50 protein-coding genes, 1 rRNA gene and 1 pseudogene (1 of these 52 running past the window's edge) are annotated in these 57,257 nt (G+C 64.0%); 32 read left to right on the top strand and 20 right to left on the bottom strand.

Translation table 11 applies throughout. The features are described 5' to 3' along the window. Nucleotides 1-97, top strand: a 5S ribosomal RNA gene (gene rrf / locus AC56LH_RS00005); the annotation flags it as partial. A 170-nt stretch (nt 98-267) separates the two neighbouring features. Here rrf and AC56LH_RS00010 read toward each other — a convergent pair. The 5 genes from AC56LH_RS00010 to AC56LH_RS00030 form a co-directional block, all read right to left on the bottom strand. Further along, entirely contained in the window at nt 268-609 is a 342-nt protein-coding gene (locus tag AC56LH_RS00010; protein ID WP_258838209.1) for a DUF1840 domain-containing protein, read from the bottom strand. Nucleotides 610-678: 69 nt separating this feature from the next. Beyond that, nucleotides 679-2,232, bottom strand: a complete 1,554-nt coding sequence (locus AC56LH_RS00015; RefSeq protein WP_499642956.1) for a putative ABC transporter permease subunit — start codon at nt 2,230-2,232, stop codon at nt 679-681. Continuing rightward, a complete protein-coding gene (locus AC56LH_RS00020) occupies nt 2,229-2,963 on the bottom strand; it encodes an ABC transporter ATP-binding protein (protein WP_499642958.1) in 735 nt (244 codons plus the stop codon). Before AC56LH_RS00020 ends, AC56LH_RS00015 begins: the two co-directional genes overlap by 4 nt. A gap of 8 nt (nt 2,964-2,971) precedes the next feature. Further along, the gene (locus AC56LH_RS00025) at nt 2,972-3,478 is read right to left on the bottom strand and encodes a hypothetical protein (RefSeq protein WP_499642960.1); all 507 of its coding nucleotides are present in this window, start codon (nt 3,476-3,478) and stop codon (nt 2,972-2,974) included. A 40-nt stretch (nt 3,479-3,518) separates the two neighbouring features. Further along, on the bottom strand, nt 3,519-5,060 hold the full coding sequence (locus tag AC56LH_RS00030) for a YifB family Mg chelatase-like AAA ATPase (RefSeq protein ID WP_499642962.1): 1,542 nt from the start codon (nt 5,058-5,060) through the stop codon (nt 3,519-3,521). A gap of 237 nt (nt 5,061-5,297) precedes the next feature. Here AC56LH_RS00030 and AC56LH_RS00035 point away from each other — a divergent pair, with 237 nt between their 5' ends. Together AC56LH_RS00035 and AC56LH_RS00040 are read left to right on the top strand one after the other, a co-directional pair. Then, entirely contained in the window at nt 5,298-6,224 is a 927-nt protein-coding gene (locus tag AC56LH_RS00035) for an ABC transporter ATP-binding protein (RefSeq protein WP_499642964.1), read from the top strand. 9 nt (nt 6,225-6,233) lie between these two features. After that, entirely contained in the window at nt 6,234-9,815 is a 3,582-nt protein-coding gene (locus AC56LH_RS00040) for an ABC transporter permease/M1 family aminopeptidase (protein WP_499642966.1), read from the top strand. A gap of 21 nt (nt 9,816-9,836) precedes the next feature. Here the strand turns inward: AC56LH_RS00040 and AC56LH_RS00045 are convergent, their stop codons facing one another. Both AC56LH_RS00045 and AC56LH_RS00050 read right to left on the bottom strand, forming a co-directional pair. Next, a complete protein-coding gene (locus AC56LH_RS00045) occupies nt 9,837-10,355 on the bottom strand; it encodes a DUF1579 family protein (protein ID WP_499642968.1) in 519 nt (172 codons plus the stop codon). Nucleotides 10,356-10,668: 313 nt separating this feature from the next. Continuing rightward, nucleotides 10,669-10,902 (bottom strand): annotated as a pseudogene (locus AC56LH_RS00050) (accessory factor UbiK family protein); the annotation flags it as partial. A 283-nt stretch (nt 10,903-11,185) separates the two neighbouring features. On the opposite strand from AC56LH_RS00050, the gene AC56LH_RS00055 reads away from it, so the two are divergent. From AC56LH_RS00055 to AC56LH_RS00110, 12 genes are all read left to right on the top strand, one after another. Continuing rightward, nucleotides 11,186-11,920 (top strand): TorF family putative porin, encoded by a 735-nt coding sequence (locus AC56LH_RS00055; RefSeq protein WP_499642970.1) that lies wholly within the window; start codon nt 11,186-11,188, stop codon nt 11,918-11,920. Between the two features lie 19 nt (nt 11,921-11,939). Continuing rightward, complete coding sequence (glnK, locus tag AC56LH_RS00060; protein WP_137171558.1) at nt 11,940-12,278, top strand: P-II family nitrogen regulator; 339 nt, start codon at nt 11,940-11,942, stop codon at nt 12,276-12,278. A gap of 14 nt (nt 12,279-12,292) precedes the next feature. Next, nucleotides 12,293-13,693: an ammonium transporter gene (locus tag AC56LH_RS00065; protein WP_183556644.1), complete on the top strand. Its 1,401-nt coding sequence runs from the start codon at nt 12,293-12,295 to the stop codon at nt 13,691-13,693. 173 nt (nt 13,694-13,866) lie between these two features. Then, nucleotides 13,867-15,168, top strand: coding sequence for a glutamate--cysteine ligase (gshA, locus tag AC56LH_RS00070; protein ID WP_499642976.1), 1,302 nt, complete (start codon nt 13,867-13,869; stop codon nt 15,166-15,168). A gap of 88 nt (nt 15,169-15,256) precedes the next feature. Next, on the top strand, nt 15,257-16,201 hold the full coding sequence (gene gshB / locus AC56LH_RS00075; RefSeq protein WP_499642978.1) for a glutathione synthase: 945 nt from the start codon (nt 15,257-15,259) through the stop codon (nt 16,199-16,201). Nucleotides 16,202-16,205: 4 nt separating this feature from the next. Continuing rightward, nucleotides 16,206-16,607, top strand: a complete 402-nt coding sequence (locus tag AC56LH_RS00080; RefSeq protein WP_183556650.1) for a PTS sugar transporter subunit IIA — start codon at nt 16,206-16,208, stop codon at nt 16,605-16,607. An 87-nt stretch (nt 16,608-16,694) separates the two neighbouring features. Then, nucleotides 16,695-16,964, top strand: a complete 270-nt coding sequence (locus tag AC56LH_RS00085) for an HPr family phosphocarrier protein (RefSeq protein ID WP_183556652.1) — start codon at nt 16,695-16,697, stop codon at nt 16,962-16,964. A gap of 41 nt (nt 16,965-17,005) precedes the next feature. Continuing rightward, the gene (gene ptsP / locus AC56LH_RS00090) at nt 17,006-18,775 is read left to right on the top strand and encodes a phosphoenolpyruvate--protein phosphotransferase (RefSeq protein ID WP_499642980.1); all 1,770 of its coding nucleotides are present in this window, start codon (nt 17,006-17,008) and stop codon (nt 18,773-18,775) included. Between the two features lie 16 nt (nt 18,776-18,791). Continuing rightward, nucleotides 18,792-20,012, top strand: a complete 1,221-nt coding sequence (metX, locus tag AC56LH_RS00095) for a homoserine O-succinyltransferase MetX (protein WP_499642982.1) — start codon at nt 18,792-18,794, stop codon at nt 20,010-20,012. Next, the gene (metW, locus tag AC56LH_RS00100; protein ID WP_332532528.1) at nt 20,009-20,626 is read left to right on the top strand and encodes a methionine biosynthesis protein MetW; all 618 of its coding nucleotides are present in this window, start codon (nt 20,009-20,011) and stop codon (nt 20,624-20,626) included. Before metX ends, metW begins: the two co-directional genes overlap by 4 nt. A gap of 146 nt (nt 20,627-20,772) precedes the next feature. Then, the gene (locus AC56LH_RS00105) at nt 20,773-21,654 is read left to right on the top strand and encodes a M48 family metallopeptidase (RefSeq protein WP_307732225.1); all 882 of its coding nucleotides are present in this window, start codon (nt 20,773-20,775) and stop codon (nt 21,652-21,654) included. Nucleotides 21,655-21,661: 7 nt separating this feature from the next. Continuing rightward, a complete protein-coding gene (locus AC56LH_RS00110; RefSeq protein WP_499642984.1) occupies nt 21,662-22,600 on the top strand; it encodes a pseudouridine synthase in 939 nt (312 codons plus the stop codon). 12 nt (nt 22,601-22,612) lie between these two features. On the opposite strand, the gene AC56LH_RS00115 is transcribed toward AC56LH_RS00110, so the two are convergent. Beyond that, nucleotides 22,613-23,383 (bottom strand): exodeoxyribonuclease III, encoded by a 771-nt coding sequence (locus tag AC56LH_RS00115; protein ID WP_499642986.1) that lies wholly within the window; start codon nt 23,381-23,383, stop codon nt 22,613-22,615. A 202-nt stretch (nt 23,384-23,585) separates the two neighbouring features. Here AC56LH_RS00115 and AC56LH_RS00120 point away from each other — a divergent pair, with 202 nt between their 5' ends. Then, nucleotides 23,586-25,547 carry a hybrid sensor histidine kinase/response regulator gene (locus AC56LH_RS00120; RefSeq protein WP_499642988.1) on the top strand — a complete coding sequence of 654 codons (1,962 nt, stop codon included), beginning with the start codon at nt 23,586-23,588 and terminating at the stop codon, nt 25,545-25,547. Nucleotides 25,548-25,579: 32 nt separating this feature from the next. After that, complete coding sequence (gene pyrE, locus AC56LH_RS00125; protein ID WP_499642990.1) at nt 25,580-26,251, top strand: orotate phosphoribosyltransferase; 672 nt, start codon at nt 25,580-25,582, stop codon at nt 26,249-26,251. Between the two features lie 470 nt (nt 26,252-26,721). Here pyrE and gatB read toward each other — a convergent pair whose 3' ends face one another. Genes gatB through gatC form a run of 3 tightly spaced genes read right to left on the bottom strand, consistent with a single transcriptional unit; the run spans nt 26,722 to nt 30,039 of the window. Beyond that, the gene (gatB, locus tag AC56LH_RS00130; RefSeq protein WP_499642992.1) at nt 26,722-28,182 is read right to left on the bottom strand and encodes an Asp-tRNA(Asn)/Glu-tRNA(Gln) amidotransferase subunit GatB; all 1,461 of its coding nucleotides are present in this window, start codon (nt 28,180-28,182) and stop codon (nt 26,722-26,724) included. Between the two features lie 32 nt (nt 28,183-28,214). Next, the gene (gatA, locus tag AC56LH_RS00135; protein ID WP_499642994.1) at nt 28,215-29,690 is read right to left on the bottom strand and encodes an Asp-tRNA(Asn)/Glu-tRNA(Gln) amidotransferase subunit GatA; all 1,476 of its coding nucleotides are present in this window, start codon (nt 29,688-29,690) and stop codon (nt 28,215-28,217) included. A 49-nt stretch (nt 29,691-29,739) separates the two neighbouring features. Beyond that, nucleotides 29,740-30,039: an Asp-tRNA(Asn)/Glu-tRNA(Gln) amidotransferase subunit GatC gene (gatC, locus tag AC56LH_RS00140; RefSeq protein WP_499642996.1), complete on the bottom strand. Its 300-nt coding sequence runs from the start codon at nt 30,037-30,039 to the stop codon at nt 29,740-29,742. A 316-nt stretch (nt 30,040-30,355) separates the two neighbouring features. Between gatC and AC56LH_RS00145 the strand changes: the two genes are divergently transcribed. The 6 genes from AC56LH_RS00145 to AC56LH_RS00170 all read left to right on the top strand — a co-directional run bounded on the left by AC56LH_RS00145 (nt 30,356) and on the right by AC56LH_RS00170 (nt 37,352). Then, nucleotides 30,356-31,399 (top strand): rod shape-determining protein, encoded by a 1,044-nt coding sequence (locus AC56LH_RS00145; protein ID WP_183556678.1) that lies wholly within the window; start codon nt 30,356-30,358, stop codon nt 31,397-31,399. A 99-nt stretch (nt 31,400-31,498) separates the two neighbouring features. Next, nucleotides 31,499-32,626, top strand: coding sequence for a rod shape-determining protein MreC (gene mreC, locus AC56LH_RS00150; RefSeq protein WP_499642998.1), 1,128 nt, complete (start codon nt 31,499-31,501; stop codon nt 32,624-32,626). A 6-nt stretch (nt 32,627-32,632) separates the two neighbouring features. Then, nucleotides 32,633-33,151 (top strand): rod shape-determining protein MreD, encoded by a 519-nt coding sequence (mreD, locus tag AC56LH_RS00155; RefSeq protein ID WP_183556682.1) that lies wholly within the window; start codon nt 32,633-32,635, stop codon nt 33,149-33,151. Nucleotides 33,152-33,176: 25 nt separating this feature from the next. Beyond that, entirely contained in the window at nt 33,177-35,165 is a 1,989-nt protein-coding gene (mrdA, locus tag AC56LH_RS00160) for a penicillin-binding protein 2 (protein ID WP_499643000.1), read from the top strand. A 3-nt stretch (nt 35,166-35,168) separates the two neighbouring features. Then, on the top strand, nt 35,169-36,287 hold the full coding sequence (rodA, locus tag AC56LH_RS00165) for a rod shape-determining protein RodA (protein WP_499643002.1): 1,119 nt from the start codon (nt 35,169-35,171) through the stop codon (nt 36,285-36,287). An 18-nt stretch (nt 36,288-36,305) separates the two neighbouring features. Beyond that, a complete protein-coding gene (locus AC56LH_RS00170) occupies nt 36,306-37,352 on the top strand; it encodes a septal ring lytic transglycosylase RlpA family protein (RefSeq protein WP_499643004.1) in 1,047 nt (348 codons plus the stop codon). 27 nt (nt 37,353-37,379) lie between these two features. On the opposite strand, the gene AC56LH_RS00175 is transcribed toward AC56LH_RS00170, so the two are convergent. The 7 genes from AC56LH_RS00175 to argS form a co-directional block, all read right to left on the bottom strand. Continuing rightward, entirely contained in the window at nt 37,380-38,153 is a 774-nt protein-coding gene (locus AC56LH_RS00175; RefSeq protein WP_499643006.1) for a PEP-CTERM sorting domain-containing protein, read from the bottom strand. Between the two features lie 206 nt (nt 38,154-38,359). Beyond that, a complete protein-coding gene (locus AC56LH_RS00180) occupies nt 38,360-39,091 on the bottom strand; it encodes an SPOR domain-containing protein (RefSeq protein ID WP_499643008.1) in 732 nt (243 codons plus the stop codon). Continuing rightward, nucleotides 39,085-39,822 (bottom strand): type III pantothenate kinase, encoded by a 738-nt coding sequence (locus AC56LH_RS00185; protein ID WP_499643010.1) that lies wholly within the window; start codon nt 39,820-39,822, stop codon nt 39,085-39,087. The genes AC56LH_RS00180 and AC56LH_RS00185 overlap by 7 nt, the downstream gene beginning before the upstream one ends. Continuing rightward, nucleotides 39,819-40,583 carry a biotin--[acetyl-CoA-carboxylase] ligase gene (locus AC56LH_RS00190; protein ID WP_499643012.1) on the bottom strand — a complete coding sequence of 255 codons (765 nt, stop codon included), beginning with the start codon at nt 40,581-40,583 and terminating at the stop codon, nt 39,819-39,821. The genes AC56LH_RS00185 and AC56LH_RS00190 overlap by 4 nt, the downstream gene beginning before the upstream one ends. Continuing rightward, nucleotides 40,580-41,365: an SDR family oxidoreductase gene (locus AC56LH_RS00195; protein ID WP_499643014.1), complete on the bottom strand. Its 786-nt coding sequence runs from the start codon at nt 41,363-41,365 to the stop codon at nt 40,580-40,582. The genes AC56LH_RS00190 and AC56LH_RS00195 overlap by 4 nt, the downstream gene beginning before the upstream one ends. A 6-nt stretch (nt 41,366-41,371) precedes the next feature. Continuing rightward, complete coding sequence (locus tag AC56LH_RS00200) at nt 41,372-42,052, bottom strand: SPOR domain-containing protein (protein WP_499643015.1); 681 nt, start codon at nt 42,050-42,052, stop codon at nt 41,372-41,374. Between the two features lie 32 nt (nt 42,053-42,084). After that, nucleotides 42,085-43,797, bottom strand: coding sequence for an arginine--tRNA ligase (gene argS, locus AC56LH_RS00205; RefSeq protein WP_499643017.1), 1,713 nt, complete (start codon nt 43,795-43,797; stop codon nt 42,085-42,087). Nucleotides 43,798-44,006: 209 nt separating this feature from the next. Between argS and rsmB the strand changes: the two genes are divergently transcribed. The 8 genes from rsmB (at nt 44,007) to AC56LH_RS00245 (ending at nt 52,566) form a co-directional block, all read left to right on the top strand. Beyond that, nucleotides 44,007-45,602, top strand: a complete 1,596-nt coding sequence (gene rsmB / locus AC56LH_RS00210) for a 16S rRNA (cytosine(967)-C(5))-methyltransferase RsmB (protein WP_499643019.1) — start codon at nt 44,007-44,009, stop codon at nt 45,600-45,602. A gap of 43 nt (nt 45,603-45,645) precedes the next feature. Beyond that, on the top strand, nt 45,646-46,221 hold the full coding sequence (locus AC56LH_RS00215) for a DUF4390 domain-containing protein (RefSeq protein ID WP_499575453.1): 576 nt from the start codon (nt 45,646-45,648) through the stop codon (nt 46,219-46,221). A 4-nt stretch (nt 46,222-46,225) separates the two neighbouring features. Beyond that, the gene (locus AC56LH_RS00220; protein ID WP_499648335.1) at nt 46,226-48,526 is read left to right on the top strand and encodes a sensor histidine kinase; all 2,301 of its coding nucleotides are present in this window, start codon (nt 46,226-46,228) and stop codon (nt 48,524-48,526) included. Nucleotides 48,527-48,722: 196 nt separating this feature from the next. Further along, the gene (locus tag AC56LH_RS00225) at nt 48,723-49,493 is read left to right on the top strand and encodes a response regulator (RefSeq protein WP_499643021.1); all 771 of its coding nucleotides are present in this window, start codon (nt 48,723-48,725) and stop codon (nt 49,491-49,493) included. Further along, on the top strand, nt 49,493-49,942 hold the full coding sequence (locus AC56LH_RS00230; RefSeq protein ID WP_499643023.1) for a GTPase: 450 nt from the start codon (nt 49,493-49,495) through the stop codon (nt 49,940-49,942). The genes AC56LH_RS00225 and AC56LH_RS00230 overlap by 1 nt, the downstream gene beginning before the upstream one ends. A 122-nt stretch (nt 49,943-50,064) precedes the next feature. Then, nucleotides 50,065-50,322, top strand: coding sequence for a BTH_I0359 family protein (locus tag AC56LH_RS00235; RefSeq protein WP_343024945.1), 258 nt, complete (start codon nt 50,065-50,067; stop codon nt 50,320-50,322). A gap of 80 nt (nt 50,323-50,402) precedes the next feature. Beyond that, nucleotides 50,403-51,191: a class II glutamine amidotransferase gene (locus tag AC56LH_RS00240; protein ID WP_499643025.1), complete on the top strand. Its 789-nt coding sequence runs from the start codon at nt 50,403-50,405 to the stop codon at nt 51,189-51,191. 97 nt (nt 51,192-51,288) lie between these two features. Further along, on the top strand, nt 51,289-52,566 hold the full coding sequence (locus AC56LH_RS00245) for an EAL and HDOD domain-containing protein (protein WP_499643027.1): 1,278 nt from the start codon (nt 51,289-51,291) through the stop codon (nt 52,564-52,566). A gap of 253 nt (nt 52,567-52,819) precedes the next feature. Here the strand turns inward: AC56LH_RS00245 and metH are convergent, their stop codons facing one another. Further along, entirely contained in the window at nt 52,820-56,590 is a 3,771-nt protein-coding gene (metH, locus tag AC56LH_RS00250; protein WP_499643029.1) for a methionine synthase, read from the bottom strand. 233 nt (nt 56,591-56,823) lie between these two features. Between metH and AC56LH_RS00255 the strand changes: the two genes are divergently transcribed. After that, nucleotides 56,824-57,054: a BrnA antitoxin family protein gene (locus tag AC56LH_RS00255; RefSeq protein ID WP_499575467.1), complete on the top strand. Its 231-nt coding sequence runs from the start codon at nt 56,824-56,826 to the stop codon at nt 57,052-57,054. A gap of 96 nt (nt 57,055-57,150) precedes the next feature. Here the strand turns inward: AC56LH_RS00255 and fmt are convergent, their stop codons facing one another. Next, nucleotides 57,151-57,257, bottom strand: partial view of a methionyl-tRNA formyltransferase gene (gene fmt / locus AC56LH_RS00260; RefSeq protein ID WP_499643031.1) — the final stretch only. 841 nt of this gene lie beyond the right edge of the window; 107 of the gene's 948 nt are visible here — the last part of the coding sequence; its start codon lies off the right edge, out of view; its stop codon occupies nt 57,151-57,153.

Genomic DNA, 57,257 nt, shown 5'->3' on the forward strand with positions numbered 1-57,257 from the left:
AGTCGGTCCCACCCCTTCCCATCCCGAACAGGACCGTGAAACGACTTTGCGCCGATGATAGTGCTGCAACCAGTGTGAAAGTAGGTTATCGTCAGGCTAGTTATATAGAAAAGCCCCACTCAGTGATCTGAGTGGGGCTTTTCGCTTTGAGCGACGATGTTCAGGCAATCAAACAACCAGTACCACCCGACCGAAGTGACGCAAAAAAGCCCGCTGACTCAGATCAGCGGGCTTTTTACATGCAGACAAGGAAAAACCAAAGCCTGCTTACACACCCCAAAGGATATCGGTCTTGTTATCACGCGCCGAGCGCAGCATTTCCAGCAGCGGATACATGCGGGTCGAGAAACTGACGACCTCAATTGCCTGATGGTCATGGTCGTCTTCATCACGGTGATGCGCATGAACATCGTGCGCCACCTGATCCGATACCTGATGCTTGCGGGACTCTTCGATTTCTTCCTCGACCAGCGAAATCACCTGGGTGGCTTCGGCCGAAGTAATCACGCCGCGTTCCGGCTCCTTGTGCAGCAGGTCAAGGATACGTTTGGCATGTTCCTGATACATCAGAACTTCTGGATACGTTTTGCATTTAAATGTAATCAACATAGCTATCTCTTGGTTTTGTTAGTAATTAAACGATAGCACGACTCGCGCCCCTTCACAGTGCGGTCGCGCTCACACCGGCCGAGGCCGCACCATCCACGCGATGCCAGGGACGGCAATGGCGACGACTGCCGCCCCTGCCGCTGTGGCCATGCCCATGTCGTCGAGTGGCCCAAGCGTGGCAGCCGACAGCAGCCATCCCAGCGCGCCCCACGCCAGGCTGTTGAACAATTCAAGCACGTTCATTACGAAGCCACCTTTGCCACGCCCCTTGAAATTACTGCGCACGCCAGGGCGCCCGCACCAGAACACCACCAGACCCGCACCCGTGACAGCCCCGCACACGACCAGGAATCCGACCAGCCCGGCCGCAGGCATCCGCACTGTCAGCCATAGCAGAGGAACAGCCACCAACCCCAGTACCGGCATCATCGCCGCTGCCAGCTTGGCGCGCCGCACCGTGCGCTGCGATGCAGGCGATACCAGCAGCAGATCCGGCGTATCCTCGGCCGACAACGCAATCCATGCCAACGCACCGGTCAGCGAACTGCACAGCAACGCCAGGCCTGCACCAATGGCTTGCACCTGCACATCGGCACGCTTGAAAATCAGGAAGAACAACGGCAGCAAAAACAGTATTTGCAGCATCACCTGCGACAGCAACTGCGGATCGCGCACGATCAGGCGCCATTCCTTGATGACCACCGTGCGAAACAGGTCACGCCCGAAACGGGGCCGCGCCGTTGTCGATGACGCCTTGCCCGCAGCGATCGAAGGCGTCGACGCGGCCAGTTGCAGCCCGCGCGCAAAGAAGCGATGCGTGCGCCAGGTGGTCAGCATGAACATGCCGCACGCAAGGGCGCCGAGCAGCAGCACTGGCAACGGCTCGCCCAGCATCGCCCGCGCTGGCAGCCAGAGCAGGTTATCCGCTGCATCCTCCGCCTGCACCATCCCCAGCACGGTATCGCGAATCCGCTCTTGCGTCTGCCTGGACGTGAGCGCATGCAGCTGCGACGCGATGACGAGCAGCGCGCCGGCCAGTGCCCCGACAATCTGCGCCACGACGCGCGTGCGGCGCGCACCGAGCATACGCACGAGGCCAAGCGTGAGCAACATGGCGCCACAACTGCACAGCACCGCAAGACCAATCACGCCCGGATAAATCCCGAGCCAGCGCCATTGGCCCTGCAGCAGCCCCGCATGCGCGAACGGCGCCAGCAAAAACAGGTACAGCGCCGCCGTGCTCGCGCACACGCCCAGCAGCCGCACCGTGAAAATGCTGCGCGAGGGCAGGGGTGACGACAGCAGCAGATCGAGGTCGCTGCGCTCGAACATCACGACGACGCACGCCTTGATCGCCGATGACAGCATGAAGGTCGTGGCCACGATCAGCAGCGCGGAAACCGCCAGCAGGATGCGTGCATCGTCCCCCGGCATGCCGGCCAGCTGACGCACGACAAACCAGCTTGCGACATGCATGACGATACAGCCAGCAGCCGCCAGACCGAGCGCCAGATTGCCTGGCCGGCGCCGCCCGTCCGCCGCTTTGCCGCCCGCCGCATTGAACCAGGCAAGTCGCAGCTCGTGCCGCAGCAGCCAGCCGACACTGCCCGGCGCCAGCCTCATGGCGCAGCCATCAGGTGCAGGAACATGTCTTCGAGGCTGCCGCCCGGCGTACGTTCGCGCAGCGCCTCCAGCGTGCCTTCGGCGATCAGCCGGCCCTGGCGAATGATCCCGATGCGGTGCGCCAGGCGCTCGGCCACTTCGAGGATGTGCGTTGTCAGGATGACGGTGCCGCCCTTGGCCACGTGCGCCAGCAGCAGGTCTTTCACCTGGCGCGCTGCCGCTGCATCCAGGCCAGTGAGCGGTTCGTCGAGGATCAGGAGTTCAGGGTCGTGGATCAGGGCGCCGGCCAGCGCGAGCTTCTGCTTCATCCCGCGCGAAAAACCTTCGGTCAGCTTGTGCGCATGCTGGTGCAGGTCGAGCCAGTCAAGCAGTTCGCGCGCACGCGGTTCTGCGGCCTGCGCCGGCACGCCCCACAGGCCGGCGACAAATTCGAGGTACTCGAATGGCTTGAGCTTCCCGTACAACATCGGCTCGTCCGGCAGGTAGGCCAGCTTGGCTTTGGCCGCCGCCGGCGCCGCAGTCATGTCCACGCCCAGCACCTCGATCGTGCCGGCGTCGGGCGCCAGCAGACCCGTGACCAGGCGCAGCGTCGTCGTCTTGCCGGCGCCGTTCGGCCCGAGCAATGCATAGAACTCGCCGCGCCGGACCAGCAGGTCAAGGCCATCGACGGCAGGGCGGCCGAACTGCTTGCGCAGGCCGACCAGGCGCAGGGCGGGGCGTTGGTCATCCATGGGCGATCTTACAAGCTGGTGAAGGAAGTGAGGAACTGCTCGACCTGCTCCGGCGGCGTCTTGCCTGCTGGGCCAAGCACGATGACCTGGTAGACGCGGTTGCCCTTCGCGGCGAAGCGCCCGCTCAGGTGCATTGGCACGCCCTGGCCCGCGCCCGTGGCATCCACGCTCAGGTCATCGGTGGCCGCAGCGTCGGGCGCACCGATATTGCGCAGCAGCGCCAGGCGCATGGCCGGCAGCGCCGCCTGCGCGCGCGCCGCATCGGGTGCGACAGCGGTGCCCACGGCGAACGTCGTGTTGTCCACCTTGGCCGCCGTCATCGTCATCTCGACCTGCAGGCCGTTCAGATCCACCGTGCGGGTCAGGGTCGCGGGCTTGGCCGGAAACAGCACCTTGAAGCGACCGTCCTCGCTTGTATGGTCACGCCAATTATAGGCCGGATTGCAGCCGGCCAGCAGCGCGCCTGCCAGGAGGATCGGGACAATCTGCAGGGCACGCACGATAGAGGGTCGCATGCGTCGATGGTAACAGCAGCGCCGCAGAACGCAAGACCTGCTAATCGCCCTGCAGCGCGCGCCGGTACCCGATCGCCTCGGCCACGTGCGTGGCTGCCACGTGTTCGCTGCCGGCCAGGTCGGCCACCGTACGCGCCACTTTAAGAACGCGGTGATATGCGCGCGCTGACCAGTGCAGATGCCGGGCCGTGGCATGCAGCAGGCGCTCTCCGGCTTCGTCAGGCGCGCAATAACGGTCAATGTCGCGCGGCCCAAGATGGCTGTTGGGGCAGCCCTGGCGCGCCATCTGCACTGCACGCGCCTGCGCTACCCGTACTGCGATCACGCTGCTCGGTTCTCCATCGGCGCGTGCACCCATGCTCTCGGGCCCCAGCGCCGCGACCGGCAACTGGATATCGATGCGATCAAGCAGGGGGCCGGAGATACGGCTCTGGTAGCGCAGCACCGAGTCTTCGGTGCAGCGGCATTTGCCGCTGGCGTGCCCGAGCCAGCCGCACGGACACGGATTCATCGCCGCGATGAGCTGGAAGCGCGCCGGAAAATCGGCCTGGTGCGCCGCGCGCGAAATCGTGATCTGCCCCGACTCGAGCGGCTCGCGCAGCACCTCGAGCACGCGCCGGTCGAACTCGGGCAGCTCGTCGAGAAACAATACCCCATGATGCGCGAGCGAGACTTCGCCGGGCCTTGGCACGCTACCACCGCCCACCAGGGCCACGCCGGACGTCGTGTGATGCGGGCTGCGAAATGGCCGCTGGCGCCAGCGTTGCGGCGAGAAGCCGCCGGCGAGCGATTGTACGGCAGCCGATTCGAGCGCTTCGGCGTCACTCATCAACGGCAGCAAGCCTGGCAGGCGCGCCGCCAGCATGCTCTTGCCCGCACCGGGTGGGCCGACCAGCAAGCACGAATGCGCGCCGGCCGCGGCCACCTCGAGCGCGCGCTTGGCATGCTGCTGGCCCTTGACCTCGGCGAAATCGGGGTAGCACACGGCATGCGCAAAGGCCGGCCCCACATGCCGCACCAGCTTGGGCGCATCGGGCGCGTTGGCGAAGTGCGCACAGACCTCGAGCAGCGTGCGCGCCGGCAGGATCTCGGCGGCGTCGACCAGCGCTGCTTCGTCGGCATTGGCCAGCGGCAGGATGAAAGCCCGGTCCTGCAGGTAGGTCTGTAAAGCAGATTCTGAAGAACTCGCACGCACCATCGCAAACGCCATCGCCAATGCGCCGCGAATCGGCCGCAGCTCGCCCGACAACGACAATTCGCCGGCGAACTCGTAACGGTCCAGTGCATCGCCCCGGATCTGGTGCGATGCAGCCAGGATGCCCAGCGCAATCGGCAGATCGAAGCGGCCCGACTCCTTGGGCAGATCGGCCGGCGCGAGATTGATCGTGATGCGGCGCGGCGGAATATCGAAGCCCGAATTCTGCAACGCGGCGCGCACACGGTCCTTCGCTTCGCGCACTTCGGTGTCGGGCAGGCCCACGATCGTCCAGCCCGGAAGACCGTTGGCCAGATGGACTTCGACATTGACCGGTGGCGCTGCCATGCCGGCCAGCGCGCGGCTTTTGAGGACGGCAAGACTCATTGGATTCCTTCCGCATGACGCCAGGGTGCCCCATCCTAAAGCGCGCATCGCGCGACCGTTTGAGAGCGGACAGGCGTGCGCGCGCTTGCCCTTTCATGACCAATGCATATACCGGTGATCTCGTCGTTCATGCCGCGATTCATACCGTCTGTCACAAAATGCGGACATTGCTTTTTATTAACGTTACATTGATCGTGAACAGCACCATAACCGCAACCGTCCCCGGAGAATCAGTCCATGCTATCGATCAAGCAGCTCAACAAGACCTATGCCAACGGCGTCAAGGCGCTCAACAACGTCAGTCTGGAGATCCCAACCGGGATGTTCGGCCTGCTCGGCCCCAACGGCGCCGGCAAGTCGTCGCTGATGCGGACCATCGCCACGCTGCAGGACCCCGACAGCGGCAGTATCGATTTCAATGGCCTGGATGTGTTGAAGGACAAGGAGGGCCTGCGCCGCCAGCTCGGCTACCTGCCGCAGGACTTCGGCGTCTACCCGAAGGTGAGCGCCGAAAAACTGCTGAACCACTTCGCCGTCCTCAAGGGCCTGACGGCCAAGGGCGAGCGCAAGGAGATGGTCGAAGCGCTGCTGCACCAGACCAATCTGTGGGAAGCGCGCTCGCGCGGCCTGGGTACCTTTTCGGGTGGCATGCGCCAGCGCTTCGGCATCGCGCAGGCGCTGCTGGGCGCGCCGCGCCTGGTGATCGTCGACGAACCGACCGCGGGCCTGGACCCCGATGAACGCAACCGCTTTCTGAACCTGCTGGCCAAGATCGGCGAACAGGTGGTCGTGATCCTGTCGACCCACATCGTCGAAGACGTCACCGACCTGTGCCCGCGCATGGCGATGATCGCCAAGGGCACCGTGCTGCTGCAGGGCGAACCGCAGGCCGCAATCGACACACTCAAGAGCCGCGTGTGGCGCCGCACCGTCAGCCAGGAGGCGCTGGCCGACTACCAGCGCGATTTCAACGTGCTCTCCACGCGCCTGGTGGCGGGGCGGCCGCAGATCAACGTGTTCGCCGAATCGCAGCCGGACGACGGCTTCGTCAGCGTCGAGCCGGACCTGGAAGACGTCTACTTCCTCCAGATCCGCAACGCCAACCGCGTGGCCGCTTCTGCGACCGATGCGGCGGCCGCATCCACCGCACCGGTCGTGGCGTAAGGAGCCGGCATGCTACGGGAATTCTTCAAGTTCGAGCTGGGCATCCAGCTGCGCCAGCCGTTGTTGTGGGTGTGCGCGCTGATCTTCGGCGCGCTGGCCTTTGGTGCGACCACTACCGATGCGATCCAGATCGGCGGCAGCATCGGCAACGTGAACCGCAATGCGCCGGTCGTCGTCGCGCAGCTGCTCGGCGTCTTCAGCCTGATGTCGATGTTCGTCGTCACCATCTTCATCGCCGGCTCGGTGCTGCGCGATGGCGACGTCGGCATCTCCGACATGCTGTTTGCCACGCCGATGAAAAAGCACGACTACCTCGTCGGCCGTTTCCTGGCGGGCCTGCTGGCCTGCATGGTGATCTTCGCGGTGATCGTGGCGGGCATGATGCTCGGTCCGCTGATGCCGTGGATCGACGCCGAGCGCGTGGGGCCGTTTCCGGGCGCGGCCTACCTGTGGGCGCTGTGCGTGCTGGTGGTGCCGAACCTCCTGTTCATCGGCGCCTTGCTGATGCTGCTGGCCGCGACCACACGCTCGATCATGATGGTGTATGTCGGCGTGATGGCGTTCTTCGTGCTGTGGATCCTGGCCGGCAAATTCACCAGCAATATCGACAACGAGTGGATCGCCGTGCTGGTCGACCCGTTCGGCCTGCGCGCCCTGGGCCGCGCCACGCGCTACTTCTCGACCGCCGAATCGAATGCCGGCCTGCCGGCCATCGGCGGCTATATGCTGGCCAACCGGCTGTTGTGGAGCGTGGTCGGCCTGGCGCTGCTTGGCCTGACGCTGGCGCTGTTCAAGCCGCAGCGCCCTGGCACCGGCAAGCGCCTGTTCGGCAGGGCCAAAGCGGCAGCACCGGCAGCCGGGATGCCGGCGCACGTCGCGCTGCCACGCATCGCTCCGCGCTTCACACGCGGCACGCGCTGGACCCAGTGCTGGCATATCTTCGTCTTCGATGCCGTAGCCGTCTTCAAGAGCGTGCCGTTCCTGGTCATGCTGCTGTTCGGCGTGCTCAATATGATGGGCAGCTCGAGTCAGCTGGGGCAAATGTTCGGCACCGACGTCTACCCGCGCACCTACCTGATGATCGAGCTGCTCAAGGGCAGCTATAACTTCCTGCTGCTCATCATCGTGATTTTTTACGCCGGTGAACTGATCTTCAAGGAGCGCCAGGCCGGCATCGCCGACGTGAACGATGCAATGCCGATGCCGAACTGGGCGCCGCTGGTGGCGAAAAGCCTGGCGCTGGTTGGCGTGGTGCTGGCCTTCCTGTTTGCCGGAATCCTGACTGCGATCGCCATCCAGCTGTACAAGGGCGGGGCGCCGATCGAACCGATGGTGTACCTGCAGGGCGTGTTCATGGCGGGCACACCGTACATCCTGATGGCGCTGATCGCCGTGGCGCTGCAGGTGGTCACGAACAACAAGTTTCTGGGCTACCTGTTCATGATCGTGCTGATCGTGGCGCAGATCGTCCTGTCGGTCCTGCACTTCGATCACAACCTGTACAACATCGGTCTGCTGCCGGAGACGCCGTACTCGGACATGAACGGCTTCGGCCACTTCGTCACGGGCTGGTCGTGGTTCGCGCTGTACTGGACCCTGTTTGCCGTGGCGGGCCTGATCGTGGCCCAGGCATTCTGGGTGCGCGGGCTGTCGGTCGAGTGGCGCACGCGCACGCGCGAAGCAGCGCGGCGCCTGAAAAGCCCATCGGGCGTTGCGCTGGGCGTCTGCACGATCGCATTCGCGCTGGTGGGCGGCTGGATCTTCTACAACACCGTCACGCTGGGCCGGTACGAAGCGCAGAACGTGGCAATGGACAAGCAGGCCAGGTACGAAAAGACCTATCGCAAGTACAAGGACCTGCCGCACGTGAAGATCGTCGACGTGCGCGCCGCGGTGGACATCTACCCGGCCGAGCGGCGCGTGATGGTCAAGGGCCGCTACGTCTTCGAGAACAAGACCAGCCAGCCGTTAGATATGCTGCGCCTGCAGGTCAATCCGGACGTCGTGACCACGTTCGCCGGTCTGCCCGCGCACTCGGTGGTCCTGGACGACCAGGCGGCGGGCTTTCGGATACTCAAGCTCGCGCAGCCAACGGCGCCGGGCGCCCGCCTGGCGCTGGACTTCACGGTCGACGTGCGCCGCCCCGGTTTTTCCAACGCGGGCAAGGGCGACACGCTCAACCTGAACGGCACGTTCTTCAACAACCGCGAGTTCTTCCCGCTGGTCGGCTACCAAAGCGAGTTCGAACTACTGGACCGCAACGAGCGCCGCAAGCGCGGCCTGGGCGAACCGGAGCGCATGGCCAAGCTTGAGAACAAGGCAGCGCGCGTCAACACGATGTTCGGGGACGACGCCGACTGGATCAGCTTCGATACCACCGTCTCCACCAGCGGCGACCAGATCGCGCTGGCGCCGGGCTACCTGCAAAAGGCGTGGAAGGAAAACGGCCGCAATTACTATCGCTACAAGATGGACCAGAAGATGATGCCGTTCTTTGCCTACCTGTCGGCCGACTGGCAGGTCAGGAAAAGCGACTGGCATGGCATCCCTATCGAGATCTATCACGATCCGAAGCACGCCTACAACGTCGACCGGATGATCGCGGGCACGCAAAAGTCGCTCGACTACTTCACGGCCCAGTTCACGCCCTACCAGCACAAGCAGGTGCGCATCCTGGAATTCCCGAACTACCAGCGCTTCGCGCAATCGTTCGCCAACACGATCCCGTTCTCGGAAGCGATCGGCTTTATCGCCGACCTGCGCAACAAGGAGGACATCGACTATGTGTTCTACGTGACGGCGCACGAGATGGCGCACCAGTGGTGGGGCCATCAGGTCACGGCGGCGAATGTGCAGGGCGCGAGCATGCTGATCGAGTCGCTGGCGCAGTATTCGGCGCTGATGGTGATGGAGAAGGAATACGGCCCGCACAAAATGCGCCGTTTCCTGCGCTATGAACTGGACCGCTATCTCAGTTCGCGCGGCGCCGAAAAGATCGAGGAACTGCCGCTGGTGCGCGTGGAAAACCAGGACTACATCCACTACCGCAAGGGCAGCCTGGTCTTCTACCGCCTGCGCGACGAGATCGGCGAAGCGGCACTCAACCGCGCCCTCAAGCGCTTCCTGCAGGACAAGGGCTATCAGGAGGCGCCGTTTGCGACGTCCGCCGAACTGGTCGACTACATCCGCGCCGAAGCCCCGGTCGGCAAGCACGCGCTGATCGCCGACCTGTTCGAGCGCATCGTCTTCTACGATAACCGCGTGACCGAGGCAAAGGCCGTCAAGCGCGCGGACGGGCAGTGGGACGTGACGATGAAACTGCATCTGGCGAAGATGCAGGCCGACGGCAAGGGACAGGAAACGCCGCGCACCTATGACGAGGCCGTGGAGATCGGCGTGTTCGCACGCGCGAAGGATGCCAAGGAATCGGACGAGCGGGTGCTGTTATTGGAGAAGCGCGTACTGCGGGGCGAGAATCCGACCGTGACGGTGACCGTGAAGGAGCAGCCGTTCGATGTGGGTGTCGATCCGTACAACAAGCTGATCGACCGCGTGGCGCGTGACAACCGCAAGGAAGTCAGCGTCGATTGAAGCCCGCCGGTCCGGGCGCGCTCAGTCGCGCCTGAGCGCGTAGCCGGCGAAGTGCTTCCACGAGCCGTCCGGCTGCGCCGCATCGAGCGCGAACTGCCACGTCGAGGTGGCCGGATCGAAACGCCAGGTATTGCGAAACGGGCCGCTCGGGTAGGGAATGGTGAATGTGACGACGTTGCCGGTGATGTTGCCACTGCCGTGCGGGACCGAGTACTTTGCGCCGAAGCTGTCCATCCAGTGCGCGATGATGGTCTTGCTGGCGGCATCGTAGCCGACGAAGACGGCCGCTTCATACTGCGCGGGCACCTGCACGTCCTGCATGCGCAGCTCGGTGAATGTGCCGTGCAAGGCCGACTTGGCCACCATGCGGTAGGTGACCGGTTTGCCCCGCACATCACCCGTCATGGTCCAGGCGCCATCGAGCTGGCGCAGAATCTCGGGACGGACGTCACCACCGGCAGCGGTTGCCTGCGCGTGGATCTGGGCTGGTATGGCCAGCAGGGTACAGGTGGTGATCAGCGCGGCAAACTGTCGGGTCATCGTGGTCTCCGTAAAGACAACCAGTATAAGCCGGGATGCGCGTCAAAAGATGGCGACACGGGCGTGCCGCTACTGCCGCCGAGGCCACCCGCGCGAGGCGGGCTGGCCTGAGGACTGTTTAATGCTTGTCGAGCGTTGGCGGCACGACGATCGTCGGATCTTCCGGTGCGGCCGGGAATGGCGCGGTGGCCGATGGCGCGGCGCCCGGCATCGGAATCGCCGAGCTGCCCGAGGTCGGAAACGCGGCCGATGCCGAAGCCGCTGTCGCCGAGGTTGCCGATGAAGTTGCCGACGACGCCGTGGTGCTGCCTGCACCCAGCTTGGCTTCCAGCTCACTCACGCGCAGTTCGAGCGCCTCGAGCTTGCTGCGTGTCTTGGCCAGCACCTGGGCCTGGATATCGAATTCCTCGCGCGTCACCAGATCGAGCTTGGAAAAGCCCGACGTCATGGCCGCCTTCACATTGCGTTCAATGTCCTTGGCCGGGCCGCTCTCGAGCGCCTGGTTGATCTTGCCCTGCAAGTCGCTGAAGAAGTTGCTGTTACTCATATCGATTTCCCTTTCTGCCGAGGCCGCACGCTCCATGATGGTGCAATGTGACCTGATCTAGTGCGCCGAACGGCCGTCTGGGTGCCGTGTGCGGTCCGTTGTGTTGTAGCAAAACCGATGTGGGGCGTGTTTACCAAAAAAACAAGGACCTTTTTCCCGTTTGTAAGCTGGATATGAGCTGGCTATGAGCTGGCACGCATCCTGCTAAATAAAACGTAGATAAAGAACATCACAAGGATCCACAAGCAGTCATTTTTCATGTTGTTCATCAAGGGGGTTTGTCATGAAGTGCAAAGCAAAATTCAGCGCAGTTGTCCTGGCAGTGTCGGCACTTGCCAGCACGCAGGGCATGGCACAGGAACAACCCGCCGAACACCAGGTGAGCTACAACGCGAGCCTCACCAGCGACTACCGTTACCGCGGCTTGTCGCAAACAGCCCTCGACCCGGCCCTCCAGGGCGGCGTCGACTACGTACATGGCCCATCCGGCTTCTACGTGGGTACCTGGCTTTCCACCATCAAATGGACGAAAGACCTGGGCGGCGACGGCAATATCGAATGGGACGTCTATGGCGGCAAGCGCGGTCAGTTGAGCGACGCGATCAGCTATGACATCGGCGGCCTGTATTACTACTACCCGGACAATGGCCTGAACCCGAGCGCGAACACGTTCGAGCTGTACGGCAAACTCGGCTACGGCCCGGCCTACATCAAGTACTCGCACTCGACGACCAATCTGTTCGGCACCGCAGACAGCAAACGCAGCGGCTACCTGGACGTGGGCGCCGACATCGACGTCAGCAACGGCTTCATCCTGAACCTGCACGTCGGGCGCCAGAAACTGAAGAACAACAGCGCGTTTTCGTACACCGACTACAAGGTCGGCGTCACCAAGGACTTCGGCGTCGCCACCGTGGCGCTGGCGTGGCACAAGGCGAATACCGACGCCTACCTGAGCCCGGAAGGCAAGAACCTCGGCAAGTCCGCCGCCGTGCTGTCCGTCTCAAAAACTTTTTGATTGCAAAAGAGGCAATACCATGAAAATGATCACCGCCATCATCAAGCCCTTCAAGCTCGACGAGGTGCGAGAGGCACTGTCGGAAATCAACGTGCAAGGCATGACCGTGACCGAAGTGAAGGGTTTCGGTCGCCAGAAAGGCCACACCGAGCTGTACCGTGGCGCCGAGTACGTCGTCGACTTCCTGCCCAAGATCAAGATCGAAGCCGCCGTCGACGATGCCATCGTCGACCAGGTCATCGATGCGATCCAGGGCGCTGCCCGCACCGGCAAGATCGGTGACGGCAAGATCTTCGTGGCCGACCTGAACCAGGTCATCCGTATCCGTACCGGCGAGACCGGCAACGACGCACTGTAAGAGGGAATGTTTTCATGAAGCGTATAACTACAACGATACTGACCGCCTTGCTGGGCCTGGGCGTTGCCCTCCCGGCCATGGCGGCGCCGTCCATCAACAAGGGGGATACGGCCTGGATGTTCGTCGCCACGCTGCTGGTGATCCTGATGACCATTCCCGGCCTGGCGCTGTTCTACGGTGGCCTCGTGCGCGCCAAGAACATGTTGTCGGTGCTGATGCAGGTGATGATGGTGTTTGCCCTCGTGATCGTGCTGTGGTGCCTGTACGGCTACTCGCTGGCCTTCACGCAGGGCAACGCGTTCATCGGCGGCTTCGACCGCGCTTTCCTGCAAGGCATCTGGGATCCGGTCGCCGGCAAGTTCGCGATGGCCGCGACCTTCAGCAAAGAGACGATGATCCCCGAATTCATCTTTGTCGCCTTCCAGGGCACCTTTGCAGCGATTACCTGCGCGCTGATCGTCGGCGCCTTTGCCGAACGCGCCAAGTTCGCGGCCGTGCTGGTGTTCGTCGTGCTGTGGTTCACCTTCGGCTACCTGCCGGTTGCGCACATGGTCTGGTTCTGGGCAGGTCCTGACGCCATCACCGACGCTGCCTCGCTGCAGACCGTCACCGCAGCTGCCGGTTATCTGTGGCAGCAGGGCGCGCTCGACTTCGCGGGCGGCACCGTGGTGCACATCAACTCGGCCGTGGCCGGCCTGGTGGGCGCCTATGTGATCGGCAAGCGGATCGGTTACGGCCGTGAATCGATGGCGCCACACTCGCTGCCGATGACGATGGTCGGCGCATCGCTGCTGTGGGTCGGCTGGTTCGGCTTCAATGCTGGCTCGGCGCTCGAAGCGGGCGACGTGGCGGCACTGGCGTTCCTGAACACGCTGCTGGCCACCGCCGGCGCGACCCTCACCTGGGTGCTGGGCGAGTGGATCTTCAAGCACAAGCCATCGATGCTGGGCGCTGCATCGGGCGCCGTGTCGGGCCTGGTCGCAATCACCCCGGGCGCCGGCTTCGTCGGTCCGATGGGCGCGCTGGTCATCGGCCTGCTGGCCGGTATCGTCTGCCTGTGGGGCGTGACGGGTCTGAAGCGCCTGCTGCGCGCCGACGATTCGCTCGACGTGTTCGGCGTGCACGGCGTGGGCGGTATCCTGGGCGCGATGCTGACCGGCGTGTTTGCGTCGCCGGCACTGGGCGGGCAGGGCGTGTGGGATTACACGACCAATGCGATGAACACGAGCTACTCGATCGTCGGCCAGCTGTGGATCCAGGCCCATGCGATCGGCGTGACTGTCATCTGGTCGGCCGTCGTTGCCTTCATCGCCTTCAAGCTGGTGGATATCGTGATCGGTCTGCGTGTGCCGGAAGAAGAGGAACGCGAAGGTCTGGACATCACGAGCCACGGCGAGTCGGCTTACCGCTACTGATCCGCTCAGTCGCCGGTTGTCCCTGAAAACGTCGTCTCCGCACAAGCGGGGACGGCGTTTTTTGCATTCTTCGCATTGCCCTCGCATTGCCCTTTAAAATAGCCTGACCAACCCCATATGCGATTCCCAACTTAAATTAACAACAAGAAGCGCACAACAAGGACGTCCAATCAATGGTTCCGCACCTCGCCACCGCCCAGACCGGTCCCTTGCTGGACCTGGAAAAGAAAATCCTCGAAGCCACGCCTGCCATCGAGCGCTGGTTCCGCCTCGAGTGGCAGGAGCACACGCCGCCATTTTATTGCTCGGTCGATCTGCGCAATGCCGGCTACAAGCTCGCGCCGGTGGACACCAATCTGTTCCCGGGTGGCTTCAACAACCTGGCCAGCGAAATGCTGCCGCTGACGGTACAGGCGGCCATGGCCGCCGTCGACAAGTATTGCCCCGACGCGCGCAACCTGCTGCTGGTGCCGGACGCCGACCGCCGCAGCCCGATCTACCTGCAGAACGTCGCGCGCCTGATGCAGATATTCCGCCAGACCGGCCTGCATGTCCGCCTTGGCACGTTCTCGCCCGACATCACCGAGCCGACACCGCTGGCGCTGCCGGACGGCAATATGCTCGTGCTCGAGCCGCTGGTGCGTTCGGCCAATGGCCGCCGCGTCGGCCTGCCCGACTTCGACCCGTGCACCATCCTGCTCAACAATGACCTGTCGGGCGGCATTCCGTCGATCCTGGAGAACGTCCACGAGCAAGCCTTGCTGCCGCCGCTGCACGCCGGCTGGGCGCTGCGCCGCAAGAGCAACCACCTGAAGGCGCTGGACGAAGTGGCCAAGAAGTTCGGCAAGCTGATCGACATCGATCCGTGGCTGGTCAACCCGCTGCACAGTACCTGCGCCGAAGTCGACCTGCGCGAGAACGTTGGCACCGAAGCACTGGCCGACGACGTCTCGGCGCTGTTCTCGAAGATCAAGAAGAAGTACAAGGAATACGGCATGAAGGAGCGCAAGCCCTTCGTGATCCTCAAGCCCGACGCCGGCACCTATGGCATGGGCGTCATGACGATCAAGGACGCGAGCGAAGTGCGCGACCTGACCCCGGCCCAGCGCGCGCGCATGTCGGTGGTCAAGGATGGCGTGGCCGTGACCGATCTGATCATCCAGGAAGGCGTGCCCACCTTCGAATCGATCGACGACGCCGTCGCCGAACCGGTCGTCTACATGATCGATCGCTATGTCGTGGGTGGCTTCTACCGCGTGCACGCCGAGCGTGGCATCGACCAGAACCTCAATGCGCCCGGTTCGCAGTTCGTGCCGCTGGCGTTCGCGCAGCAGCACGCGATGCCCGATCCGAAAGCCAAGCCGGGCACCGCCGCGCCCAACCGCTTTTACGTGTACGGCGTCGTCGCGCGCCTGGGCATGCTGGCCGCATCGCTGGAACTCGAACGCACCGATCCGAATCCGGAAGTGTACTGACGCACTGCGTCCGGCAAACCTCGGGGCTTGGTCCGCGAGGTTTGCCGATTCGGGCTAAAATCAAGGTATTACATCGATTGGACGCCCCATGAAAATCGCTTTTCTCGCCGACCCGCTGTCCGGATTCAAGATTTACAAGGATTCGACCTTCGCCATGATGCGCGAAGCGGCCCGGCGCGGTCATGCCCTGTACTTCTTCGAACAGCGCGACATGGTGCTCGAAGAGGGTATCGTCAGCGCGCGCGTGATGCAGATCCACCTGACGGGCGAGCCGGATGTCTGGTACACGGCCGATGCCGCAGTCGACGTGAAATTGTCCGAATTCGACGCCATCATCGAGCGCAAGGACCCGCCGTTCGACATGGAATACGTCTACGGCACCTACCTGCTCGAACTGGCCGTGCGCCAGGGCGCCTGCGTGATCAACAGCCCGTCGGCGATCCGCGACCACAACGAAAAACTGGCAATCGGCCAGTTCAGCCAATACACGTCGCCAACGATGGTCACTTCGGATGAAGCGCGCCTGCGCGACTTCCACGCCAAGCACGGCGACGTGATCTTCAAGCCGCTCGACGGCATGGGCGGCGCCGGCATCTTCCGCGTGAAAAGCGACGCGCTCAATCTGGGTTCGATCATCGAGACGCTGACGGCCAACGGCCGCCACACGATCATGGCCCAGAAGTTCATCCCGGCGATCGACAAGGGCGACAAGCGCGTGCTGGTCATCGGCGGCAAGCCGGTGCCGTTCGTGCTGGCGCGGATTCCGCAAAACGGCGAAGTGCGCGGCAACCTGGCCGCCGGCGGCATCGGCGTGGCGCAGCCGATCAGCGAGCGCGATCGCGAGATCGCCGAAGCCCTCGGCCCGTTGCTGGCCGAGCGTGGCCTGTTACTGGTAGGATTGGACGTGATCGGCGAGAACCTGACCGAAGTGAACGTGACCAGCCCGACCTGCTTCCAGGAGATCTTCGACCAGACCGGTTTTGACGTGGCCGCGATGTTCATCGACGCGGTCGAACAGAAAGTACTTGGATAACGACATGGTAGGCATCCTGCTCCTGACCCACGCACCGCTGGGCCAGGCATTCATCGCCGCGGCAACGCACGTATTTCGCGGCCCCACCGAGCGCGTCGAGGCAATCGACGTGACGGCTGACCAGGATATCGGCCAGATCAACTGCCTGGCCAAAGAAGCCATCGCGCGTCTTGACGACGGCGACGGCGTGCTGGTGATCACCGACGTCAAGGGCGGCACGCCGTCGAACTGCTGCAATTCGCTGGCCGACGCGGGCCACGTGGAAGTCATCGCTGGCATCAGCCTGCCGATGCTGCTGCGCGCGATCACCTACCGGCGCGACTCGCTCGATGTGGTCGTCGAGATGGCGCTGGCCGGTGCGCAGAACGGGGCAGTGCGGGTGGATAACCGGATCCGGGTGGGGTAGGACAGGCGGCGATGGCGTTGGCAATGGCGATGCGTGCGAGGAGATACCGGGCGCAGTCAGACACATTACAAAAACGATAAAGCGACTATGATTCAACAAGAACTCGAGATCATCAACAAGCTGGGCCTGCACGCACGGGCCTCCGCCAAGTTCACGCAACTGGCCGCCAGGTACAAGAGCGACGTCTGGCTCACCCGCAACGGCCGGCGCATCAATGCCAAGTCGATCATGGGTGTCATGATGCTCGCCGCCGGCAAGGGCGCCAAGGTCACGCTCGAAGCCGATGGCGCCGACGAAGAAGCCGCGCTCGCGGCCCTCACGGCGCTGGTCAACGACAAGTTCGGTGAAGGTGAATAATGCCGCGTGAAGCGGTCCCCTCGCGTTCAACGGATTCTTCCATGGCTTCCTTTCTCCTTCACGGCATTCCGGTCTCGCGCGGCATCGCGATCGGCCGCGCGCACCTGCTCACGCCGGCCGCACTCGACGTCAAGCATTACCTGGTCCCAGAAGAACAGGTCGAGGCCGAGGTGCAACGCCTGCAGGATGCGATCGCCGCCGTCCAACACAATCTGCAGGAACTCTGGGCCGGCCTGCCGAAGGATGCCCCGACCGAACTGGGCGCCTTCATCGACGTGCATGCGCTGATCCTGTCCGATCCGATGATCTCGGAAGCGCCCAAGGGCATCATCCGTGCGCGCCACTACAACGCCGAATGGGCGCTGGTGACGCAGATCGATGAACTCTCGGCGCAGTTCGACGAAATCGAAGACCCCTACCTGCGCGAGCGCAAGTACGACATCCAGCAGGTCGCCGAGCGCGTGCTAAAGGTCTTGACCGGCACCGCGCTGAGCGTCGCGCCGGTGTTTACCGACGAAGACCAGCCACCGCCGCAGATGATCGTCGTGGCCCACGACATCTCGCCGGCCGACATGCTGGCGTTTCGCGATCGCGATGGCGCATCACGCTCGTTCATCGGCTTCGTCACCGACGTCGGCGGCCAGAACTCGCACACGGCCATCGTCGCGCGCAGCCTGGATATCCCGGCGGTGGTCGGCATGGATCAGGCGTCGCGCCTGGTGGAGCAGGACGACTGGCTGATTGTCGACGGCGACGCCGGCGTCGTTATCTGCAATCCGAGCCAGTTGGTGCTCGAGCAGTACCGCGCGCGCCAGATCACGATGGCCAAGGCACGCAAGCGCCTGCTCAAGCTCAAGAAAACGCCGGCCATCACGCGCGACGGCACCACGATCACGCTGCTGGCCAATATCGAACTGCCCGACGATTGTCCGGCGGCCCTCGAAGCCGGCGCCAATGGCGTGGGCCTGTTCCGCTCCGAATTTTTGTTCATGGGCCGCGGCGCGCAGGCGCTGCGCATCCCGGACGAAGAAGAACAGTTCGAGCAGTACCGCAAGGCGGTGCTGGCGATGAAGGGCCGCCCGGTCACGATCCGCACGCTCGACGTGGGCGCCGACAAGCCGCTCGACCAGACCGACCACACGGCGCTGAACCCGGCGCTCGGCCTGCGCGCGATCCGCTATTGCCTGGCCGAGCCGCAGATGTTTCTGGTGCAGTTGCGCGCGATTCTTCGTGCGTCGGCTTTCGGCAAGGTGCGCATCCTGATCCCGATGCTCGCGCACGCGTTCGAGATCGACCAGACGCTGGGCATGATCGAACAGGCCAAGACCCAGCTGCGCGACGAGAAGATCCGCTTCGACGAAGGTATCGAGGTCGGCGCCATGATCGAGATCCCGGCTGCCGCGCTGGCGCTGCCGCTGTTCGTGCGCCGCATGGACTTCCTGTCCATTGGCACCAATGACCTGATCCAGTATCTGCTGGCGATCGACCGCGTCGATTACGAAGTGGCGCACCTGTATAATCCGCTGCACCCGGCGGTGTTGCAGCTGATCGCCTCGACCATCGCCACGGGCCACAAGGCCGGGCTGGATGTGGCGGTGTGCGGCGAGATGGCCGGTGACGTCAAGCTCACACGCCTGCTGCTGGGCATGGGCCTGCGCGAGTTCTCGATGCACCCGGCGCAGCTGCTGGCGGTAAAACAAGAAATTTTGAATACCGATCTGGGCGTGGTCACCACCCGCACCCGGCGCATCCTGCGCGCGATGGAGCCGGGTGAAATCGCCAGCGCCGTCGAGCAGTTGCAGACCCTGTGAGTCGGCCGCCGTTGCCATGCCCGGCAACGGCCCGACCACCGCATCATCAATCAAAGCACACAGTCCCATGGGATCTCTTGGAATAGTCACACCGCAGGCGATGCACTTCGCCGGGCCGCTGCGCCTGCAAAGCGGCGCCCAGCTCAGCAACTACACGCTGATGTATGAAACCTATGGCACGCTCAACGCCGACAGGTCCAATGCGGTGCTGGTCTGCCACGCCCTGAATGCATCGCACCACGTCGCCGGCCAGTACGACTCGCCCAAGAGCGCCGGCTGGTGGGACAATATGGTCGGCCCGGGCAAGCCCGTGGACACCGACCGCTTCTTCGTCATCGGCGTGAACAACCTGGGCTCATGCTTCGGCTCGACCGGCCCGATGCATCTCAACGCCGCCACCGGCAAGCCGTATGGCGCGAGCTTTCCGCTGGTGACGGTGGAAGACTGGGTGACCGCGCAGGCGCTGCTGGCCGACCGCCTTGGCATCGACCGCTTTGCCGCCGTGATGGGCGGCTCGCTGGGCGGCATGCAGGCTCTGTCGTGGAGCATCAAGTTTCCGGAGCGCCTGCGCCACTGCATCGTGATCGCGTCCACGCCAAAGCTGTCGGCGCAGAACATCGCCTTCAATGACGTCGCGCGCCAGGCGATCCTGTCGGATCCCGATTACCACGGCGGCGACTTTTATGAACATGGCGTGGTGCCGAAGAACGGCCTGAAAGTGGCGCGCATGATCGGCCACATCACGTATCTGTCGAACGACGACATGGCCGAGAAGTTCGGGCGCAAGCTGCGCAATGCGGCCGAAACGAATGACTACAACTTCGACTTCGGCGTGGACTTCGAGATCGAATCCTATCTGCGCTACCAGGGCGACAAGTTCTCGGAATACTTCGATGCCAACACCTACCTGTTGATCACGAAGGCGCTCGACTATTTCGATCCGGCGCGCGAGTACGATGGCGATCTGGAGAAGGCGCTGGCCGGCACCAAAGCGCAGTTCTTGATTGCGTCGTTTACGACCGACTGGCGCTTCTCGCCCGAGCGCAGCCGCGAGATCGTCGAAGCCTTGATCAGCAACCGGCGCCGCGTGACCTACGCCGAGATCGACGCGCCACACGGCCACGATGCCTTCCTGCTCGACGATGCGCGCTACATGAACGTGGTGCGCGCGTACTACAACCGCATCGCGCTCGAACTGACGCCAGGCGCCATTGCCACCGCCAAGGAGGCCGCATGAATTTTGCCGACCTCAATACACTGCGGCCCGACCTGGCCTTCATCGCGCACTGGGTGGGCGAACGCGCTCACGTGCTCGACGTCGGCTGCGGCGACGGCGCCATGCTGCGCTACCTCGAATCCGGCAAGCGCTGCTCGGGCTACGGCATCGAGATCGCCGACGACAAGGTCCTGGAAAGCACCGCGCGCGGCATCAACGTGATCCAGCATGATATGGAAAAGGGCCTGGGCCTTTTTGGCGACAACACGTTCGATACCGTGTTGTGTCTGAACTCGCTGCAGATGATGCAGCATGTCGAAGGCCTGCTGCGCGACATCGTGCGCGTCGGCCACGAGGCGATTGTCTCGTTCCCGAACTTCGCCCACTGGCCGCACCGCCTGGCGCTGCTGCGCGGGCGCATGCCGGTCTCGCGCGCACTGCCCTACCAGTGGTACGACACGCCGAACGTGCGCTGCGCCACGATCTACGATTTCCAGGAACTGGCGGTCGAATGCGGGCTGGAAGTGCTGGAATGCGTGGCGCTGGCCGACGGCAAGGTTGTCAAGTTCCTGCCGAACCTGCGCGGCAGCATGGCGGTCTTCCGCTTGCGCAAAAAAGCGCCACCGGCAGCGTAGGGCAGGGCCTGGTTGCGACTTATGTGCGTTGGCGGCTTGAGATGCGCCAGTACATACGGCATGATCACGTCGATTCTGCGCGGGCGCTGCCCATTTATAACCAATTTTACGAGGCCGGCTGCCAACAACAGCCTGCCGGAGCCATGATGAAACTGAAACAACTCGCCGTTTGTCTGACCCTGTTCGCCGCGACCGGCCTGGCCACCGCACAGGAGGCCGGCGTCGTCGTCCAGGATGGCATCGAAGTCAAGCCGCTGTCGCGCATGCGCGTGCTGGCGCCCGAAGAGCAGGTCAACGAGGCCGCGCGCCTGCAGTACACCGAGATGATGAGCCAGGCCAAGGAGAAAGGCTTGCTGGCGCCGACCAGCGACCCGCAGCTCAAGCGCCTGCGCACGATCGCCCAGCGCATCATCCCGTTCACGCCGCGCTGGAATCCGGTGGCCAGCAAGTGGGACTGGCAGGTCAACCTGATCCAGGCCGACGAGGTCAACGCGTTCTGCATGCCGGGTGGCCGCATCGGTTTCTATACCGGCATCCTCACCAAGCTGCAGCTGACCGACGACGAAGCCGCGGCCATCATGGGCCACGAGATCGCGCACGCACTGCGTGAACACGGGCGCGAGCGCCTGGCCAAGTCCAACGTCACCGCGCTGGGCGCGCGTGTCGGCGGTGCGCTGTTGTCGGGCATTTTCGGTGTCGATCCCAACCTGACTGCCACCGCGGCCAATGGCCTGGGCAGCATGCTGGTGCTGAAATTCTCGCGCGACGAAGAGCGCGAGGCCGACCTGGTGGGCCTGGATATCTCGTCGCGCGCCGGTTACGATCCGCGCGCCGGCATTGTGCTGTGGCGCAAGATGGCCACGCTGAACCAGAGCGCGCCGATGGAAATCCTGTCGACTCACCCGGGCGGCGACACCCGCATCAAGGACATGGAAGCGCACATGAACGTGCTGCTGCCGCTGTATGCGCGTGCCAAGAAGACGACGGTCGCCAAGCTGCCGGCCTACAAGAGCACTGCCCTGAATTGAGGCGTTGATGGGGAGTAGCGCCAGGGGCCGTCAGGCCGAAGCCAATGCACGCGTCCCGCTGCCCCTGCGTGACGGCGTCGCGCCCAGCTACCTGTGGCTGACCGAGACGCGCGCCGGTGGCATGCTGCGCTTTTTATGCGAGCGTTTTCCTGACGTGCCGATGCAATCCTGGGCAGCGCGGCTGGAACGTGGTGAAGTCGTCGATGCAAAGGGGGCACGGGTGGCGTTCGATACGCCGGTGCGCCAGGGCATGCGCATCTGGTACTACCGCGAGCTGGAAACGCCGGAGCCATTGATCCCGTTCCAGGAGGCGGTGCTGTTCCAGGATGACCACATCCTGGTCGCCGACAAGCCCCATTTTCTACCGACGATTCCAAGCGGGCGTTTTTTGAAAGAGACGCTGCTGGTGCGCCTGAAGCGCACGCACGATTTGCCGCATCTGGTGCCGATCCACCGGCTTGATCGCGAGACGGCAGGCGTGGTGATCTTCTCGCACAATCCCGCGTCGCGCGGCGCTTACCAGTCGATGTTCCAGAAGCGGGTGGTGACCAAGACCTATGAAGCGATTGCGCCACTGCTGCAGGGGCGTACCTTGCCGTTCACCTACCGCAGCCGCATGCAGGATGCGGCGCAGTTTTTTCTCAGCGAAGAAGTGGCGGGCGAACCCAATTCGGAAACCCTGATCGAATTGATCGAGGGGCGCGGGCCGCTGGCGCGCTACCGGTTGCATCCGCACACGGGGCGCAAGCACCAGTTGCGCCTGCACCTGGCGTCGCTCGGCGCGCCGATTGTCGGCGACAGCTTCTATCCGGTGGCACGGCCCTGTGGCAGCGACGATTTCAGCGCGCCGCTGCAGTTGCTGGCGCGCGCCATCGCGTTTGACGATCCGCTCACGCGCCAGCCGCGCAGCTTCGCCAGCCGCTTCGACCTGAACTGGCCAGATTGATTACAGGCCGGATTACAGGTCGTAGTCGATGATGAGCGGGGCGTGGTCCGAGAACTTCACGTCCTTGTAGACCGAGACGGTTTTGGCGCGCGCCGCGATGCCGGGCGTGGCGACGTGATAGTCGATGCGCCAGCCGACGTTCTTCGCGTAGGCCTGGCCGCGGTTGCTCCACCACGTGTACTGGTCGGGGCGCGCATCCAGGCCGCGGTGCACGTCGACCATTCCCAGCTCGTCGAAGATGCGCGTCATCCATGCGCGTTCTTCGGGCAGGAAGCCTGAATTCTTCAGGTTACCCTTCCAGTTCTTCAGGTCGATCTCCTTGTGCGCGATGTTCCAGTCGCCGCAGATGACGACTTCGCGGCCCTCGGCCTGCAGCTCTTGCAGATGCGGCAGGAAGACTTCCATGAAGCGGAACTTGGCCAGCTGGCGCTCGGGCGACGAGGAGCCGGACGGGCAGTAGACCGAGATGACCGTCAGGTTGCCGAAGTCGCAGCGCGTGTAGCGGCCTTCGGCATCGAATTCGAGGCACCCGAAACCGATACGGTGCTGGTCGGGTTCGGTGCGGCTGTAGACGCCGGTGCCCGAATAGCCCTTTTTCTCGGCGTAGTGGAAGCGCCCGTGGTAGCCGTGCGGACGCAGGAAATCCTCGGTCATGTCGGCTTCCTGGGCCTTGAGTTCCTGGACGCAGATGTAGTCGGCGTCTTGCGTCGACAGCCAGTCAAAGAAGCCCTTCTTGTGGGCGGAGCGGATACCGTTGAGGTTTGCGGAAATGATTCGTGGCATGGAGATAATCAAGCAGGTGAAAAAGGGCAGAGCGCATTGGGAGGCGCGTCAATAGCCGGCAAGTGTAGCGTGTTTTGATGCTGCCCGTCATGCCCTCGACCTGTTGCTTTATGGGGACCATTCGTGATAATTGGAAACGATCTGGTATACTGGCGGTCCCCTGCGTGTCGATGGCACGCCGCATTTTCTTCTTCCCGACCCCATGAACATTGACAAACCGCTCCCTGCGGACGTCGTCGCTATTCCCGTGCGTGAGCACGATGACGCCACGGCTGCCGAACTCTACGATTTCGTGGAGAACGCCGTCGAAGGGCTGCACCGCGTCGGCCCCGACGGCACCATCCTGTGGGCCAACCGCGCCGAATTGCAGATGCTTGGCTATGGCTGGGAAGACTACGTCGGGCGGCATATCGCTGACTTTCACGAAGATCCGGCCACGATCGACTTCATCCTGCGCACGCTGCTCGCGGGCGAGGCGCTGTATGACCAGCCGGCGCGCCTGCGCTGCAAGGATGGCTCGATCAGGCACGTGCTGATCCACTCGAACGGGCATTTCGTCGATGGCCAGCTGCGCTATACGCGCTGCTTCACGCGCGATGCATCCGAACGCCACGAGCGCGACCAGGCGCTGGCGCAGCGCGACGCCATGCTGATGGCCGCGCCGGTCGCGGCGGCGTTGTTGATGGGGCCCGAGCTGCGCTTCCGACTGGTGAACAACCGCTACCGCGACCTGATCGACACCAGCAGCATGCTGGGCCAGACCTTCGACGAAGCGTTCCCGCATCTGGGCGGCGCTGGCGTGGCGGAGGCGGTCGCGCGCGTCTACGCCAGCGGCGTGTCGTACCAGGCCGAGGAGCTGTCCGTCACGCGCCCGGACGCGCACGGCCAGCCGGTCGAGCGCTTCTTCAAGTTCAGCCTGGAGCCGCTGCTGGACCTGGATAGGCGGCCGGAAGGCGTGATCGTGGTGGCGGTCGATGTGACCGAGCACGTACGCAACCGCCTGGCAATCGAGCACGCCGCCCGCGAGCGCGAGCAGCTGCTGGTCGACCTGGGCGCAGCCAGCCAGGCCAAGGATGAATTCCTGGCGATGCTGGGCCATGAGCTGCGCAATCCGCTCTCGCCGATCGTCACCGCGCTGCAACTGATGCGCATGCGCGGCGATGGCGCGTACGGCCGCGAGGGCGAGATCATCCAGCGCCAGGTCGACCATCTGGTGCGGCTGGTGGACGACCTGCTCGACGTCTCGCGCGTCACGCGCGGCAAGATCGAACTGAAGTTCGAGCAGGTCGAGATGGCGCACGTGACGGGCCGCGCGCTCGAGATGGCGAGTTTGCTGGTGGAGCAGCGCGGCCACCATCTCGAGGCCGACGTCGAACCGGGCCTGGTGTGGGAGGGCGATCCGGCGCGGCTGGTGCAGGTGGTGTCGAACCTCTTGACCAATGCCGCGCGCTACACCGAACCGGGTGGCCGGATCTGGCTGCGCGCGCGGTGCGACGGCGCGGACGTGGTCGAGATCAGCGTGCGCGACACGGGCATTGGCCTGGCGCCGGCCATGCACGAGCAGGTGTTCGAGCTGTTCTTCCAGGGCAAACGCAGCATCGACCGCGCTGAGGGCGGGCTCGGGATCGGGCTGGCGCTGGTCAGGAACATCGTCGAACTGCATGGTGGCACTGTCGAAGCGCGCAGCGCAGGGCGTGGCCTGGGCAGCGAGTTCGTGGTGCGCCTGCCGCTGCGCGGCGTGGCAGGGCTGGCCGTGCCGGTGGCCATCGTGGTCGCACCAATCGTGGACAGCGCGCCGCAGCGGGTGCTGGTGGTGGACGACAATGCCGACGGCGCCAATATGCTGGCGCGCCTGCTGACGGCGCATGGCCACACGGTCGAGGTGTATCACGATCCGGTGGCGGCGCTGGCAGCGATCGAGCGCTTCCGGCCCGACGTCGCGCTGCTCGACATCGGCCTGCCGGTGCTCGACGGCTACCAGCTCGCTGCGCGCATCCACGCGCTGCCGGCAGGGCGCCTGTGCCGCCTGGTCGCACTGACCGGATACGGCCAGGCCACGGACCGCGCGCGCAGCCAGGCCAGCGGCTTTGCGGCGCACATGGTCAAGCCGATCAGCGGTGCCGAAGCACTACGGGTCGTCGCCGGCAGGGCCGTGAGCGATTAAAATAGCCGCTTTCGACATCCAGGGAGAAGTACATGACTGATCTGCGCCAGCAATTCATCGGGTTTTCGGTCGAGGCCGAAGTATTGAAGTTCGGCCAATTCACGACCAAGGCCGGGCGCCTGTCGCCATACTTCTTCAACGCCGGTCTGTTCCACGACGGCGCCACGCTGGGCAAGCTGGCCCAGTTCTACGCACAGACGCTGCTCGACTCGGGCGTCGAATTCGACATGCTGTTCGGCCCGGCCTACAAAGGCATCACGCTGGCCTCTGCGACCGCAGTGGCCCTGGCCGCAAAAGGCCGCGACACGTCGTACGCGTACAACCGCAAGGAAGCAAAAGACCACGGCGAAGGCGGCACCATCGTCGGCGCCAAGCTGCAGGGCAAGGTTGTGATCATCGACGACGTGATCAGCGCCGGCACCTCGGTGCGCGAATCGGTCGCCATGATCCGCGCCGCCGGCGCCGAGCCAGCCGCCGTCCTCATCGCACTGGACCGCATGGAACGCTCGGGCACGGATGACAAACTGTCCGAACTGTCGGCAGTGCAGGAAGTCTCGCGCGAATTCAACATCCCGGTGATCTCGATCGCCAACCTCGCCGACCTCTTCACCTACCTCGACACCCACACCGCCGACCCGCGCCTGTCGCAACACAAAGACGCCGTCTCCGCCTACCGCACCCGCTACGGCACCCAAAAGCAATAGCCCAACAATTAGGGTCAGAGTAGATTTGTTGGGCAATTACCCAAAGTTGTCAAACAATTCGACTCTGACCCTAATTTAGATTGGCGGAAACTCTTGCAAATTAATTAGGGTCAGAGTCGACTTATTGGGCAATTCTCTAGAGTTGTCAAACAATTCGACTCTGACCCTCATTGTTTATGTGCTTTCAGGAATCGATTTATTTTCCGCTTGGAATATCGCTAATCAATTTGATCACTTGAACGGGAATCGGCTCAGCTTTCCTGCTTCACGGACAGTTTGGGCCGTCCAAACAAATAGGGTCAGAGTCGAATTGTTGGGCAATTGCTCGCGGTCGCCCGATAAGTGGGGACAGAGTGGCCAAGTTAGGCAATTACTGTGGGTAAAAATGAATTAGGGTCAGCGTCGAACAGCTGGCAATTGTGGGCAATTGCTCAATAATTCGACTCTGACCCTAATTGGGGGAGGAAGGGTTAGCTGGTCAGCTTTTTCTTCAGCAGTTCGGTCACTTGCGCTGGGTTGGCTTTGCCTTTGGAGGCTTTCATGGCCTGGCCGATCAGTGCGTTGATCGCCGCTTCTTTGCCGGCGCGGTATTGTTCAACGGATTTGGCGTTGGCGGCCAGGACCTCGTCGACGATCGCTTCCAGTGCGCCCGTGTCGGAGATCTGTTTCAGCCCTTTTTGATCGATGACGGTGTCGGCCAATGCTTCGTCGTCCGATTTCGCGTCCCACATCGCGGCGAAGACTTCCTTTGCGGCCTTGTTCGAGATCGTGCCGTCGGCGATGCGCTTGAGCAGCAGCGCCAGTTGCGCGGCGCTTACTGGCGAAGCCTGCAGCTCGACGCCTTCGCGGTTCAGGGTCGACGACACGTCGCCCATCATCCAGTTGGCGGCCGACTTCGCGTTTTCCTTGCCGGCTTTCGCCACCACTGCTTCGTAGTACGTTGCCATCGTCTGCGACGAGGTCAGGACCAGGCTGTCGTATTCCGGCAGACCGTATTCGCCCGTGAAGCGTGCGCGCATCGCGCCTGGCAGTTCCGGCATCTCGGCTTTCACGCGCTCGATCCAGTCCTGGCCGATCGCCAGCGGCGGCAGGTCAGGGTCGGGGAAGTAGCGGTAATCCTGCGCGTCTTCTTTCGTGCGCATCGAGCGCGTTTCCTTGCGGTCCGGGTCCCACAGGCGCGTGGCCTGGATCACCTTGCCGCCGTCTTCGATCAACTCGATCTGGCGTCGCACTTCGTAGTGGATCGCTTCTTCCATGAAGCGGAACGAGTTCAGGTTCTTGATTTCGCAGCGCGTGCCGAATTCCTGCTGGCCCACCGGGCGCACCGAGACGTTGACGTCGCAGCGGAACGAACCCTCCTGCATATTGCCGTCGCAAACGCCCAGCCACATCACCAGCGAGTGCATCGCCTTGGCATACGCCACCGCTTCAGCAGCGCTGCGCAGTTCGGGCTCGGACACGATTTCCAGTAGAGGCGTGCCGGCGCGATTCAGGTCGATCCCGCTCATGCCCGCATAGTCTTCGTGCAGCGACTTGCCCGCGTCTTCCTCGAGGTGGGCGCGGGTCAGGTTGACCGTCTTCATTTCGAGCTTGCCGTCTTTTTCGTAGGCGAAGGACAGCGTGCCGCCCTGGACCACCGGATCGGCGAACTGGCTGATCTGGTAACCCTTCGGCAGGTCGGGATAAAAGTAGTTCTTGCGCGCGAAGACCGACTCCGGCGCGATGGTGCCACCGACTGCCAAGCCGAAACGGATCGCGCGTTCGACCGCGCCGCGGTTCAGCACCGGCAGCACGCCCGGCAGCGCCAGGTCGACCGGGCTGGCTTGTGTGTTCGGCTCGGCGCCGAAACGGATCGCGCTGCCGCTGAAGATTTTCGATTGGGTCGTGAGCTGCACGTGGTTCTCAAGACCGATGACGACTTCCCATTGCATAGTGTTCTCTCTTTGTTCTGTGTCGGCGCGAATCAAACGCCGTCCGGCGTGCGCGTATGCCAATCGGTCGCGAGCTGGTACTGGTGCGCGATGTTCAGCAGCTTGGCTTCGGCGAAGTAATTGCCGATGATTTGCAGGCCGACCGGCCGCTTGCCGTTCTTCTCGCCGGCGCCGAAGCCGCACGGGATCGACATGCCGGGCAGGCCGGCCAGGCTGGTCGAGAGCGTGTAGATGTCGGCCAGGTAGTTCGCCACCGGGTCGTTCGACTTGGCGCCCAGGTCCCACGCCACGGTCGGCGCGACCGGGCCCATGATCACGTCGCACTTGTCGGCAAACGCGGCCTGGAAGTCGTCGGCGATCAGGCGCCGGATCTTCTGCGCCTGCACGTAATACGCGTCGTAGTAGCCGTGGCACAGTACATAGGTGCCCACCAGGATGCGGCGCTTGACCTCCGTGCCAAAACCTTCGGCGCGGGTTTTGCGGTACATGTCCTGCAAATCCTTGTACTCGCTGGCGCGGTGGCCGTAGCGCACACCGTCAAAGCGCGACAGGTTCGACGAGGCTTCGGCCGGCGCGATGATGTAATAGGTCGGGATCGACAGCGCGGTCTTCGGCAGCGAGATGTCCACCAGCGTCGCGCCCAGTTTCACGAACTGTTCGAGCGCCGCGCGCACGGCGCTTTCGACGTCGCTCGCCAGGCCTTCGCCGAAATACTCGGCCGGCACGCCGATGCGCAGCCCGGTCAACGGTTGGTTCAGCGCGCGCGTGTAGTCTTCCGCGACGTTGCCCTGGTCGACCGTCAGGCTGGTCGAATCACGCTCGTCGAAGCCGATCATTTCATTGAGCAGCAGCGCGCAATCCTCGGCGCTCTGGGCGATCGGGCCGCCCTGGTCGAGCGACGAAGCAAACGCGATCATGCCGAAGCGCGATACGCGTCCGTAGGTTGGCTTAATGCCGGTGACGCCGCAGAACGCGGCCGGCTGGCGGATCGAGCCGCCGGTGTCGGTAGCGGTGGCCGCCGGCGCCAGGCGCGCAGCAATTGCCGCCGCCGAGCCGCCCGACGAGCCGCCCGGCACCGCCGTCGTGTCCCATGGATTCTTCACTGCGCCGTAGGCCGAGTTTTCATTGGCCGAGCCCATCGCGAATTCGTCGAGATTGACCTTGCCCAGCGTGACCATGCCGGCATGACGGAAGCGCTCGACCACGGTCGCATCGAACGGGCTGACATACCCTTTCAGCATCTTCGAGCCGGCCGTGGTGCGCCAGTCGCGCGTGACGAAGATGTCCTTGTGCGCGATCGGCACGCCGGTCAGCGGGCCGGCCGTACCGGCGGCCAGGCGCGCGTCGGCGTCGGCGGCCTGCGCCAGCGAGCGCGCGTGGTCCACGTGCAGGAAGGCGTTATGCTCGCTGGCGTCGATGCGGCCGAGGTAGTGGCGCGTCAGTTCGGTGCTCGAGATCTGCTTCGAGTGCAGGAGCGCGGACAGCTCCTTGAGGGTCTTGTTGTGCATGTGCATATCGATTCTAAAAGCGGATTCGTGGGCGATTCAACAGCCAGGATTACTCGATGACCTTTGGCACCAGATACAGGCCGTCCTGCGCCTTCGGGGCCGGCGCCTGGTAATCCTCGCGGTGGTTTTCTTCGGTGACCACGTCGTCGCGCAGGCGCAGCGGCAGGGCAAGGATCGCCGACAGCGGCTGCGCCAGGGGCGCCACGCCGGTGGTATCGACCGCCTGCATCTGCTCGGCCAGCGCGAAAATGCCGTTCAACTCGCCCAGCGCGATCTCGGCATCGGCGTCGTTCATCTCGAGCTGGGCCAGGTTGGCAATGCGTTTTACGTCAGATAGGGTCAGGGACATGGCAATGTGGCGCGGCCAAGGCCGCGCAGAATGTGATTAGGCGAATAAAGAATGTTAGCAAGTTGTCAGCGAACAGCATTTTAAAGTTGATAAAACCCTTCAAATATCGCGCAAACCGCTTGCAATTCGGTGGGGAAATCCACCTGTATTGGGCATGTAAACGACAAATTATAAGGTAGAATGGCGGGCTAATGCGTTGTCGTGCCGAAAGCTATGGCTACCGCGCAATGAAAGTCCGCGGTGCCCTCGGTTGGCAGGTGCGGCACAGAATCCCCGATCAATGTTTAGGCGCACATTGATGCGCATCAGGACACTCATGTTTGGTTTTTTACGCAGCTATTTCTCGAACGACCTCGCCATTGACCTCGGTACCGCCAATACGCTGATTTATGTGCGCGGTCTGGGCATCGTGCTGGACGAGCCATCGGTCGTCGCGATCCGCCAGCAGGGCGGGCCAAATGGCAAGAAGACGATCCAGGCGGTCGGCAAGGAAGCCAAACAGATGCTGGGCAAGGTGCCCGGCAATATCGAGGCGATCCGCCCGATGAAGGATGGCGTGATCGCCGACTTCACCGTCACCGAACAGATGCTCAAGCAATTCATCCGCATGGTGCACGAGTCCAAATTCTTCCGTCCTTCGCCACGCATCATCATCTGCGTGCCATGCGGTTCGACCCAGGTCGAGCGCCGCGCGATCCGTGAATCGGCGCTTGGCGCCGGCGCCTCGCAGGTGTATCTGATCGAAGAGCCGATGGCCGCGGCCATCGGCGCCGGTCTGCCGGTGTCGGAAGCAACCGGCTCGATGGTCGTGGACATCGGCGGCGGCACCACCGAAGTGGGCATCATCTCGCTGGGCGGCATGGTCTACAAGGGCTCGGTGCGCGTGGGCGGCGACAAGTTCGACGAAGCCATCGTCAACTACATCCGCCGCAACTACGGCATGCTGATCGGCGAACAGACCGCTGAAGCGATCAAGAAGGCGATCGGCTCGGCGTTCCCGGGCTCGGAAGTCAAGGAGATGGAAGTCAAGGGCCGCAACCTGTCCGAAGGCATCCCGCGTTCATTCACGATCTCGAGCAACGAGATCCTCGAAGCGCTGACCGACCCGCTGAACCAGATCGTCTCGGCGGTCAAGAATGCGCTGGAACAGGCCCCGCCCGAGCTGGGCGCCGACATCGCCGAAAAGGGCATGATGCTCACCGGCGGTGGCGCGCTGCTGCGCGATCTGGATCGCCTGCTGATGGAGGAAACCGGCCTGCCGGTGCTGGTGGCCGAAGACCCGCTGACCTGCGTGGTACGCGGCTCGGGCATGGCGCTGGAACGGATGGACAAACTCGGTTCCATCTTCTCGTACGAATAAGCCGCACGTGGTCTTCCAGGACGGGCAGGGCGTGCGGTCACAAGCTGCGCGCGACTGCCCGTCTTGATATGAACTCCCGCGTTATCACCACCAGAGCTCATGGAATATAGTCCTCCGCCGCTGTTCAAACAAGGCGCGCCCGCGCGTGTCAAGGTGACGGTGTTCGCGCTGATCGCGATCGTTCTGCTGGTGGTCGACGCCCGCATGGGCCTTCTTGCCGGCGTGCGTACGGTTGCCGCGACCGTGCTTTACCCGATGCAGATGGCCGCCATGCTGCCGCGCGATGCCGTGGGCAATATGGGCGTCTATTTCTCGTCGGTCTCCACGCTGCAAAAGCAGGTCCAGACGCTGAAGAACCAGGAGCTGGCCCAGGCCCGCCTGCTGCAGCAGGCGCAGTTCCAGATGGCCGAGAACATCCACCTGCGGCGCCTGATGGACGGCAAGCAGCAACTGCCCGTGCAATCGCAGATGGCCGAAATCCTGTACGACGCACGCGATCCGTCGACGCGCCGCATCGTGATCAACCGCGGCTCGCGTGACGATGTCACGCCCGGCCTGCCGGTGATCGACCATGCCGGCGTGGTGGGGCAGGTCACGCGCGTGTTCCCGTTCACGTCCGAAGTGACGCTCCTGACCGACAAGGACCAGGCTATTCCCGTGCAGGTGCTGCGCAGCGGTTTACGCAGCATCGTGTACGGCCGTGGTCATTCCGGCCAACTCGACCTGCGCTTCGTGGCCCAGGATGCCGACATCCAGGTTGGCGACGTGCTGGTCACGTCGGGCCTGGACGGCATGTATCCGGCCGGCCTGGCCGTGGCGCGCGTGACGCAGGTCGAAAAAGCGACCGGTTCGTTCGGCCGCGTGGTCGGCCTGCCGCTGGCCGGCATCGACCGCAATCGCCAGGTGCTCGTGATCATGTCGAACCACGCCTTGCCGGCACGTCCGCCACAGGAAACGCCGCCCACCGGCAACCGCCGCAAACTGCCGGCAATGGCGCCGGTGCCAACGCCGCCGTTGCCCGCGTCGCCGTTGCCGGCCGCCGGCACGCCGGCCGCGGTGCAGCCGCCGGTGGCACCGGTCACGCCGGGCGCCGCGCCGGGGACTGTGCCAACGGCCGCGACATCGACTGCGCCAACGACTGAGCCAACGACGAGGCTGACCACACCTGCGCCGGCTGCAAGGGCGCCTGCTGCACCGACGCCGGCCGCACCGACCCCAACCCGATAAGCCACCATGCCAGGTAACCGCCCGCATTACATCCTGCTGCCCGTCAGCCCGCTGTTCATCACGTTCAGCCTGGTGTGCGCCTTCATGCTCAACCTGATGCCGTGGGGCCGCTGGCTCGGCGCGCCGGACTTCGTCGCACTGGTGCTGGTCTTCTGGGGCATCCACCAGCCGCGCAAGGTCGGCATCGGCGTCGCCTTCTGCATGGGCCTCCTGATGGACGTGCACGATGCGAGCCTTCTGGGCGAGAATGCGCTGGCCTACACGCTCCTGTCGTACTTCGCCATCATGATCCACCGCCGCGTGCTGTGGTTCCCGACGCTCACCCAGGCCATGCACGTGTTCCCGCTGCTCCTGATGGCGCAGGCGATCCAGCTGATCGTGCATTTCATCGTTTCCGGCCGCTTCCCGGGCCTGTTGCAGTTCATCGAGAGCGTGGTGGCGGTGATCCTGTGGCCCGTGATCACCTGGCTGCTGCTGGCGCCCCAGCGCCGCGCGGTCGACCGCGACCACACCCGTCCGATCTGACCGACCTGAATCCATCCATACGCGCATGACCGAATTCAAAGACAGCGATCGCGAGATCCACCAGTTCCGGATGCGCCTGACGGTGCTGATCGCCCTGGTCTTCATTTGCTTCGGCCTCCTGGTCGCGCGCGTCGTGTGGCTGCAGGTGCTGCACCACGACCAGTACGCGGCCCAGGCCGAGGACAACCGCATCGCGCTGGTGCCGATCGTGCCCAACCGCGGCCTGATCGTCGACCGCAACGGCGTGGTCCTGGCGCGTAACTATTCGGCCTACACGCTCGAACTGACGCCATCGAAGCTGCAGGCGAATATGGAATCGGTGATCGACGAACTGGCCAAGCTGGTGCAGATCGAGCCGCGCGACCGGCGCCGCTTCAAGCGCTTGCTGGAAGAGTCGCGCAGCTTTGCCAGCGTCCCGCTGCGCACGCGCCTGACCGATGACGAAGTGGCGCGCTTCACCGCGCAGCGCTTCCGCTTTCCCGGCGTCGAAGTGCAGGCGCGCCTGTTTCGCCAGTATCCGATGGGCGAGGTGGCCTCGCACGTGATCGGCTATATCGGCCGGATCAATCAGAGGGAAGCCGACGCGCTGGAAGAGGGCGACGACGCCGCCAACTACAATGGCACCGACCACATGGGCAAGGAAGGCGTCGAGAAGCGCTACGAGCGTCAGCTGCACGGCCAGACCGGCTACGAGCAGGTCGAGCGCTCCGCCGGCGGCCGCGCGATTCGCACGCTGCGCCGCACCGCGCCCACGCCGGGCAGCAACCTGATCCTGTCGATCGACATCGAACTGCAGAAGATCGCCGAAGAAGCGTTCGGTGACCAGCGCGGCGCCCTGGTGGCGATCGAGCCGGCCACCGGCGACGTGCTGGCGTATGTGTCGCGCCCCGGCTTCGATCCGAACCTGTTCGTCGACGGTATCGACTCGCAGAGCTGGAACGAACTCAATACCTCGCTTGACAAGCCGCTGATGAACCGGCCGCTGTCGGGCACCTATCCGCCCGGTTCGACCTTCAAGCCGTTCATGTCGCTGGCAGCGCTCGAGATGGGGTTCCGCCGGCCGCAGGATGCGATCCGCGATCCCGGCTTCTTCATGCTGGGCGGGCACCGCTTCAATGACGACAAGCCGGGCGGCCACGGCATCGTCAATATGTACCACTCGATCGCCCACTCGTGCGACACCTATTACTATCAGCTGTCCAACGAGATGGGGATTGATAACATTTCGAAGTTCATGCGCGAATTCGGCTTTGGCCAGCCGACCGGGATCGACCTCGATTACGAAAAGACCGGCGTGCTGCCCTCGAAAGAGTGGAAGGCCGAACGCTTCAAGCGCAACCCGGCGGCCCAGAAGTGGGTCGGCGGTGACACCATTTCGGTCGCGATCGGCCAAGGCTTCAACAACTACACGATGCTGCAGCTGGCGCACGCCACCGCGATCCTGGCCAACAACGGCGTGGTGATGAAGCCGCACCTGGTCAAGATGATCGAGGACGGCGCCACCCGCGAGCGCACACTGACCGTGCCGAAGGAAACCCGGCGCCTGGCCATGAAGCCCGAGCACATCGCCTTCATCAAGGACGCGATGGCGGGCGTGATCCGCGAAGGCACCGGCCAGAAAGCCTTTGCCGGCGCCCTGTACACGGCCGGCGGCAAGACCGGTACCGCCCAGGTGATCGGCCTGCGCGGCAAGAAATACAATGCCAACGCAATCGATGAACGCCACCGCGACAATGCGCTGTTTACCGTATTTGCGCCGGCCGAGCAGCCGCGCATCGCGCTGGCGATGGTCGTTGAAAATGCCGGCTTTGGCGGGGCTATCGCCGCACCGATCGCGCGCAAGGTGCTCGATTACGCCATCCTGGGCAAGCGCCCGGCGCCGCCGGCCGAACCAAAAAAGGCCGAGCGTCCCGTCACCGTCAAGAAGGCCGCGCCAGCGCCGGCCCCAGTGTCAGCACCCGTGACCGCACCGCTCCAGACGGCCAGCGTTCCCGCCGTCACCCGAACCGAGTAAATCATGGCCCATATTCCAGAACGGCGTTCGCTGCGGCGGCGCCTGCGCCCCTATTTCACGGTATTCGACCTGCCGCTCACGCTGATTCTCGCGGTCCTGGTCACCATCAGCATGATCACCATGTCGTCGGCCGGCGCTGACTTCCCGGACCGGGTCGAGCACCAGATCCGTAACTTCCTGCTCTCGTTCGCCGTGATGTGGATTGCCGCGAATATCGCCCCGCAGACGCTGATGCGCCTGGCCGTGCCGATCTATACGGTCGGGGTCGCGCTGCTGGTCGCGGTGGCCATGTTTGGCCTGATCAAGAAGGGCGCGCGGCGCTGGCTGCACATCGGCGTGATCGACATCCAGCCGTCCGAGATCATGAAGATCGGCGTGCCCCTGATGCTGGCCTGGTATTTCCAGACCCGGGCCCAGGTCGCGGGCTGGAAAAATTACCTGGCCGCCGGGGCGCTCCTGATGATCCCGGTGGCGTTCATCATGAAGCAGCCCGACCTGGGCACGTCGCTGCTGGTGGCGTCATCGGGGCTGTACGTGATCTTCCTGGCCGGCCTGTCGTGGAAGGCCATCGTCGCGGTGTCGGTACTGGGGCTGGCCAGCCTGCCGGTGGGCTGGTCGATGATGCACGACTACCAGCGCGAGCGGGTGATGACGCTGATCGATCCTACCTCGGACCCGCTGGGCAAGGGCTTCCACATCATCCAGTCGATCATCGCGATCGGCTCGGGTGGCGTGAGCGGCAAGGGCTATATGAAGGGCACCCAGGGTTACCTGGAATTCGTGCCCGAGCGGACCACCGACTTCGTGTTCTCGGTGTATTCGGAAGAATTCGGCCTGGTCGGCAACCTGTTCCTGCTGTTCGTGTACCTGCTGCTGATCGGGCGCGGCCTGATGATCGCGGCCAATGCGGCCAATACCTTCGGGCGTCTGCTGGCCGGGTCGATCTCGATGATTTTCTTTACCTATGCCTTTGTGAACATGGGCATGGTGGCGGGCATTCTGCCCGTGGTCGGGGTGCCGCTGCCCTTCATGAGCTATGGCGGCACTGCCTTTATCACACTCGGCCTTGGCGCCGGCATATTGATGAGTATTCAAAGACACCGTAAACTGGTGAAGACTTAACTAGCAGGAGGACTGCCAATGGGCGTTCGCAAAAACATCCCGGCGGTCGTAGCGGTTGCCTTTCTTGTCACGGCGTGCAGCAGTACCGGTGAACACAAGCGCTTGTCGCCATTCCCGTGGCCGCACAAGCCCACCGCCAAGCATGCCCCCGCGCCCAAGCTTCCGGCCGCCAATTCGGGGCGGGGCGGCTATTACAAAGACGACGGGCCGGGCGAGAATCCACCCGACGGCCTGCTCGAGACGCCCGACGCGGTCGTCATGGCAGAACCGTTCAACAAGTTCACCAGCCGTCCCTACACGGTGCTGGGCAAGACCTACACGCCGCTGGGTAACGATGAACCGTTGACCCAGCGCGGCATCAGTACCTGGTATGGCAAGAAATTCCATGGCCAGCGCACGGCCTCCGGTGAGCTGTACGACATGTACAAGATGACGGGTGCGCACCCGACATTGCCGATCCCGTCGTATGTGCGCGTGACGAGCCTGGAAAGCGGCCAGTCGGTGGTCGTGCGGATCAACGATCGCGGGCCGTTCCATTCCACACGCATCATCGACGTGTCGTACACGGCCGCACTCAAACTGGGCTTGCTCGGCAACGGCAGCCACGAGGTCCAGATCGAGCGGCTGTTCCCGGGCGATCCGATCGTCAATCCGGCGCAGCTTGCCGCCGCGCGGCGTGAAGCGACATCGCAGGCGCAATCGGCGCCGCCCGAGATCGCCGCGCTGATGCTCGAAAACCGGGTGCAGTCCGACAGCGGCGCCGTCGTGCGCCTGGTGGAGCCGGCGACACCCGCGGCGCCAGCAGTACCAGAGGCACCGGCGCCGCGCGCCACGACGGGTGACTACTACATCCAGCTTGGCGCGTATGGCCGCACTGGTACCGCCGAAGCGATCAGCGACCAGATCGTGCGCGCCGGTGTGGACGTGGGCACGCTCGAAGTGGTGAAGGTGGGTTCATTCAACCGCCTGTACGGCGGGCCGTATCCGACCCGTGCCGAGGCGATCGAGGCGATGGACGCGCTGCCGGCTTCGTTGGGGTTGAAGCCGATCGTCGTGCGGCGCTGACGCCTCGCCAGTCTTTCTGAAACCGCGTTATGCCGCCACGCGCTTGCTGCGGCGACGCACGGCGCCCAGACCGGCCAGACCGGCGAGCGCCAGCAGGATGCTCGATGGTTCCGGCACTTCGGCAGATGCCACGACTTTCGTGTAATCCAGCAGCAGCTGCGAATTGGTCAGGATCAGGTCGCCCGCTACCTGCAGGTTCAGCGTCAGCTGGTCGCTGCGCAGCAGTTCGTCGATGATCGACTGGTTCGAGATGATGCCGCTGATGGTGAAGGCGCCGGTGCTGTCGCGGGTGATGGTCGTGGTCTCGGTCGAGCTCTTCGTGTAGAAATGGTAGCAGGCGTAGTAGCAAAGCTGGCCTTCGTACGTGGCCATCAGCGGGCTTGAGCTGGTCGTGCTAGATTCGGTCCACGCTGTGCTGCCGGTGCCGAGGACAACGCCGCCGATCGACAGGGCAGCGCTTTCCTGCTGGCCCGTGCGCTGTACCGTCTCATAATTGGTCTGGTACCGTGCATAACTTACCGACGTGTGCGGCATCCAGTCCGTCATGGTGCTCTTGGTCAAGACTGGCGCCGACGTCGTGAAAGTATCCGATGCATCGTCGCGGAACGAAAACGAATACGACAGGCTGTTGACCGTGTAGTCGACCGGCAGGAACGATTTGCCACTGAACACGGCGCTGTAATTGTTGTTAGCCATGTCGCTCGAGGCAAATGCGCCCGTCATCGCGATTGGCGTGGCCAGGGCTGAAGCGGAGATGGTGCAGAGTGCGGTCAACAGAGCGGTGGTGATCAGTTTTTTCATGGCAAACCCCTAGTTTTGAATTTAATAAACGATAATTTTTATATAGCAATACTTATGCCAGCACAGCAACCTATTGATTATAAACAATCTTATTTTCTTAAAAGAATTTAGTGTAAAGAAATTCGACAAATTTCAGCGTCCGCGCAACACGTGGGGACGAAAAAAAGCGCACCCGCAGGTGCGCCGTTGTTGATCTTGAAACAGGATCAGCTGCAGCGGGTGACTTCAACACCGTTGTAGTTATCGGCAATACCAGTCAGACGATCGCGCTCGGCAGCGTCGATCTGGCGATACTGATAGCCGGCGCGCGTCACTTGCGGTCCGCGCGGCAGAATGCGCACACCGCGTACGCCCTGGCGCTGCAGGTCGGCCACGAGCTTTTGCGCCGCGCCGTCCGATTTGAACACCCCCAGCGAAATCGCATAGCGTAGTGGCGACGTGTCGTTCTGCATGATAAAGAAGTTGGTCACGCCCCGTTCCCTGAGCTCGGCGACGCGGCGCTGGGCGCCTTCCCGGCCCCCGTTCGGTGGCAGGTAGACGAGGCGGCTCGTCACTTCCTGGTACGGCATGTCGATGCGCGACTGGCGCGGCGCCAGGCCAAGCCGTGCGACACGGGCCTCGAAGCGGCGCGCATCGGCCGTGCTGAACGGGCCCGCCTGCACACAGGCGACCAGGTTCCGGGGCACCGGCGCGGGAGCAGGCTCAGGCGCAGGTTCGGGCAGGGGCGCAGCCACCTCGGCTTGCGGCGCCGCTACAGCGCTCTGTGCTGCCTGCCTGGCCTGCGTTGGCGTGAGCTGCTGCATGCGTTCGGGCGCGAGCTGGTTCTTCAGGCGCGCCGGCTCTCGCGCCGCATCACCCGGCTGGCCGAGCAGGCCCTGGCCATACGCCAGCAAGACCCCGTTGGCGCCCAGCAGCGCCCAGAACACGAATTTCAGCACCGCATATCTCCCGTCGAGCCGGTGGCTGCTGCATGCAGGCCGACCAGTACGATGTTATCGACCACCTGGTGCGCAATCTTGAGGGCTGGCGCGATATGGGGCGCGGCGCCGCCCGAGACGATGCAGAAGGCGCCGCCCAGGCCCGCCACCGCGCGCTCGATCGCGCCCGCCTGCGCCGAGAGCAGGCCGGACAGGATTGCATCCTGCGTGTTGTCGCCAAATAGCGGCGGCAACGCGCCGGCGTCGACCTGCGGCAGTTGCGCCGTGTTGCGCGCCAGGCTGGCGGCCATCAGGGCCAGGCCGGGCAGGATCATGCCGCCGATAAAGTGGCCGTCGGCGCGTACCGCGTCGACCGTGGTCGCGGTGCCGCAGGTGGCCACGATCAGGTCCTGGCAGGGCACCAGCGCGCGCGCGCCGATGGCAGCGGCGAAGCGGTCGCACCCGAGCCGCACCGGGTCGCGGTAGCCGTTGGTGACGCCTGCGCGCTGCGGCGTGGACGCGAACCACTCGATCTGCGCATGCGCCGGCAGCAGGGCTGCGATGCGTGTGGCCAGCGCGGGCCCCGCCACGTTCGAGACCAGCACGCGCGTGGCGCCCATCCAGTCTTCATACACCGCATCCAGCCCGGCATGCGCTACCGCGCCAGTGGCCGACCAGGTGCCCGGCTCCGCGCCGTCTTCTGCCAGCGCCCACTTGACGCGGGTATTGCCGGCATCGATCAGCAGCATCATGCTTTCACCCGCAGCGAGACGTCGCCGGCCATCACGGTGATGCGGCCTTCATCCGTATCGAGCAGCAAGCGCCCGCTATCGTCGACACCGGCCGCGCGGCCTTCGTGCCGCACGACGCCGCCGTCGAGCAGGACGACGGTCTCGCCCTGCCATGCATGGCGCAGATTCCAGCGCGCGCTGAAGGCGGCAAATCCGCGCGCGGTAAATTCGCGCAGGCAGCCGGCCAGGCCGTCGAGGAGCGCCGCCATCAACGCGTCGCGGTCCATGCGCGCCAGCCAAGGCATGCCGGCCGCGCTGCGCCCCAGTTGTGCTTCTATCTCGTCCGGCATCAACAGGTTCAGGCCGATGCCAATCACGCACCAGGTGCCGCCGCCAGGGGCAGACTGGGTTTCGATCAGGATGCCGGCCAGTTTGTCGCCATCCTTGAGGACGTCGTTCGGCCACTTCAGGTGGACCTGCTGGCCCAGCGTGCCAAGCGTGTCGGCCAGCGCCACGCCCACCGCCAGCGGCAGGCCAAGCAGCGCCTGCGGTCCGCCATCGAAGCGCCAGGCCAGCGAAAACGTCAGCGAGCCTTCGGGCGACGACAGCCAGCTGCGCCCGGCGCGCCCGCGGCCGGCGCTTTGGTGTTCGGCGATCAGCAACAGCGGGGCGGCAAGGGTGCCGGCGCGCGCGAGCAGGTCGGCGTTGGTCGACCCGGTCTGCGCCACGACTTCAACGGCGACGCCTGCGCGCGACAGCGCGGCAATGGCAGCAGCGTTCATGGTTGCTTCCGGCGCGGCTTGGTCGGCGCGCGCGCAAAGAGACGGTCGAAGAGGGCGTTGGGCATCAGGCGCAGCAGCTTGGCGACGACGCCCATCTGCCACGGCAGCACGCGATAGCTGTCACCGCGCGCGATCGCTGCGACAGCGCCCGTGGCAAAGCGTTCGGGGGACATCAAAAAGGGCATGGGGAAGCGGTTGGCACGGGTCATGGGGGTATCGATGTAGCCGGGGGCGATGGTCACCACGCGAATGTTCGACGGGCGCAGTTCCACGCGCAGCGCTTCGCAATAGCTGTGCAGCGCGGCCTTACTGGCGCAGTAGGCACCGGCGCCGCGCATGCCGCGAATGCCGGCCACGCTCCCGATGCCGACCAGGCGGCATGGCGTCGACCGGGTTTTCATGGCGGCGATGAACGGTGCGAACGTCGCCACCGTGGCATTCACATTGGTGGCGAAGACGGCGTCGAACACGGCGAGGTCGTCTGCCTGCTCGGTCAGCGTGCCCTGCGAAATGCCGGCGCAGGCGATGACGATATCGGCGCCGCCGTTCACGGCGAGGAAGTCCTGCGCCGCAGCGGCGAGGGCTGCGCGATCGAGCACGTCGACCGCATACACCTGGTGGCGCGAGGAATCAGGGAGAGATTGACGCAGTTGGTCGAGCGCGTCGCGTCGCCGGCCCAGAAGGCCCAGCGTCGCCCCGCGCGCGGCATATTCGCGCGCCAGCGCGGCGCCGATGCCGCTCGAGGCGCCGGTGATGAAGACGCGCTGGCCCGGCAGCGACATGCCGGATCAGCGCTGGTTGCGCACGATGGCGACGTCGATGCCGCTGTCGAGCAGCTTGGCGCGCGCGCGGTTGACGCCTTCGACCTGCGTGAACGGGCCAACCCGCACGCGGTGCAGCACGCCGCTGTCGGTGCTGCGGTCGGTGATCGCCGCCTCGAAGCCCAGCAGGGCCAGCTTGGCGCGGGTGTTTTCGGCGTCCGACATTTCACGGAAGGCGCCCGCCTGCAGGTAATAGATATAGCCGTCGGTGACGGCGGCAGCCGCCGGCGCTGCGGCGACCGTGTTGACCGGTGCCGGCGATGGCGCCGGGGTTGGCGTGCGGCGCGGCGCCTGCATGCCGGCGATCGCGGCGCCCAGTGGATCGGCATCTGCGGGCGCTGCAGCCGGCGCGGCGGGTGCAACCGGTGCTGCCGGTGCGGCAGCTGGTGCACTTGGCGCCGGCTTGGGCGTCTCGCGCACCGGCGTGCGGGTGCCGTACAGCGGCTTGTTCGGATCGTTGGCCTGGCTCGGCTCGAGGTCGGCCGGACGCCCCATCTTGTTGGAGCGGTCGGTAAAGGGCGAGGCGCCCTTGGTGATCACGAGTGCGACCGCCACTGCGATGCCCAACCCGATGATCAGGCCGATGATGATGCCCGTCAGGGTGCTGCCGCGCTGGCGGAGGGGCGAGAAGGATCGAATGGCGGTCATGACGCTTTCTGGTTGGGCAGTGGATGCAGTGATTACATTTTGTCCGGCGCCGACACGCCGATCAGCGCGAGGCCGTTGCGCAGTACCTGGCGCGTGGCGGCGGCCAGCGCGAGGCGGGCCAGCTTGAGCGGCTCGTCGTCGTCCAGCAGCCACTTGTGCGCAAAGTAGTAGCTGTGCAGGTCGCCGGCCAGTTCGCGCAGGTAGAACGCGACCTGGTGCGGGCCCAGTTCGCCCAAGGCGCGCTCGAGCACTTCAGGGTACGACGCCAGCTTGGCCAGCAGTTCGAATTCCTTCGGTGAGGTGAGCGGCGACAAATCGACGCTGGCGAGCGAAGCGACATTGCCGCCCCAGTTGGCCAGCGCCGAGCAGATGCGCGCATGGGCGTACTGGACGTAGTACACCGGGTTCTCGTCGCTCGTTTCGAGCGCGACGTTCACGTCGAACACGAACTCGGTGTCGGCCTTGCGCGAGATGAGGAAGAAGCGCACGGCGTCGCGGCCACGCGTGACGTCGCCCGCGCCCGACCAGTCGATCAGGTCGCGCACGGTGACGTACGAGCCGGCGCGCTTGGAAATCTTGACCTCTTCGCCGTCCTTCATCACGGTGACCATCTTGTGCAGCACGTAGTCGGGATAGCCTCGCGGGATGCCGATGTCGACCGCCTGCAGACCGGCGCGCACGCGCGCGATCGTGCCGTGGTGGTCACTGCCCTGGATATTGATCGCCTGGTCGAAGCCGCGACGGAATTTCTGGATGTGGTACGCCACGTCCGGCACGAAGTACGTATAGGTGCCGTCGGACTTGCGCATCACGCGGTCCTTGTCGTCGCCGTAGTCGGTGGTCTTGAGCCACAGCGCGCCGCCGTCTTCATAGGTCTTGCCCGAGTCGACCAGCGTCTTGACCGCAGTATCGACCTTGCCGTCGGCGTACAGCGACGACTCGAGGTAGTAGTTGTCGAACTTGACGCCGAAGGCCTGCAGATCCTGGTCCTGCTCGTTGCGCAGGTAGGTCACGGCGAAGCGGCGGATCGATTCGAGGTCGTCGACATCACCGCTGGCGCTGGCCGGTTCGCCATCGCTGGCCGAGACGGTTTTCCTGGCCAGGAAGTCGGCGGCGATGTCGGCGATATAGTCGCCGTTGTAGGCCGATTCGGGCCATTCGGCGTCGCCCGGCTTGAAGCCGCGTGCGCGTGCCTGCACCGAGTTGGCCAGCGTGGCAATCTGCACGCCCGCATCGTTGTAATAGAACTCGCGCGTGACGTCATGGCCTTGCGACAGGAACAGCGACGCCATCGCGTCGCCCAGCGCGGCCTGGCGGCCGTGACCGACGTGCAGCGGGCCAGTCGGGTTGGCCGAGACGAATTCGATGATCACGTGGTGGCCGGCGCCGCTGGTGCTGCTGCCGAATGCCGCGCCCTGTTCGAGCACGCTGCGCGCGACCGATTGCTTGGCGCTGGCGGCCACGCGCAGGTTGATGAAACCGGGGCCGGCGATGTCGGCGGCCTCGATCAGGCCCTGCGCGCCAGGTTCGGCCAGCAGTGCGGCGACCAGGCGCGTGGCCAGTTCGCGCGGGTTGGTTTTGAGTGGCTTGGCCAGCTGCATCGCGATATTGCAGGCGATGTCGCCATGCGATGGATCGCGCGGCCGTTCGAGCACCACGTTCGGGGTGAGATCGGTACCGGCAACGATCGGCGCGAGGGCGGCCTGGAACAGGGCAACGATTTGTTGTTTTTGTTGGGCGAGCATGGGAATGGTCGAAAATGTAATGAGGCGACGCCTGGAGGTCAGGCAAACAGTGCACATTATACTAGCTTGACGGGCCGCTTTGGCGGGCCGCGGCTCCAGCGGCCAGCGTATCACCCACTATCAGGATAACCACAGCGGCCACTATATTAAGCGTCGTCAAAGGCATAACCGTTACAATGGGAGCCCATTTTCGCAACATTTTATTCGCCATGACTGACAAGCGTCCAACGCTCTCCCTGAAACCCAAGGCCAAGCCGGCGTCCGACCGGCGCGGCGCCGGCGCGGCAGGCCGCAAGCCGGCCCCGGCCGCCGAGTGCGGGCAACCACGCGCACAGGGACAGGGGCAGGGGCAGGGCAGTCAGGCACAGGGCGAACGCGCACCGGCCCAGCCGGCAGCGGCATCCGGCTATCAGTTGAAGCATCATGTCGTGCGCGCGCCGCGCGAAGAGCCGCGCCTGCGCGCCAGTCATGAAGTCAAGGTCGCGCCGCAGCGCGACTACAAGCCCGACCTGAAATCCGACTCGCTGGCCCTCGCGCTGCTGGGCGCGGCCAGCGCCGTCGCCCGCGTGCAGGGCGGCATGGCGCTGCCGCAGGCCCTGTCGATCGTGTTCGGCGCCTACGACGTCACGCCGCAAACGCGCGGCGCGATCCAGGACATCGCCTACCGCACCATGCGCCAGCTGGGCCGCAGCGAAACGCTGCTGGGCCTGATGACGAGCAAGGCGCCCGAGCCGCCGATGCTGGGCGCGCTGCTGTGCGCGGCGCTGTCGCTGCTCGATCCGCCCGAGGGCACACCGGCGCCGTACGAAGCGTTCACCGTGGTCGACCAGGCCGTTACCGGCGCGGCGGCGCACCCCGATTTTGCGCACGCCAAGGCAATGGTCAATGCGGTGCTGCGCCGCTTCCTGCGCGAGCGTGAATCGCTTGTGGAAGAAGCGCTGCGCACGCCGCTGGCGCGCTGGAATTATCCGCAGTGGTGGATCGACACGGCGCGCGCTGCCTACCCGCGCGACTGGGAAGCGGTGCTTGCTGCCGGCAACGCGCATCCGCCACTGACGCTGCGCGTGAACCGTCGCCGGCAGGATGTCGCCGCGTATCTGCAGTCGCTGCAGGATGCGGGCCTGGGCGCCGAGCAGGTGGGGCCGCATGCGGTGCGCCTGGCGCAGGCCATCAATGTGAGCCAGATCCCCGGCTTTGCCGAGGGCGTGGTGTCGGTACAGGATGCCGGCGCCCAGCTGGCCGCGCCACTGCTCGACCTGCAGGATGGCATGCGCGTGCTCGACGCGTGCGCGGCCCCTGGCGGCAAGAGTGGCCATATCCTCGAGACGGCGAACGTCGAACTCACGGCCGTCGACACCGATGCGCTGCGCCTCGGCCGGGTGGGCGACAATCTCGGCCGCCTGGGACTGGCGGCGCAACTCGTGACGGCCGACGCTGGCGCGACCGACTGGTGGGATGGCCGTCAATACGACCGCATCCTGGCCGACGTGCCGTGCACGGCGTCGGGCATCGTGCGCCGCCACCCGGATATCCGCTGGTTGCGCCGCAAGTCGGATACATCCCAACTTGCAACACTTTCAGCCAAAATACTCGACAATCTTTGGCAGATGCTGCTGCCGAATGGTAAATTGCTATTCGTGACATGTTCGCTCTGGCCCCAGGAATCGGAGGCGCAGGCGGCTGCCTTCGCGGCCCGCCACGACGCGGTCCGCCTCGATGCGCCGGGCCAACTGCTGCCCGTCGGTGGCGCCGGACAGGATCATGACGGTTTGTTCTACGCCCTGTTCCAGAAGAAAGCGGCGTGAAGTTCTTTTCACTACGCGCATTATTTAAGGCCCCGGCTCCCCCGTGACGTTACGATTTTTCCGCCTTTTCGCCTGTCAGTTGCTGCTGGCGATCGCGTGCGTTGCCATGGGCACGCCGGCGCAGGCGGCCGACGACATCGAAATCACCCGCGCAACCATCGAAGCGAGCGACGATGGCTACCGCCTCAACACGGCCTACAACTTTGAACTGAATCACGGCCTGAAGGACGCGATCCAGCACGGGGTCCAGCTGCACTTCACCACCGAGATCGAACTCACGCGTCCGCGCTGGTACTGGCGCGACGAAAAGGCCGTCTCATTAAAACGCACCATCCGCATTTCGTACGACGTGCTCACGCGCCAGTATTACGTGGTCGTGGTGGGCTCGTTCCAGGAACGCTTCCAGACCTTTGAAGACGCGATGTTCATGATCCGGCGCCCGACGCGCTGGCTGATCGCGCCCAAGGGCACGCTCAAGGCCGGCGAAGTCTATGAAGTCTCGCTGCGCATGTTCATGGACCGCGAGTACCTGCAAAAGCCGTTGCAGGTCAATGCCTTCAACGATTCGGACTGGCGCCTGACATCCAGCCGAAAGACCTTCACCTACCGTGCGGAGTGAAGTGATCAGCGGTGGGGTGCGCTATGCGCTGATCGTCGGCGGCGCGATCGTCTCGATCCTGCTGTTCCTGCTGGCCGGTGCGTCCGACAATTCCGGCTTCTTCGGCCGTTACTACAGCTGGCTCCTGGGCCTGACCGCCGCGATGGCGTTCCTGCTCCTGATCGTTGTCGTCGTGGCGCTGGGGCGCCTGTATTCCCGCTACAAGGCCGGCAAGTTCGGCTCCCGGCTCATGGCCAGGCTGGTGCTGCTGTTTGCCGGCATCGGCATCCTGCCCGGTCTCGTGATCTTCATCGTCTCCGTGCAGTTCGTGTCGCACTCCATTGACTCGTGGTTCGACGTCAAGATCGAATCGGCCATCGAATCGGGCCTGAACCTGGGCCGCGCCGCGCTTGACGAATCGCTGTCCGAACTGGGCGCCACCGCGCAGACCGCCGCCGCCACGCTGGCAGGGCAGAGCGACATGACCGCGCAACCCGTGCTGGCGCGCCTGCTGGCTGACACCAGCGGCCTGCAGAGCGTGATGCTGGTCGACGCCAACGGCGCCGTGCTGTCGGCCGCCACTGAAGACCGCGGCGCCAACCTGGCTGCCGACGCACCCAATGAACGCATGCTGCGCAGCGCCGGCATGCCGGGCGGGTACGCTCAGGCCGAGGGCGGCGTGGGTCCTGCCGATGCGGGCGACGAGGCCGCAGACGGCGCCTCGAATGCGCTCGACGCCGTGACCGGCCTGCGCCTGCGGGTCGTGATGGCCGTGCCCGAACCACCTGGCGTGCAGCAGCGCTACCTGCAACTGCTGCAGGCGGTGCCGGTCGGCCTGGCCTCGAATGCCGAGGTGCTGCGCTCGGCCTCCACCGAATACCGGCTGCGCCTCGAAGCGCGCACCGGCCTGCGCAAGATGTACATCGTGACCTTGACCCTGACGCTGCTGCTGGCAATCTTCGGGGCGATCGGCAGCGCTTTTCTCATCGCCGGCAATCTCGCGCAGCCGCTGCTGGTGCTGGCCGAGGGCACGCAGGCGGTGGCCGAGGGCGACCTGTCGCCGCGCCCGATCGTCGAGACCAACGATGAACTGGGCACCTTGACCCGATCCTTCAATGCGATGACGGGCCAGCTGTTCGAAGCCAGAAGCGCCGTGGAGCGCAACCGCGCCGCGCTGCAAAGCGCCAAGGCCCACCTGGAGTCGGTGCTGGCGAATATGTCGGCCGGCGTGATCGTGCTCGATGCCGAGGGCATCGTGGTCAACTCGAACGATGCCGCCTACCGCATCCTGCAGATCGAGCCGGGCGCGATGGCGGGGCCGCTGAACCGCATCGCCGGCCTCGAACATTTTTCGAACACGGTGGCGCGCTCGTTCTCGGCGCAAAGCGCCCACGTGGCGGCCGAGCGCCGCAAGCGCGCGCACTGGCAGCAGCAGATCGAGATCCCACGCGACGCCCAGCGCAAGACCGGCGCCGCCGACGAACAGGAGCACGACATCGTGCTGCTGGCGCGCGGCTCGCGCCTGCCGGTGGGCGCCGACAGCGGCTTCATCGTCGTGTTCGACGATATCTCGGACGTGATCACGGCCCAGCGCTCGGTGGCCTGGGGCGAGGTGGCGCGCCGCCTGGCCCACGAAATCAAGAATCCGCTCACGCCGATCCAGCTGGCGGCCGAACGCATGCAGATGAAGCTGGCCGAACACCTGCCGCAAGCGCAGGCTGACCTGCTCCAGCGCGGCACGACCACGATCGTCAACCAGGTCGATGCGATGAAGCGCATGGTCGACGACTTCCGCGACTATGCGCGCACGCCGCCGGCGATGCTCGACCAGCTCGACCTGAATGGCCTGATCGCCGAGATCCTGAGCCTGTACCTGGCCGACGACGGCAGCGACATCATCCATGCGAACCTCGCGCCGGACCTGCCGCGCGTGATGGGCGACGCGACCCAGTTGCGCCAGGTGATCCACAACCTGGTCCAGAACGCGCAGGATGCATTGGTCGAGCGCGGGCCGGATGCGCCAGCGCCGCGTGTGGACATCACGACCGAGGCGATCCAGTACACGGGCACCGGTGGCTTTGCCGGCACCGCAGTGCGCCTGGCGATCGTCGACAACGGGCCCGGTTTCGCGCCCCGCATCCTGGCGCGCGCGTTCGAACCGTATGTCACGACCAAGGCGCGCGGCACGGGCCTTGGTCTCCCGATGGTCAAGAAAATCATCGACGAACACGGTGGCCGGATCGATGTCGGAAACCGCAGCGATGGAACTGGCGCAGCAGTGTCGATTTTGCTGTTAAAGTTAGCTCCCGAAGCAAGCTTGGCTTAAGGACAACTGAACAAGCGGCTGCGTGTTGTCCTGCCAATCGCACCGCCTGGCAGTACACTGCGCCGCGTTTGTCAGTACAGTGCGTTTTTCCGGCCGATCGTGGCTCCGCTCGTAATGGTTTTTCGAACTCCCCTTCAGTGCAAAAAACTTATAAAATTGCACACACGTCGGGTAGAAGATCAGGAAGGTAGAAGAGATGGCGAACATACTGGTAGTTGACGATGAAATGGGAATCCGGGAGCTGTTGTCCGAGATTCTCGGTGACGAAGGTCATGCCATCACCCTGGCCGAGAACGCGCAGCAGGCGCGCGAGGCGCGCGCGGCCGGCGCCCCGGATCTCGTGCTGCTCGATATCTGGATGCCTGACACCGATGGCGTCACGCTGCTCAAGGAATGGCAGCGCGACGGCCTGTTGACCATGCCGGTCATCATGATGTCGGGTCACGCGACCATCGACACCGCAGTCGAAGCAACGCGCATCGGCGCGCTGAACTTCCTCGAGAAACCGATCGCGCTGCAAAAGCTGCTCAAGGCCGTGCAGCAGGGCCTGAGCCGCGCGCAGGAAGTCGCACGTGCGCCGATGGCGCCACCGCGCCCGATTGCCCCGAGCGTGCCGAGCATGGGCCTCGATGGCGGCAGCGCTGCGTCGGCATCGGCCTCGCCGTCGGCGCCGATGTTCGCATCGGCCAATGCACAACCGGGCCTTGGCGCGCCCCTTGGCAATGGTGCGCGCCTCGTGCATGCCATGTCGCAGGGCGAGGGCACCGGCTACACGCTGTCGTTCGACCTGCCGCTGCGTGAAGCACGCGACGCGTTCGAGCGCATGTACTTCGAACACCACCTGGGCCGCGAAGGTGGCAGCATGACGCGCGTGGCCGAAAAGACGGGCCTGGAGCGCACCCACTTGTACCGCAAGCTCAAGCAGCTTGGCGTCGAGCCGGGCAAGCTGGCCAAGAAAGGGGGCTGATGGCCCGCGCGGCCACCAGTCTCGTTACCGGTTCGACGGCGGCAGCGCGCGAAGGGGCCATTGCGGCGCTGTTGGCCGCGCCCTTCGACGCGGCGTCTGCGGCGTCTGCGTCCGTCAGTGGCCTGCCCGCTGACGCACTGGCCTCGCCGGCAAGCCGCCTGCCGGCGCCTGCCATTCCGTTCGACGCTGTCATCCTCGAAGGCCTGGGCGTGGCCGCCACGCCGCTCGAATCCGCTCCCAACCTGCAGGTCATGCGCATCGCCCCGGGCTGCCTGTGCTGCGACGGCAATCTGGTTTTGCGTGTAACATTGAATCGTCTGCTGCGCCAACGCCCTCGGCGCCTGTTCATCGGTCTGGCGAGCAGCGAACACCTTGATCAGTTGCGATCGTGGCTTGCAGCACCGCCATACGATCAGCTGTTGGCCCTGGAACCTGTCGTGCACGCCTGAGCTTTACCGGCGCGTTCACTTGAAATCCAGCCGGCCAGCCCCACCTCTTTATCGAAGTGAACAGCCTGCCATTTGCCGCCACCCGGCAGGTTGGCACCAACTTTCTGATCGAAGGAGTCAACATGAACATGATCTACAACAGTGAACAGTACAGCGTCGTCGAATTTGGTGTCGACCGTGAACTCGAAGCACTGCGCTTTGGTGGCTTCGAGATCGTTGACAAGACCGGCCGGCGCGAAGCGTTCATCGGCGGCCGGCTCGCGCAATCGTTCCGGCGCGATGTCAACAACCTGATCGCAAGCGAGCCGACGATGGAAGAAATCGACGAATTCCTGGGCGAGTACGACACGCTCATGAGCCAACCGGTGGTGCTGCATTAAGCCGCTGGTGAAGTACTCGCCGCGCCATCTCCTGCCAGGGTGATGGCGCTTTCATTTCAGTAGCATACGAAGCTGTACCCATGTGCCAGTTACTTGGAATGAACTGCAATGTCCCTACTGACATTGTCTTTTCTTTTACCGGCTTCGCCCACCGCGGCGGCCACACCGATACCCACCACGATGGCTGGGGGATCGCGTTCTTCGAAGGTACCGGCGTACGCCACTTCGTCGATCACCAGGCGGCAGTTGCTTCGCCGATCGCCGAGCTGATCAAGCGTTACCCGATCAAGTCCACCAACGTTATTGCCCATATCCGCAAGGCCACCGTCGGCCAGGTGGCGCTCGAAAACTGTCATCCGTTCGTGCGCGAATTGTGGGGCCGCTACTGGGTGTTTGCCCACAACGGCGACCTCAAGGGATTTGCACCCGTGCTCGATGGCGCATTCCGGCCTGTCGGCACGACCGACAGCGAGCTGGCGTTCTGCTTCCTGCTGCAAAGCCTGCGTCGCGAGTTTGGCGATACGGCGCCCACACGCGCGGCGCTGGCCGGTGCGCTCGAACGCATCATTCCCGGCATTGCCGCCCATGGGACCTTTAACATGATGCTGTCGGATGGTACGGCGCTGTACACGCATTGTTCGACCAAGCTGTGTTACGTCGTGCGCAAGCACCCGTTCGTGACGGCCTGCCTGTCGGACGAAGACCTGTCGGTCGACTTTTCTCAGGTAACGACCCCCGATGACCGGGTCGCGATCATCGTGACTGAACCGCTGACAATGAACGAGGTATGGACCCATTTCGCGCCTGGCGAGCTGAAAGTGTTCGTCGATGGCTTGCCGCAGGACGTGGCGACACTGTCACCGAGTTGATCGTTCCCCAACATTCTCACAAAAAATTTATTTTAGGAAACCCAACTGTCATTCGGATGCGGTAAAGTAGATTGGTTGCCGCGATATTGAGAATGACATGACCGATACAGCCCGCCTCGACGAGGCATCCCAGCCACTGCGCATGCGCAATTTCTTCTTGGCGCGCCAGCCGGTGCTGGACCGTAACCAGGCTTTGTTTGGTTACGAGCTGCTGTTCCGGGGCAGTGCCCAGGGGCCAGCCGAATTCGAATCCGGCCTGTCGGCCAGCGCCAGCGTCATCCACCATGCGTCCCAGCTCGGCCTGCCGCGCGCCATTGGCGATGCGACCGCGTTCATCAATGTCGACAAAGAGGCGCTGATGAGCGACATGTTTGCGTTCATGCCGCGCGAGCGCACGGTGCTGGAGATCGTCAGCTCGGTCGAGCCCGATGTTGACGTCATCAACCGCATGACGCATCTGGCAGCGCACGGCTTTCGCTTTGCTGCCGAAGCCTCGGCCCATGGCGCGGCGCTATCGCGTTTGCTGCCGGTGATCGACTTCGTCAAGATGGACCTGCGCGCGCTGCCGCTCGTGACGATGCTGTCGCTCGCGCCGCGCCTGCGCACCACCGGCAAGCGGCTGGTGGCAGAGAAGGTCGAGAACCTTACCGAATACCGTACTTGCCTGGACGTCGGCTTCGACTATTTCCAGGGCTATTATTTTGCCAAGCCATCGGTGATTGCAGGGCGCAAGTTGTCGCCGTCGCAGACGACGGTGCTCGACCTGATGAACCTGATCATGTCGGATGCCGACAATGCCGAGATCGAGCAGGTGGTCAAACGCGAAGTGACGATTGGCCTGAACCTGCTGCGCCTGGTGAACACGCCGGCAGTGGGGGCAGGGCGCCGCATCGAATCGATCAGCCAGGCCCTGACCCTGCTGGGCCGGCGCCAATTGCAGCGCTGGCTGCAGATCCTGCTGTTTGCCGAGCCCGACGTGCGCGGCCACAGCCAGAGTCCGCTCCTGATGCTGGCCACGACGCGCGCACGCCTGATGGAGCTGCTGGCCCAGCGCATGCGCCCGGGGCAGCGCAACGTCGCCGACATCGCATTCACGGTCGGCATGATGTCGCTGATGGATACGCTGTTCTGCATTCCGATGCGCGACATCGTCGAACAGATCCCCGTGATCGACGAAGTACGCGCCGCGCTCCTGAGCCGCACGGGCTTCTTTGGCGAACTGCTCAAGCTGGCCGAATCGATCGAGCGCATGGACGACGAGCAGGACGATATGCTCGCTGGCCTCAAGTCACTGGCCTTCGACGGCGACGACCTGGCCGAACTCGAAGTGGCCGCATTTGAATGGAGCGACAAGGTCGTACGCTACGCTATCTAACGTCACCAGCAGCATCACCCAATCGGGCCGCCAGGAAACTGCCGGCCCGTTTCACATTCCCCGCCAGAAAAGCAATTACCCAACAATTAGGGTCAGAGTCGAATTGTTTGACAACTTTTCCAATCCGCATGGCCTTGAATGGCCGAGCCCGCTATTGGCGAAAGCAATTGCTCAATAATTCGACTCTGACCCTAATTAAAATTAGTGATCTGAAGGAAAATTACCGATTAATTCTACTCTGACCCTCATTGGGTCAGGAGAGGTTGGGGGCCAGGTGGCGTTCGACTTCTTGTTTGTCCATGTTGCGGCGGGTGGCCATGTCGGCGACCTGGTCGTTGCCGATCTTGCCGACGACGAAGTATTTTGAGTCGGGGTGGGCCAGGTAGAAGCCGGAGACCGCGGCGCCGGGATACATGGCGTAGGACTCGGTCAATTGCATGCCGATTTCTTCAGCTTGCAGCGTGGCGAACATGTCGGCTTTGACTGTGTGCTCGGGGCAGGCCGGGTAGCCTGGGGCGGGGCGGATGCCCAGGTATTTTTCGGCGATCAGCGCTTCGTTGCTCAGGTCTTCGCCGACGGCGTAACCCCACAGGTCGGTGCGCACGCGTTCGTGCAGATATTCGGCGAACGCTTCGGCCAGGCGGTCAGCCAGCGACTTGAGCATGATCGACGAGTAGTCGTCGTGCGCAGCTTCGAAACGCTGCTCGTGCTTTTCGATGCCCAGGCCTGCCGTCACGGCGAACATGCCGATGTAGTCGGCGACGCCGCTGTCCTTTGGCGCGATGAAGTCGGCGATGCACTGGTTCGGGCGCTGCTCGCCGTTTACCAGGGGTTTCACGCCCTGCTGGCGCAGGCCGTACCAGGTCAGCGCCACTTGCGAGCGCGTTTCGTCGGTGTAGATTTCGATGTCGTCGTCATGCACCGTGTTCGCCGGCAGCAGCGCGATGACGCCGTTGGCCGACAGCCAGCGGCCTTCGATGATCCGCTTGAGCATTGCCTGGCCTTCGGCAAACACCTTGCTGGCGGCGTCGCCCACCACCGCATCGGTGAGGATGCCGGGGAACGGGCCGGCCAGGTCCCAGGTCTGGAAGAACGGGCCCCAGTCGATGTAGCGCGCGATCATGCCCAGGTCGACATTTTTGAAGATGCGCCGGCCAATGAACTTTGGTTTTACCGGTGCGAAATCGAGGCGCGCCTTGTTGGCGCGGGCCTGCTCGAGCGTGAGCATCGGCAGCGCCTTCTTGCTGGCGTGCTGGATGCGGATACGTTCGTAGTCCTGCGCCAGTTCGATGATATAGGCGTCGCGCGTGTCGTCCGTGACCAGCGACTGGCCGACCGACACCGAACGCGATGCATCCGGCACGTACACGACCGGGCCGTCGTAGAACGGCGCGATCTTCACGGCCGTGTGCGCGCGGCTGGTGGTCGCGCCGCCGATCAGGAGCGGCATCTTGCGGTCGCGGAAGTACGGATCGCGCTGCATCTCGCGCGCCACGTGCGCCATTTCTTCGAGCGATGGCGTGATCAGGCCCGACAGGCCCACCATGTCGGCGTTTTCTTCCTTCGCACGCGCGAGGATGTCAGCGCACGGCACCATCACGCCCATATTGACGATCTCGAAGTTATTGCACTGCATGACCACCGAGACGATGTTCTTGCCGATGTCGTGCACGTCGCCCTTGACGGTGGCGATCACCATCTTACCCTTGGGCTTGGAGACGATGCCGGTGCGCGCTTCTTCGAGTGCCTTTTCTTCTTCGATGAACGGCACCAGGTGCGCCACCGCCTGCTTCATCACGCGCGCCGACTTGACCACCTGCGGCAGGAACATCTTGCCCTGGCCGAACAGGTCGCCGACGATGTTCATGCCGTCCATCAGCGGGCCTTCGATCACGTGGATCGGGCGACCCTTTGACGCCAGCACTTGCTGGCGCATTTCTTCGGTGTCCTCGACGATCCACTGCGTGATGCCGTGCACCAGCGCGTGCGCCAGGCGCTGTTCGACCGCCGCTTCACGCCACTCGAGGTTCTGTTCCTGCTTGTTGCCGCCGGCTTTGAGCGTACCGGCGATCTCGATCATGCGTTCGGTGGCGTCCTTGCGGCGATTGAGCACGACGTCCTCGACGCGCTCGCGCAGTTCGGGCGCCAGGTTGTCGTAGACGCCGACCATGCCGGCGTTGACGATGCCCATCGTCAGGCCGGCCTTGATCGCGTGGTACAGGAACACGGTGTGGATCGCTTCACGTGCCGGATCGTTGCCGCGGAAGCTGAACGACACGTTCGACACGCCGCCCGAGATCTTCGCGTACGGCAGATTGTCGCGGATCCACTGGCACGCTTCGATGAAGTCGTTCGCGTAGTTGTCGTGCTCTTCGATGCCGGTCGCGATTGCGAAAATGTTCGGGTCAAAAATGATGTCTTCGGGCGGGAAGCCCACCTGCTCGGTCAGCACCTTATAGGCGCGGCCGCAGATCTCGGTCTTGCGCGCGAACGTATCGGCCTGGCCCTGTTCGTCGAACGCCATCACGATCACGGCCGCGCCGTAGCGGCGGCACAGGACCGCCTGGCGAATGAATTCTGCTTCGCCTTCCTTCATCGAGATCGAGTTGACGATCGCCTTGCCCTGCACGCACTTCAGGCCCGCCTCGATCACCGACCACTTCGACGAGTCGATCATCACCGGCACGCGCGAGATATCGGGTTCCGACGCGATCAGGTTCAAAAAGCGCGTCATGGCCGCCTGCGAGTCGAGCATCGCTTCGTCCATATTGATGTCGATGACCTGGGCGCCGTTCTCGACCTGCTGGCGCGCGACCGACAACGCCTCGTCGAACTGCTCGTTGAGGATCATGCGCGCAAACGCTTTTGAACCCGTCACGTTGGTGCGCTCGCCGACGTTGACGAACAGCGACGACTCGTCGATCGTGAATGGCTCCAGGCCCGACAGGCGCATCGCCACCGGAATCTCGGGGATCGTGCGTGGCGCGTGCTGCTCGAGGATGGTCGCGATCGCGTTGATGTGCTCCGGCGTCGTGCCGCAGCAGCCGCCGGCGATATTGATGAAGCCCGCGTCGGCGAATTCGCGCAGCAGCGCGGACGTGTCTGCGGGCAGTTCGTCAAAGCCCGTGTCGCTCATCGGGTTGGGCAGGCCGGCATTCGGGTAGATACAGACGAACGTGTCGGCGATGTTCGACAGCTCTTGCGCGTACGGTCGCATCAGGGCGGCGCCCAGCGCGCAATTCAGGCCAATCGTCAGCGGCTTGGCATGGCGCACCGAATTCCAGAAGGCAGGCACGGTCTGGCCCGACAGGATGCGGCCCGAAGCATCGGTCACGGTGCCCGAGATCATCAGGGGCAGGCGCGGCACATCCGGGTGTTCGTCGAAGTACAGGTCGATCGCAAACAGCGCCGCCTTGCAGTTCAGGGTATCGAAGATCGTCTCGACCAGCAGCACGTCGGCGCCGCCATCGACCAGGCCGCGCACCTGCTCATGGTACGACGCGACCAGCTGGTCGAAGGTCACATTGCGCGCCGCCGGGTCGTTCACGTCGGGCGATATCGAGGCGGTCTTGGGCGTCGGGCCCAACGCGCCGGCGACAAAGCGCGGCTTGTCTGGCGTCGAGTACTTGTCGCAGGCAGCGCGCGCGAGTCGGGCCGCTTGCACGTTCATCTCGTAAGCCAGGTGCGCCATGTGATAGTCGTCCTGCGCCACGCCGGTCGCGCCGAATGTGTTTGTTTCAAGCAGGTCGGCGCCGGCGGCCAGATAGCGTTCGTGGATTTCCTGGATGATCTGCGGCTGCGTCAGCGTCAGCAGCTCGTTATTACCCTTGACGAAGAGCTCGCGCGCGCCACTGCCTTCGGGCGCAGCGAAGGTTGCAAACCGCTCGCCGCGATACGCCGCTTCATCGAGCTTGTACTGCTGGATGATCGTGCCCATCGCGCCATCCAGGATCATGATACGGCGCGCGAGGATGTCACGCAGCTGGGTTTCGATCGGCGAAATGGCGTTGGAGCGGGCGTTCATGGTGAGGTCTTTCGAGGAGGGCGGCTTGAAGATTGCCTGTTGGGCGGTCTACGATTATACGCCAAGCCGTTGATATCGCTGAAAGTTGACCCTGTGTATGTATCCTTTTGTATGTAACATGGAATGTGTTACATGACGTTACAATTCACGGCTGTGCAGCAATCTTTACGTTACATGGTGAGACGACAATCAAGTCAAGCCACCGCGAGTGGCGTGAATAGATGGGATAACGCATGAACAAAGAATATCGACCGGACTGGGATCAGCCGATGGACCGCAACCCGGAGCCAGCAGCATCGTCGAAACCTCAAGTCGCCAGCAATGGTGTGAAACAGATCGTCACGATCCGCCTGGATGTGGATATGCTTGAATGGTTCAAGGCCGCAGGTCCTGGCTATCAGACCCGCATCAACCAGGTTCTGCGTGAACACATGGATGCCGAGCGTGATTCGCAGGCAGACTAAGCAGTTGCAAGGCGCCGGCGAGGCGCCTTTTTCATGGCGTGAAGACAAAAACGGCAGCCCGTGGGCTGCCTTGTCGTATCCGGAGCCCGTGCTTCGTTAGCTGAACTGCAGTCCCGTCAGCGCAAAACCCTTCAGGAATTCTGCTGCCGCCAGGCGCTTGCCGCCCGGTTTCTGCAGCTCGGTCAGGCGCAGCGCGCCCGTGC

The organism is Telluria sp. LT1R51-2 (genome assembly GCF_059685775.1).

What these genes read in the sequence shown, in the direction of transcription:
- AC56LH_RS00105 (WP_307732225.1), top strand. Translation starts at nt 20,773, where the DNA reads ATGAAACTGAAACAACTCGCCGTTTGTCTGACCCTGTTCGCCGCGACC.
- AC56LH_RS00230 (WP_499643023.1), top strand. Translation starts at nt 49,493, where the DNA reads ATGGCCCGCGCGGCCACCAGTCTCGTTACCGGTTCGACGGCGGCAGCG.
- rodA (WP_499643002.1), top strand. Translation starts at nt 35,169, where the DNA reads ATGGCCCATATTCCAGAACGGCGTTCGCTGCGGCGGCGCCTGCGCCCC.
- AC56LH_RS00175 (WP_499643006.1), bottom strand. Translation starts at nt 38,153, where the DNA reads ATGAAAAAACTGATCACCACCGCTCTGTTGACCGCACTCTGCACCATC.
- AC56LH_RS00245 (WP_499643027.1), top strand. Translation starts at nt 51,289, where the DNA reads ATGACCGATACAGCCCGCCTCGACGAGGCATCCCAGCCACTGCGCATG.
- AC56LH_RS00145 (WP_183556678.1), top strand. Translation starts at nt 30,356, where the DNA reads ATGTTTGGTTTTTTACGCAGCTATTTCTCGAACGACCTCGCCATTGAC.
- AC56LH_RS00010 (WP_258838209.1), bottom strand. Translation starts at nt 609, where the DNA reads ATGTTGATTACATTTAAATGCAAAACGTATCCAGAAGTTCTGATGTAT.
- mreD (WP_183556682.1), top strand. Translation starts at nt 32,633, where the DNA reads ATGCCAGGTAACCGCCCGCATTACATCCTGCTGCCCGTCAGCCCGCTG.
- rsmB (WP_499643019.1), top strand. Translation starts at nt 44,007, where the DNA reads ATGACTGACAAGCGTCCAACGCTCTCCCTGAAACCCAAGGCCAAGCCG.
- metX (WP_499642982.1), top strand. Translation starts at nt 18,792, where the DNA reads ATGCCCGGCAACGGCCCGACCACCGCATCATCAATCAAAGCACACAGT.
- AC56LH_RS00015 (WP_499642956.1), bottom strand. Translation starts at nt 2,232, where the DNA reads ATGAGGCTGGCGCCGGGCAGTGTCGGCTGGCTGCTGCGGCACGAGCTG.
- AC56LH_RS00115 (WP_499642986.1), bottom strand. Translation starts at nt 23,383, where the DNA reads ATGCCACGAATCATTTCCGCAAACCTCAACGGTATCCGCTCCGCCCAC.
- AC56LH_RS00080 (WP_183556650.1), top strand. Translation starts at nt 16,206, where the DNA reads ATGGTAGGCATCCTGCTCCTGACCCACGCACCGCTGGGCCAGGCATTC.
- AC56LH_RS00035 (WP_499642964.1), top strand. Translation starts at nt 5,298, where the DNA reads ATGCTATCGATCAAGCAGCTCAACAAGACCTATGCCAACGGCGTCAAG.
- mrdA (WP_499643000.1), top strand. Translation starts at nt 33,177, where the DNA reads ATGACCGAATTCAAAGACAGCGATCGCGAGATCCACCAGTTCCGGATG.
- AC56LH_RS00200 (WP_499643015.1), bottom strand. Translation starts at nt 42,052, where the DNA reads ATGACCGCCATTCGATCCTTCTCGCCCCTCCGCCAGCGCGGCAGCACC.
- AC56LH_RS00065 (WP_183556644.1), top strand. Translation starts at nt 12,293, where the DNA reads ATGAAGCGTATAACTACAACGATACTGACCGCCTTGCTGGGCCTGGGC.
- AC56LH_RS00255 (WP_499575467.1), top strand. Translation starts at nt 56,824, where the DNA reads ATGAACAAAGAATATCGACCGGACTGGGATCAGCCGATGGACCGCAAC.
- gshA (WP_499642976.1), top strand. Translation starts at nt 13,867, where the DNA reads ATGGTTCCGCACCTCGCCACCGCCCAGACCGGTCCCTTGCTGGACCTG.
- argS (WP_499643017.1), bottom strand. Translation starts at nt 43,797, where the DNA reads ATGCTCGCCCAACAAAAACAACAAATCGTTGCCCTGTTCCAGGCCGCC.
- AC56LH_RS00185 (WP_499643010.1), bottom strand. Translation starts at nt 39,822, where the DNA reads ATGATGCTGCTGATCGATGCCGGCAATACCCGCGTCAAGTGGGCGCTG.
- pyrE (WP_499642990.1), top strand. Translation starts at nt 25,580, where the DNA reads ATGACTGATCTGCGCCAGCAATTCATCGGGTTTTCGGTCGAGGCCGAA.
- AC56LH_RS00025 (WP_499642960.1), bottom strand. Translation starts at nt 3,478, where the DNA reads ATGCGACCCTCTATCGTGCGTGCCCTGCAGATTGTCCCGATCCTCCTG.
- AC56LH_RS00190 (WP_499643012.1), bottom strand. Translation starts at nt 40,583, where the DNA reads ATGAACGCTGCTGCCATTGCCGCGCTGTCGCGCGCAGGCGTCGCCGTT.
- mreC (WP_499642998.1), top strand. Translation starts at nt 31,499, where the DNA reads ATGGAATATAGTCCTCCGCCGCTGTTCAAACAAGGCGCGCCCGCGCGT.
- ptsP (WP_499642980.1), top strand. Translation starts at nt 17,006, where the DNA reads ATGGCTTCCTTTCTCCTTCACGGCATTCCGGTCTCGCGCGGCATCGCG.
- AC56LH_RS00020 (WP_499642958.1), bottom strand. Translation starts at nt 2,963, where the DNA reads ATGGATGACCAACGCCCCGCCCTGCGCCTGGTCGGCCTGCGCAAGCAG.
- AC56LH_RS00030 (WP_499642962.1), bottom strand. Translation starts at nt 5,060, where the DNA reads ATGAGTCTTGCCGTCCTCAAAAGCCGCGCGCTGGCCGGCATGGCAGCG.
- AC56LH_RS00110 (WP_499642984.1), top strand. Translation starts at nt 21,662, where the DNA reads ATGGGGAGTAGCGCCAGGGGCCGTCAGGCCGAAGCCAATGCACGCGTC.
- glnK (WP_137171558.1), top strand. Translation starts at nt 11,940, where the DNA reads ATGAAAATGATCACCGCCATCATCAAGCCCTTCAAGCTCGACGAGGTG.
- AC56LH_RS00045 (WP_499642968.1), bottom strand. Translation starts at nt 10,355, where the DNA reads ATGACCCGACAGTTTGCCGCGCTGATCACCACCTGTACCCTGCTGGCC.
- gshB (WP_499642978.1), top strand. Translation starts at nt 15,257, where the DNA reads ATGAAAATCGCTTTTCTCGCCGACCCGCTGTCCGGATTCAAGATTTAC.
- metH (WP_499643029.1), bottom strand. Translation starts at nt 56,590, where the DNA reads ATGAACGCCCGCTCCAACGCCATTTCGCCGATCGAAACCCAGCTGCGT.
- AC56LH_RS00120 (WP_499642988.1), top strand. Translation starts at nt 23,586, where the DNA reads ATGAACATTGACAAACCGCTCCCTGCGGACGTCGTCGCTATTCCCGTG.
- AC56LH_RS00235 (WP_343024945.1), top strand. Translation starts at nt 50,065, where the DNA reads ATGAACATGATCTACAACAGTGAACAGTACAGCGTCGTCGAATTTGGT.
- metW (WP_332532528.1), top strand. Translation starts at nt 20,009, where the DNA reads ATGAATTTTGCCGACCTCAATACACTGCGGCCCGACCTGGCCTTCATC.
- AC56LH_RS00040 (WP_499642966.1), top strand. Translation starts at nt 6,234, where the DNA reads ATGCTACGGGAATTCTTCAAGTTCGAGCTGGGCATCCAGCTGCGCCAG.
- AC56LH_RS00055 (WP_499642970.1), top strand. Translation starts at nt 11,186, where the DNA reads ATGAAGTGCAAAGCAAAATTCAGCGCAGTTGTCCTGGCAGTGTCGGCA.
- AC56LH_RS00195 (WP_499643014.1), bottom strand. Translation starts at nt 41,365, where the DNA reads ATGTCGCTGCCGGGCCAGCGCGTCTTCATCACCGGCGCCTCGAGCGGC.
- gatA (WP_499642994.1), bottom strand. Translation starts at nt 29,690, where the DNA reads ATGCACAACAAGACCCTCAAGGAGCTGTCCGCGCTCCTGCACTCGAAG.
- AC56LH_RS00170 (WP_499643004.1), top strand. Translation starts at nt 36,306, where the DNA reads ATGGGCGTTCGCAAAAACATCCCGGCGGTCGTAGCGGTTGCCTTTCTT.
- gatC (WP_499642996.1), bottom strand. Translation starts at nt 30,039, where the DNA reads ATGTCCCTGACCCTATCTGACGTAAAACGCATTGCCAACCTGGCCCAG.
- AC56LH_RS00225 (WP_499643021.1), top strand. Translation starts at nt 48,723, where the DNA reads ATGGCGAACATACTGGTAGTTGACGATGAAATGGGAATCCGGGAGCTG.
- gatB (WP_499642992.1), bottom strand. Translation starts at nt 28,182, where the DNA reads ATGCAATGGGAAGTCGTCATCGGTCTTGAGAACCACGTGCAGCTCACG.
- AC56LH_RS00240 (WP_499643025.1), top strand. Translation starts at nt 50,403, where the DNA reads ATGTGCCAGTTACTTGGAATGAACTGCAATGTCCCTACTGACATTGTC.
- AC56LH_RS00085 (WP_183556652.1), top strand. Translation starts at nt 16,695, where the DNA reads ATGATTCAACAAGAACTCGAGATCATCAACAAGCTGGGCCTGCACGCA.